44 protein-coding genes and 2 pseudogenes (2 of these 46 cut by a window edge) are annotated in these 57,671 nt (G+C 69.5%); 21 read left to right on the forward strand and 25 right to left on the reverse strand.

The annotated features are described in order from the left end of the window. Window positions 1-355: the 5' end (the start) of a helix-turn-helix transcriptional regulator gene (locus ACFSXZ_RS28540; protein WP_378268311.1), read on the reverse strand. The gene continues 512 nt to the left of window position 1, outside the view; the window shows 355 of its 867 coding nt (coding positions 1-355); the start codon lies at window positions 353-355; the stop codon falls past the left edge of the window. A gap of 103 nt (window positions 356-458) precedes the next feature. On the opposite strand from ACFSXZ_RS28540, the gene ACFSXZ_RS28545 reads away from it, so the two are divergent. Then, window positions 459-1,397, forward strand: a complete 939-nt coding sequence (locus ACFSXZ_RS28545) for an SDR family NAD(P)-dependent oxidoreductase (protein WP_378268312.1) — start codon at window positions 459-461, stop codon at window positions 1,395-1,397. Here the strand turns inward: ACFSXZ_RS28545 and ACFSXZ_RS28550 are convergent. Both ACFSXZ_RS28550 and ACFSXZ_RS28555 read right to left on the reverse strand, forming a co-directional pair. Continuing rightward, on the reverse strand, window positions 1,394-1,510 hold the full coding sequence (locus ACFSXZ_RS28550; RefSeq protein WP_378268313.1) for a hypothetical protein: 117 nt from the start codon (window positions 1,508-1,510) through the stop codon (window positions 1,394-1,396). The genes ACFSXZ_RS28545 and ACFSXZ_RS28550 overlap by 4 nt on opposite strands. A gap of 235 nt (window positions 1,511-1,745) precedes the next feature. Further along, a complete protein-coding gene (locus ACFSXZ_RS28555; RefSeq protein ID WP_378268314.1) occupies window positions 1,746-2,396 on the reverse strand; it encodes a GntR family transcriptional regulator in 651 nt (216 codons plus the stop codon). Between the two features lie 109 nt (window positions 2,397-2,505). Here ACFSXZ_RS28555 and ACFSXZ_RS28560 point away from each other — a divergent pair, with 109 nt between their 5' ends. Next, window positions 2,506-5,373: an FAD-binding and (Fe-S)-binding domain-containing protein gene (locus ACFSXZ_RS28560; protein WP_378268315.1), complete on the forward strand. Its 2,868-nt coding sequence runs from the start codon at window positions 2,506-2,508 to the stop codon at window positions 5,371-5,373. A 68-nt stretch (window positions 5,374-5,441) separates the two neighbouring features. On the opposite strand, the gene ACFSXZ_RS28565 is transcribed toward ACFSXZ_RS28560, so the two are convergent. The 4 genes from ACFSXZ_RS28565 to ACFSXZ_RS28580 are packed head-to-tail and all read right to left on the reverse strand — an operon-like array spanning window position 5,442 to window position 10,291. Continuing rightward, complete coding sequence (locus tag ACFSXZ_RS28565; RefSeq protein WP_378268316.1) at window positions 5,442-6,752, reverse strand: MFS transporter; 1,311 nt, start codon at window positions 6,750-6,752, stop codon at window positions 5,442-5,444. After that, the gene (locus tag ACFSXZ_RS28570) at window positions 6,749-7,909 is read right to left on the reverse strand and encodes a M24 family metallopeptidase (RefSeq protein ID WP_378268317.1); all 1,161 of its coding nucleotides are present in this window, start codon (window positions 7,907-7,909) and stop codon (window positions 6,749-6,751) included. Before ACFSXZ_RS28570 ends, ACFSXZ_RS28565 begins: the two co-directional genes overlap by 4 nt. A gap of 11 nt (window positions 7,910-7,920) precedes the next feature. Next, window positions 7,921-8,937 (reverse strand): glutamate cyclase domain-containing protein, encoded by a 1,017-nt coding sequence (locus tag ACFSXZ_RS28575; RefSeq protein ID WP_378268318.1) that lies wholly within the window; start codon window positions 8,935-8,937, stop codon window positions 7,921-7,923. Next, a complete protein-coding gene (locus tag ACFSXZ_RS28580) occupies window positions 8,930-10,291 on the reverse strand; it encodes an MFS transporter (protein WP_378268319.1) in 1,362 nt (453 codons plus the stop codon). Before ACFSXZ_RS28580 ends, ACFSXZ_RS28575 begins: the two co-directional genes overlap by 8 nt. 68 nt (window positions 10,292-10,359) lie before the next feature. Here ACFSXZ_RS28580 and ACFSXZ_RS28585 point away from each other — a divergent pair, with 68 nt between their 5' ends. Continuing rightward, complete coding sequence (locus tag ACFSXZ_RS28585) at window positions 10,360-11,040, forward strand: TetR/AcrR family transcriptional regulator (protein WP_378268320.1); 681 nt, start codon at window positions 10,360-10,362, stop codon at window positions 11,038-11,040. Here ACFSXZ_RS28585 and ACFSXZ_RS28590 read toward each other — a convergent pair. Next, window positions 11,037-11,657: a TetR/AcrR family transcriptional regulator gene (locus tag ACFSXZ_RS28590; protein WP_378268321.1), complete on the reverse strand. Its 621-nt coding sequence runs from the start codon at window positions 11,655-11,657 to the stop codon at window positions 11,037-11,039. The genes ACFSXZ_RS28585 and ACFSXZ_RS28590 overlap by 4 nt on opposite strands. A 122-nt stretch (window positions 11,658-11,779) precedes the next feature. Between ACFSXZ_RS28590 and ACFSXZ_RS28595 the strand changes: the two genes are divergently transcribed. Both ACFSXZ_RS28595 and ACFSXZ_RS28600 read left to right on the forward strand, forming a co-directional pair. After that, window positions 11,780-12,718: an NAD-dependent epimerase/dehydratase family protein gene (locus tag ACFSXZ_RS28595; protein ID WP_378268322.1), complete on the forward strand. Its 939-nt coding sequence runs from the start codon at window positions 11,780-11,782 to the stop codon at window positions 12,716-12,718. Between the two features lie 293 nt (window positions 12,719-13,011). Then, window positions 13,012-14,619: an LCP family protein gene (locus ACFSXZ_RS28600; protein ID WP_378268323.1), complete on the forward strand. Its 1,608-nt coding sequence runs from the start codon at window positions 13,012-13,014 to the stop codon at window positions 14,617-14,619. Window positions 14,620-14,622: 3 nt separating this feature from the next. On the opposite strand, the gene ACFSXZ_RS28605 is transcribed toward ACFSXZ_RS28600, so the two are convergent. Next, window positions 14,623-15,225: a hypothetical protein gene (locus tag ACFSXZ_RS28605; protein WP_378268324.1), complete on the reverse strand. Its 603-nt coding sequence runs from the start codon at window positions 15,223-15,225 to the stop codon at window positions 14,623-14,625. Window positions 15,226-15,475: 250 nt separating this feature from the next. Here ACFSXZ_RS28605 and ACFSXZ_RS28610 point away from each other — a divergent pair, with 250 nt between their 5' ends. After that, entirely contained in the window at window positions 15,476-16,699 is a 1,224-nt protein-coding gene (locus ACFSXZ_RS28610) for a cytochrome P450 (protein ID WP_378268325.1), read from the forward strand. Window positions 16,700-16,727: 28 nt separating this feature from the next. Here the strand turns inward: ACFSXZ_RS28610 and ACFSXZ_RS28615 are convergent, their stop codons facing one another. From ACFSXZ_RS28615 to ACFSXZ_RS28625, 3 genes are all read right to left on the reverse strand, one after another. Then, window positions 16,728-18,200 carry a sensor histidine kinase gene (locus ACFSXZ_RS28615; RefSeq protein WP_378268326.1) on the reverse strand — a complete coding sequence of 491 codons (1,473 nt, stop codon included), beginning with the start codon at window positions 18,198-18,200 and terminating at the stop codon, window positions 16,728-16,730. A 26-nt stretch (window positions 18,201-18,226) separates the two neighbouring features. Beyond that, window positions 18,227-19,840 carry an MFS transporter gene (locus tag ACFSXZ_RS28620; RefSeq protein ID WP_378268327.1) on the reverse strand — a complete coding sequence of 538 codons (1,614 nt, stop codon included), beginning with the start codon at window positions 19,838-19,840 and terminating at the stop codon, window positions 18,227-18,229. Window positions 19,841-19,947: 107 nt separating this feature from the next. Continuing rightward, complete coding sequence (locus ACFSXZ_RS28625; RefSeq protein ID WP_378268328.1) at window positions 19,948-20,622, reverse strand: response regulator transcription factor; 675 nt, start codon at window positions 20,620-20,622, stop codon at window positions 19,948-19,950. 121 nt (window positions 20,623-20,743) lie between these two features. On the opposite strand from ACFSXZ_RS28625, the gene ACFSXZ_RS28630 reads away from it, so the two are divergent. From ACFSXZ_RS28630 to ACFSXZ_RS28640, 3 genes are read left to right on the forward strand one after another with little or no spacing between them, the layout of a single operon-like run. Beyond that, window positions 20,744-21,475 (forward strand): ABC transporter ATP-binding protein, encoded by a 732-nt coding sequence (locus ACFSXZ_RS28630; protein ID WP_378268329.1) that lies wholly within the window; start codon window positions 20,744-20,746, stop codon window positions 21,473-21,475. Continuing rightward, on the forward strand, window positions 21,475-23,949 hold the full coding sequence (locus ACFSXZ_RS28635; RefSeq protein ID WP_378268398.1) for an FtsX-like permease family protein: 2,475 nt from the start codon (window positions 21,475-21,477) through the stop codon (window positions 23,947-23,949). Before ACFSXZ_RS28630 ends, ACFSXZ_RS28635 begins: the two co-directional genes overlap by 1 nt. Window positions 23,950-23,990: 41 nt before the next feature. Continuing rightward, window positions 23,991-25,223: an acetyl-CoA hydrolase/transferase family protein gene (locus tag ACFSXZ_RS28640; RefSeq protein ID WP_378268330.1), complete on the forward strand. Its 1,233-nt coding sequence runs from the start codon at window positions 23,991-23,993 to the stop codon at window positions 25,221-25,223. A gap of 100 nt (window positions 25,224-25,323) precedes the next feature. On the opposite strand, the gene ACFSXZ_RS28645 is transcribed toward ACFSXZ_RS28640, so the two are convergent. The 3 genes and pseudogenes from ACFSXZ_RS28645 to ACFSXZ_RS28655 all read right to left on the reverse strand — a co-directional run. Continuing rightward, entirely contained in the window at window positions 25,324-25,635 is a 312-nt protein-coding gene (locus ACFSXZ_RS28645; protein WP_378268331.1) for a sigma 54 modulation/S30EA ribosomal C-terminal domain-containing protein, read from the reverse strand. After that, window positions 25,623-26,051 carry a hypothetical protein gene (locus ACFSXZ_RS28650; RefSeq protein WP_378268332.1) on the reverse strand — a complete coding sequence of 143 codons (429 nt, stop codon included), beginning with the start codon at window positions 26,049-26,051 and terminating at the stop codon, window positions 25,623-25,625. The genes ACFSXZ_RS28645 and ACFSXZ_RS28650 overlap by 13 nt, the downstream gene beginning before the upstream one ends. Before the next feature lie 44 nt (window positions 26,052-26,095). Next, window positions 26,096-26,470, reverse strand: a pseudogene (locus ACFSXZ_RS28655) (uracil-DNA glycosylase family protein); the annotation flags it as partial. A 114-nt stretch (window positions 26,471-26,584) separates the two neighbouring features. On the opposite strand from ACFSXZ_RS28655, the gene ACFSXZ_RS28660 reads away from it, so the two are divergent. The 5 genes and pseudogenes from ACFSXZ_RS28660 (at window position 26,585) to ACFSXZ_RS28680 (ending at window position 29,960) form a co-directional block, all read left to right on the forward strand. After that, on the forward strand, window positions 26,585-26,971 hold the full coding sequence (locus ACFSXZ_RS28660; protein WP_378268333.1) for a DUF488 domain-containing protein: 387 nt from the start codon (window positions 26,585-26,587) through the stop codon (window positions 26,969-26,971). Further along, on the forward strand, window positions 26,926-28,137 hold the full coding sequence (locus ACFSXZ_RS28665; protein ID WP_378268334.1) for a tellurite resistance/C4-dicarboxylate transporter family protein: 1,212 nt from the start codon (window positions 26,926-26,928) through the stop codon (window positions 28,135-28,137). Before ACFSXZ_RS28660 ends, ACFSXZ_RS28665 begins: the two co-directional genes overlap by 46 nt. Window positions 28,138-28,167: 30 nt before the next feature. Continuing rightward, window positions 28,168-28,297 (forward strand): annotated as a pseudogene (locus ACFSXZ_RS28670) (hypothetical protein); the annotation flags it as partial. A 9-nt stretch (window positions 28,298-28,306) separates the two neighbouring features. Then, the gene (zwf, locus tag ACFSXZ_RS28675; protein ID WP_378268335.1) at window positions 28,307-29,440 is read left to right on the forward strand and encodes a glucose-6-phosphate dehydrogenase; all 1,134 of its coding nucleotides are present in this window, start codon (window positions 28,307-28,309) and stop codon (window positions 29,438-29,440) included. Window positions 29,441-29,624: 184 nt separating this feature from the next. Beyond that, window positions 29,625-29,960 carry a carboxymuconolactone decarboxylase family protein gene (locus ACFSXZ_RS28680; protein WP_378268336.1) on the forward strand — a complete coding sequence of 112 codons (336 nt, stop codon included), beginning with the start codon at window positions 29,625-29,627 and terminating at the stop codon, window positions 29,958-29,960. Between the two features lie 82 nt (window positions 29,961-30,042). On the opposite strand, the gene ACFSXZ_RS28685 is transcribed toward ACFSXZ_RS28680, so the two are convergent. The 9 genes from ACFSXZ_RS28685 to ACFSXZ_RS28725 all read right to left on the reverse strand — a co-directional run bounded on the left by ACFSXZ_RS28685 (window position 30,043) and on the right by ACFSXZ_RS28725 (window position 42,708). Further along, window positions 30,043-30,759: a helix-turn-helix transcriptional regulator gene (locus ACFSXZ_RS28685; RefSeq protein ID WP_378268337.1), complete on the reverse strand. Its 717-nt coding sequence runs from the start codon at window positions 30,757-30,759 to the stop codon at window positions 30,043-30,045. Between the two features lie 66 nt (window positions 30,760-30,825). Beyond that, window positions 30,826-31,098, reverse strand: a complete 273-nt coding sequence (locus ACFSXZ_RS28690; protein ID WP_378268338.1) for a metal-sensitive transcriptional regulator — start codon at window positions 31,096-31,098, stop codon at window positions 30,826-30,828. Window positions 31,099-31,247: 149 nt separating this feature from the next. Next, window positions 31,248-32,048, reverse strand: a complete 801-nt coding sequence (locus ACFSXZ_RS28695; protein WP_378268339.1) for a sulfite exporter TauE/SafE family protein — start codon at window positions 32,046-32,048, stop codon at window positions 31,248-31,250. Further along, window positions 32,045-33,412 carry an MBL fold metallo-hydrolase gene (locus tag ACFSXZ_RS28700; protein ID WP_378268340.1) on the reverse strand — a complete coding sequence of 456 codons (1,368 nt, stop codon included), beginning with the start codon at window positions 33,410-33,412 and terminating at the stop codon, window positions 32,045-32,047. Before ACFSXZ_RS28700 ends, ACFSXZ_RS28695 begins: the two co-directional genes overlap by 4 nt. 195 nt (window positions 33,413-33,607) lie before the next feature. Beyond that, window positions 33,608-34,534, reverse strand: coding sequence for a S1C family serine protease (locus ACFSXZ_RS28705; protein ID WP_378268341.1), 927 nt, complete (start codon window positions 34,532-34,534; stop codon window positions 33,608-33,610). 590 nt (window positions 34,535-35,124) lie between these two features. After that, on the reverse strand, window positions 35,125-38,259 hold the full coding sequence (locus ACFSXZ_RS28710) for an FAD-binding and (Fe-S)-binding domain-containing protein (protein ID WP_378268342.1): 3,135 nt from the start codon (window positions 38,257-38,259) through the stop codon (window positions 35,125-35,127). A gap of 64 nt (window positions 38,260-38,323) precedes the next feature. Beyond that, a complete protein-coding gene (locus ACFSXZ_RS28715) occupies window positions 38,324-40,126 on the reverse strand; it encodes a thiamine pyrophosphate-requiring protein (protein ID WP_378268343.1) in 1,803 nt (600 codons plus the stop codon). A 159-nt stretch (window positions 40,127-40,285) separates the two neighbouring features. Then, window positions 40,286-41,515, reverse strand: coding sequence for an MFS transporter (locus tag ACFSXZ_RS28720; RefSeq protein WP_378268344.1), 1,230 nt, complete (start codon window positions 41,513-41,515; stop codon window positions 40,286-40,288). After that, on the reverse strand, window positions 41,515-42,708 hold the full coding sequence (locus ACFSXZ_RS28725; RefSeq protein ID WP_378268345.1) for a cytochrome P450: 1,194 nt from the start codon (window positions 42,706-42,708) through the stop codon (window positions 41,515-41,517). Before ACFSXZ_RS28725 ends, ACFSXZ_RS28720 begins: the two co-directional genes overlap by 1 nt. A 223-nt stretch (window positions 42,709-42,931) precedes the next feature. Here ACFSXZ_RS28725 and ACFSXZ_RS28730 point away from each other — a divergent pair, with 223 nt between their 5' ends. Then, the gene (locus ACFSXZ_RS28730; RefSeq protein WP_378268346.1) at window positions 42,932-44,188 is read left to right on the forward strand and encodes an aminotransferase class III-fold pyridoxal phosphate-dependent enzyme; all 1,257 of its coding nucleotides are present in this window, start codon (window positions 42,932-42,934) and stop codon (window positions 44,186-44,188) included. On the opposite strand, the gene ACFSXZ_RS28735 is transcribed toward ACFSXZ_RS28730, so the two are convergent. Beyond that, a complete protein-coding gene (locus ACFSXZ_RS28735; RefSeq protein ID WP_378268347.1) occupies window positions 44,170-45,501 on the reverse strand; it encodes an NB-ARC domain-containing protein in 1,332 nt (443 codons plus the stop codon). The genes ACFSXZ_RS28730 and ACFSXZ_RS28735 overlap by 19 nt on opposite strands. A gap of 445 nt (window positions 45,502-45,946) precedes the next feature. Between ACFSXZ_RS28735 and ccrA the strand changes: the two genes are divergently transcribed. From ccrA to ACFSXZ_RS28765, 6 genes are all read left to right on the forward strand, one after another. Then, window positions 45,947-47,290 carry a crotonyl-CoA carboxylase/reductase gene (gene ccrA / locus ACFSXZ_RS28740; RefSeq protein WP_378268348.1) on the forward strand — a complete coding sequence of 448 codons (1,344 nt, stop codon included), beginning with the start codon at window positions 45,947-45,949 and terminating at the stop codon, window positions 47,288-47,290. 6 nt (window positions 47,291-47,296) lie between these two features. Continuing rightward, a complete protein-coding gene (locus ACFSXZ_RS28745; RefSeq protein WP_378268349.1) occupies window positions 47,297-49,060 on the forward strand; it encodes an asparagine synthetase B family protein in 1,764 nt (587 codons plus the stop codon). Window positions 49,061-49,126: 66 nt separating this feature from the next. After that, complete coding sequence (locus ACFSXZ_RS28750) at window positions 49,127-50,587, forward strand: amino acid adenylation domain-containing protein (RefSeq protein WP_378268350.1); 1,461 nt, start codon at window positions 49,127-49,129, stop codon at window positions 50,585-50,587. 50 nt (window positions 50,588-50,637) lie between these two features. Further along, on the forward strand, window positions 50,638-52,341 hold the full coding sequence (locus ACFSXZ_RS28755; RefSeq protein ID WP_378268351.1) for an acyl-CoA dehydrogenase family protein: 1,704 nt from the start codon (window positions 50,638-50,640) through the stop codon (window positions 52,339-52,341). Then, window positions 52,338-57,074 carry a condensation domain-containing protein gene (locus ACFSXZ_RS28760; protein WP_378268352.1) on the forward strand — a complete coding sequence of 1,579 codons (4,737 nt, stop codon included), beginning with the start codon at window positions 52,338-52,340 and terminating at the stop codon, window positions 57,072-57,074. Before ACFSXZ_RS28755 ends, ACFSXZ_RS28760 begins: the two co-directional genes overlap by 4 nt. Window positions 57,075-57,076: 2 nt before the next feature. Then, on the forward strand, window positions 57,077-57,671 hold the start of the coding sequence (locus ACFSXZ_RS28765; RefSeq protein WP_378268353.1) for an amino acid adenylation domain-containing protein. 998 nt of this gene lie beyond the right edge of the window; the window shows 595 of its 1,593 coding nt (coding positions 1-595); its start codon is at window positions 57,077-57,079; the stop codon falls past the right edge of the window.

Here is a 57,671-nt window from a genome sequence, read left to right on the forward strand (position 1 = left end):
CCACGGGGGTGTGCGAGAGCCGGTCGAGCAGCCGTTGCACGCTCGGGGCGACCCGCGACGGCACGATGTCCGGACCGGGCGCGGCGTGTCCGGCCAGCCGGTAGAGCAGGTCGCGTTCGGTATCGGACAGGCGCAGCGCTCGGGCCAGCGACTCGACCACCTGCGCCGACGGCGCGGTCGCGCGCCCTTGCTCAAGGCGGGTCAGGTAGTCGGCCGAGATCCCGGCGAGCGCGGCCAGTTCCTCGCGGCGCAACCCGCTGGCCCGGCGCCGACGGCCCACCGGCACGCCGACAGCCTCGGGTGCCACCCGGTCGCGCCAGCGGCGTACCGTCCGGCCGAACTCCCACGCTTCCACGATCTCCAGTGTGCGCGTGCCCGAACCGGGTTGTCCTGGCCCTGACAGTCCTACGAAAACCCGACGACTGCCTACGGCCCGCGCTATCGCACAGGCTGGGGCCATGACCGAACTCGGAACTGTTCTGATCACCGGCCCGACCCGCAACCTGGGCCGCCACGCCGTGCTGGCCATGGCCGGCCGCCCGGACGGGCGGCGACCCGACCTGCTGCTGGTCGGTCGCGCCGGACCCGACCTGAAGGCGGTGGCCGACCAGGCGCGCGCACGCGGCGCCAGCGTTCACGAGATCGGCTGCGACCTCTCGCGCCTGGCCGACGTCCGTGCCGCCGCCACCACCGTGCGCGACCTGCTCGCCGCAGGCGCCGTACGGCCGCTGCGCGCACTGATCGCCAACGCCGGCGTCATGTCGGCCGACACCCGGCGGGCGTCGGCCGACGGCTACGAAATGACGTTCGCCGTCAACTACCTCGCCCACGCCCGACTCATCGGCGACCTGCTCGACTCCTTCACCACCCCGGCACGGATCGTGCTCCTCGGCTCGAACACCTATTACGCCAACATCTGGCGCAAACTGCTCGGCGTGGCCGAGGCGAAGTGGGCCGACCCCATCGAACTCGCCCGCCCGGCCACCGGTGCGCAAGCCCCGGGAATGACGGCCTCCGGCGTCGCCTACTCCAACGCCAAACTCGCGATCCTGTACTACGCCCACGAACTCCAGCGTCGCGCCGGCGGCGGGATCAACGTGTCGGTCTTCGAACCCGGCTGGATGCCCGGCACCGCACTCGGCCGCGGCGCCCCCGAGGCGTTTCAGGTGATGAGCCGCGCGTTGGGTCGTGTACCCGGCGTTTCGAAGCCGCAACGCTCCGGACCTCTGTTGGCCGCGATGGCCCTCGACGACAAATGGGCGCACCTGCGCGACGGCGCCTTCGTGGTCAAAACCAAACTCATCGAAGTGCAGCCCGTCGCCCACGACCCCGAAAGGGAGCGGCGCCTCTGGGAAGCGACCACCGAACTGCTGGAACACGCAGGAGCGTCGCGTTAGCTGGTAGCACCGTCCGGCCAGCCGGACGGTGCCGTCCGCGGCCCCCACAGCGTGGAAGTATTGTGCCAGGCCAAATTCCCCGTCGCGTCGGCCAGTTCCGACGGCGTTCCCACCAGGTCCGTGACCCGCCGCGTCGTCGAGCACGTTGACGCCCGAATGCCATGTGGTCGAATCCTGCTTCGCCGCCACCAACGGGTCGCTCATGTCACGGCCCCAGTCTGCGTCGTCGGCGGGGCGGCAAAACGAGTGATCATTCGGCCGTGCCCAGTCCTCGGACACCGATCTTTCACCGGCGGCTTCCAGCGGGGACCCGAATCCCGTCGAATGGATCCGAACGGCCGAGTCGGCTCAGGAATCGTCCACCAGGGTGGCGAGCATGGCACGCCGGGCGCCGTCGAGGTGCGCGTGCATGCGTTCCCCGGCCAGTTCGACCGCACCCTCGCGGAGCGCGTCGAGGATCGCGCCGTGCTCGGCCGCGATGCGGTCACGGCCCAGAGCCAGGCGGGACTGGAGCATCGACAAATGGATCTCGCCGCTGAGCAACTCGTAGAACTTCGACATCCGTGGACTTCCGACCCCGTCGACAAGGGCGCGATGGAAACACAGGTCCGCCTCGACGAAGACGCTGGGCCGCTGAGCATCCCCGACCGCGTGGAGATCGTCGACCGCCCGCGCGGCCCGCTCGTGCGCCGCGGAGTCTCCCGCGACGAGCCGCACGGCCTCCAGTTCCAGGGGCATCCGAACGAGGAAGAGGTCTTCTACATCGGCCGCGGTCAACCGCGGCACCCGTGCCGGTTGCTGGCGCCCGGCGCGGCGAAGAAGGCCTTCGTGCACCAGTTGCGTGATCGCCACCCGGGCGGTGGGCCGTGACACCTCGAACTCGGCGGCGACGTCGTTCTCCGCGAGCCCACGACCCGGCTCGACCACGCCGTCGAGGATCTGCGCGCGCAGCGTCGTGATCAGCGAGGTGGTGACCGAGATCGTCGCGAGTCGCGCCATGTCACCTCTCCCTGTCGTCCCGCTCCGGCGCCGTTCAGGCTATCGGCCGTGCGTCAGGTCGACGATCACGACCCTTGACCTGGTTGTCTCGTTGTCATACAACATAGCAATGCAGACGACGACGTCCGATCAAGCCACGGTCCGATCGCTGGCAACCCTCCGACAAGCCCTCGACGACGGAACGCTGCTCGACCGGGCGTCCGACCGGATGTCCCACGCTCACGACGCGTCGCACTTCCACCTCGTGCCGGCCGCCGTCGCCAAGCCTCGCGACAGCGCCACGATCGGCCGGTTGTTCGCCGCCGCGAAGACCGCCGGGATCCCGTTGACGTTTCGCTCCGGCGGCACGAGCCTGTCCGGCCAGGCCGCGACCACCGGCATCCTGGTCGACACGCGCTCCCATTTCCGGACCATCGAGGTACTCGACGACGGACTCAGGGTGCGCGTCGGGCCGGGCGCGACGATCCGGCAGATCAACGCCCGGCTCGCCGGCCACGGCCGCAAGCTCGGGCCGGACCCGGCGAGCGAAATCGCTTGCACCATCGGGGGCGCGGTCGCCAACAACTCCAGCGGCATGGCCTGCGGCACCACGGCCAACAGCTACGCCACCCTCGAGTCGATGGTCCTGGTTCTGCCCTCGGGCACCGTCGTCGACACGGGAGCCCCCGACGCGGACGAGCGGCTGCGCGCGTATGAACCGCGGCTCTACGCCGGCCTCGCGCGCCTGCGCGACCAGGTTCGGAACTCCGCCGTGCTGCGGGAACACATCGAGCGGCAGTTCTCGATGAAGAACACCATGGGTTACGGCATCAACTCGCTGCTCGATTTCAGCAGTCCCGCGGAGATCCTGGCGCACCTGGTGGTCGGCAGCGAGGGCACGCTGGCGTTCATCGCATCCCTGGTCATGCGGACCGTACCCGTGCTGCCGCACAGCCGTACGGGACTGCTGGTCTTCGACGATCTGGCCGCGGCCACCGGTGCGCTGCCCGGACTGGTCGCCACCGGCCCCGTGTCGATCGAGCTTCTCGATGCCACGTCACTCCGCGTCGGGCAGCGCGATCCCGCCGCCGACGACGTGCTGCGTGCCCTCGCGGTCCGGGAACACTCTGCCCTGCTCGTCGAGTACCAGTCCTCGACCCGCGCGGGCGTCGACGAATTGGCCGACGCGGCACGTCCCACACTGGATACCCTGCCGATCATCGGACGCCGCGAGCTCACCGCCGATTCCCGGGCACGAGGGGGAATGTGGCACATCCGCAAAGGGTTGTACGCGAGGGTCACCGAAGCGCGCCCCAGCGGGACGACCGCGCTGCTGGAAGACATCGTCGTTCCCGTGCCGCGGCTGCTGCCGACCTGCGAACGTCTGATCGGCCTGTTCCGGCGCCATGGCTACGAAGACGCGGTGATCTTCGGGCACGCCAAGGACGGCAACATCCACTTCGTGCTGACCGAGCGACTCGGCGACGAGCACGCCTCCATCGAGCGTTTCGCGCGGTTCACCGACGACATGGTCGAACTCGTCCTCGGCCAAGGCGGCTCGCTCAAGGCCGAGCATGGTACCGGCCGGATGATGGCACCGTTCGTGCGCCGCCAGTACGGCGACGAGTTGTACGCGGTCATGCGTGAGATCAAGTGGCTTTGCGACCCGGACGGCGTGCTCAACCCGGACGTGGTGATCTCCGACGATCCCGGCGGCCACCTCCGTGACCTGAAAACGACGCCGCCCATCGAGGAGGAGGCCGACCGTTGCGTCGAGTGCGGGTTCTGTGAACCGGTCTGTCCCAGCCGCGACCTGACCACCACTCCCCGGCAGCGGATCGTCCTGCGGCGTGCGATCGAGCGGGCCCGCCTCGCCGGAGACGGCGAACTCACCGCTCGACTGGAAGCGGAGTACGGCTACGACGCGGTCGACACCTGTGCGGCCGACGGGATGTGCCAGACCGCGTGCCCGGTCCTGATCGACACCGGCGATCTCATGAAACGGCTCCGCGCTGAGCGCGCCGGGCGAATCTCCACCGCGGCCTGGAGCGCCGCGGCCCGTCGCTGGGATTCCGTTACGCGCGGGGCTTCGGCGGCCCTGTCCATCGCCGCGACGCTGCCGGCCCCGGTCGTCAAGACGGCGAACAAGCTCGCGCGGGCGGTCGGCGGCCCCGGGAGCATCCCGTTGTGGTCACCCGATCTCCCTGCCGGTGGCAAGCCGTACCGCCAGGATGGCTCCCCGCGTGACACCGCTGAGGCGGTCTTCTTTTCGTCGTGCACGGGCGCGATGTTCGGCGCGGCCACCCCCTCGGCGTCCGGGGTGGCGATCGCGTTCACCACGCTTTGCGAACGCGCGGGCGTCGAAATCACCTCGGTGCCCACCGCGACCGGGCTGTGCTGCGGCACTCCCTGGCGGTCCAAAGGAATCACCCGGGGATATCAGGAGATGGCCAAGCGAGTCCTGCCGGTCCTGTGGGAGAGCACTCGCCACGGCGAACTCCCGGTCGTGTGCGACGCGTCCTCATGCACCGAGGGGCTCCGGCAGATGATCGAACACGGGCCGCGCGAGTATCACGCGATCGCCGTCGTCGACGCGGTCGAGTTCTGCGCGACCCGCCTGCTGCCCCGGCTCACCGTGACCAACCGGCACTCCGACCTCGCGCTACACCCGACCTGCTCGGCCACCCGGATGGGACTTACCGCCAAGCTGTGCGAGGTGGCCGAGGCGATCGCAGACCCGGTAACCATCCCCCGCGCCTGGGGCTGCTGCGGATTCGCCGGCGACCGCGGCCTCCTGCATCCCGAACTCACCGCCTCGGCGACCCGTGACCAGGCCGCGGAGATCGCCGCCGGCGCACACGACACGTTCGCCTCCTGCAACCGCACGTGCGAACTCGGCATGACCCGCGCGACCGGAGCACCCTACGTCCACATCCTCGAACTGGTGGAAAGCGCCACCCGGCCGGCCCCTGCCGGTGTCCCGGACGTACCCGCCTGACGGAGGGAGTGGAGCCGACGCCACCCTCGCCCGGCGACCGCGGGCGAGGGTGGCGTCGAATCACTTCCTCACCCCACTTGTTCCGTCTCCGTCGCGGGACGGGTGACGTGGGCGGTGTGGCCGCGCGGGATGGCGAAGGACAGAAGTCCACAAAGGACAAGAGACAGCGCCATGATGCCGAACGGGAGTTGGTAGCCGCCGCTGAGTTCGCGCAGCCATCCGGTGGCGTATCCGGCGATGAACCCGCCGAGGGCGCCGACGGTGTTGATGAGCGCGAGCCCACTCGCGGCGGCGGCACCCTCGAGCCGGGCGCTGCTGATGCTCCAGAACACCGGGATGGCGGCGTAGATGCCGATCGCGGACAACGCGACGCCCACGACCAGCAGGGGGAACGACTTACCCGCGAAAGCGCACAAGGCGACGCCGATTCCGGCGAGGAGCACGGGGAGTGCGAGATGGCCGCGACCCGGCTCGCGGCGGGCCATCCTGCTCCACACGACCGAGGCGATCGCGCCCAGCGCGAACGGAATGAAGGTGACCACGTTCACCGCGGCGCTCGCGCGGTCGTGGACCAGGCCGGTCGTGACGAGCGGGACGAAGAACGTGATCGCGAACATCGGGAAGGTCAGGAGCAGGAACACGATGGCGAGCCGGATCGTGGTCGCGCTGCGCAGGGCCGATGAGAAGGAATGCCTGCCACTGTCGTGGGCGCGTTCGATCCGGTTCGCCTCGGTGAGGGCGCTCCGTTCATCCGTGGTGAGCCAGCGCGCCTCGGCGGGTTTGTCGGTGAGCAGGAGCAGCACCGCGAATCCGAGCACGACGGCGGCGATGCCCTCGACGGCGAACATGAAGCGCCAGCCCTCGATCCCGAAGGTGTGCTGTCCGTGGTGGATGAGCCAGTTGGACAGCGGCCCGCCGAGCGCGGTGGAAAGGGGAACCGCGACGTAGTAGGCGCCGAGCACGAACACGCGCCGCTGCCCGGTGAACCACTGCGAGATGTACCAGAGGATGCCCGGCAGCAGCCCCGCTTCGGCGATCCCGAGCAGGATCCGGGCGCCCACGAAGGTACCGGTGCCGCTGACGGCCGCGTGCAGTGCGGCGACAACGCCCCAGCTCACCGCGATCCGGGCGAGCCAGCGCCGGGCACCGACGCGGTAGAGCACGTAGTTGCTCGGTATTTCGAGCAGGACATAGCCGACGAAGAACAGCGCGACACCGAGCCCGTAGCCGGTGGTGGTCATCCCGAGGGCGGGGTTCATGGTGGGCGCGGCGAAGCCGACATTGACCCGGTCGAGGTAGTTGACGAACAGCAGCAACACGAGGACGGGAATGAGACGGCGGGTCGCCTTGCGGTGCGCGGTGCGCAGTTCGGCCGTCATGCGGGCACCTCGATCAGCGCGTGCGGACCGCCGGGGTTCGTGAGGTTCACCGTGCGTTCCGGTCCGATGTGGACGAAGTCCTCGATGTGGAAGCCCCGCACCGGATCGACCCAGCCGAGTTCGATCTCCAGGGTCATCCCTTCGGACAACGGTTCCTCGTATTCGACGGTGAGCTGGGGTTCCTCGTGCAGCACAAGGCCGATCCCGTGCCCGACGATGCTCCAGCGAAACTCTTCGCCCATGCGTTCGTATCCTTTCCTTGCGGCCTCGACAAGTTCGCGGGCGACGACGCCCGGACGCGCGGCCTCGACGATCTCGGCGTGCACGGCGCTGATCCGGTCGAACCGCGTGCGCTGTTCCCGACTTGCCTTCCCGACCACGGCGGTGCGCGCGATGTCCGAGGTATAGCCATCGATCCGGACGCCCCAGTCGGCGCGGACGAGCGTTCCCTCCTCGAAGGTGCTCGTCCCCGGCCAGGGATGCCATTGCCCGGCGCGGCAGCCTCCGCCGAGGATGGAGTGCGACAGTTCCTGCGCGCCGTCGCGCAGGAGCGCATCGGTGATCCCGGTGGCCACCGAGACTTCGGTGTCCCCGGGCCGGATACCACGCAATCCGTCTTCCAGACGCCGCGCGGTGAGTTGGTTGACCCGGGTCAGCACCTCGAGTTCGGCGGGGGTCTTCACCTTGCGCATTTCGTTGAGCAAGGGCCACGCGTCTTCCAGGCGCAGCCGGGGAATCCGCGCGCGCAACCCTTCAGTGATCTTGAACGGAGTGGCCCTGGCCTCGATCCCGATCCGCCGGGCGCCCACCTCCCGCAGTGCGCCCGCGGCGACGTCGACCATGTCGTCGCCTTCGCCGGTGTAACCGCGGATGTCCTTGATGTGCGGGGTCGTCTCCTCCGGCGCCCACGTGTCCGACTGGCCGCCGGTCCAGTTCTCGGCGCGGGGCGCGGGGACGACATAGACGGGTTCACCGTCGGCAGGCCATACCACGATGTGCAGCCGCTCCCACGTCAGCCACAGGTCCGGGTGGTAGAAGCCGGAGAGGTAGGCGGTGTTCTCCGGCCACGTCGACACAACGGCGTCGAGCCCGCTCTCGGCCAGCAACCGCCGGATGCGGGGAACATCGGCGTAGACCGGATTTTTCAGACTGGTCATGACTGCCTCTGCTAGTGAGACGGTGAATACGAAGTGGACAGTGCTTGGGTGACCGCGGTCCGCATGAGCGTCGCGGCGGCGCGTTGCGCGTCCAGAGGAACGCCGTCGTCACTGAGGACGGGTCGGGCGTGCCATCCGCAGACCACGCCGGAACGTACGGCGGCGCGGAGGATGTCTTCGACGTAGTCGGCGTCGGCGACCAGGTCCGGACGCCGCAACAGGTAAGCCAACAACGCGGTGACGGCGTAGCCGCCCCAGTCGGAGATGGCGGCGGTGAGCACGAAGTCGGTGGCGACCGCCGCGGCCATACCGCCTCCACATGCACAGCGACAGCGGGCGCCTTCGGGCTGGATCTCGGCGACCTCGGGCAGGGCACCGAAGCCGACCTCGTTGCCGGCGTCGCCGATGCCACAGGTCAGGATCCCGCGCGCGGTGGCGGCCTCGAACAGCGGCGCGGGGTCGAAATGCTCGGCGTGCCAAGGGTTTCCGGTCGCTCCGTGGATGATGCCCGCACGGTTGGGCGCGAGCTTTTCGATCGCGAGTACCAGCACAGGGTCGAGGTCGTCGAGGATCGCCGTGGCGAAGCGTGCGCCTTCCGCGTCGTCCTCGGGCGAGACGTGAATGGTGACTTCGACGGGAGCGGGTCCGACCGCGTCGGAGTGCACGTTGAGCTGGCCCGCCCTGGCGATCTCCTTGAGCGGTGCGGAAAAACGGGCCTCCGCGGCCAGGTGCACCTGTGCGCCGAGGCCGAGGGTCAGTACCCTCGCCAGCGCGACGGCGCCGAGCAGACCGTCGATCTCACCGGTGGGCAGGCTGGGCGCGCCTCCGGCGCCGCACACGATGAGGACGCGGTCTCCCTCGGCCACGCGGTCATAGATGGCGGTGGCCATCGCCGTGCTCAGCGGCCCCTTCTGCCGTTCTCGCGCCGCTTCGTAGAGCAGGTGCGCGACCCCGCGGGGCATGTTGCCGACCGGGCGAAGCTCAGTGGTCATGATCTGGTCGACGTACTGACCTACCACCTCAGGCACGCGTTTCTCCTGTCGTCACCACGTTTTGTTCCCTGGGCCGGTTCCGGAATTCGGGGCGCTTCCGCAGGGCGAGCGAAGCCACCGCGCCGACGAGCATCACCGCGGCGACGACGAACATCGCCGGGCGGTAGCTGCCCGTCGCGTCGTGGAGCGCACCGGTCAGGTACGGCGCCACGAAGCCGGCGACGTTGGCCAGCCCGCCCGCGACACCCATGCCCGCCGCGACCGCCGCACCGGTCAGAAATCGTGGCGGCAACTGCCAGAACACCGGCAGCACGCTGTAACTGCCCGCGGCCGCGATCGAGATCGCGACCAGTACCGCCGTGGTCGAAGGCAGATACAGCGCGACGGCGACCGCGACCGCCCCCGCGATCAGCGGTACGGCGGTGTGGAAGTGCCGTTCCTGGGTCCGGTCCGAGTTGCGGGCCACCAGCAGCACCGCGACCGCCGCCACGGCATACGGGATCGCGGTCAGCAGCGCGGTCCTGGTCAGGGTCACCTGCTGCCCGAACTGCCGCGACAACTCCGCGATGACCTGAGGCAGGAAGAACGACAAGGCATAGCCGCCGATGTTGGACGCGAACCCGACCAGCGAGACCACGTAGATCCGCCAGTCCTTCAACGCGGCCAGGACCGTCGAACGGCCGTGCGCACCGGCATCGTTCTGTTCGGCTCGAAGCGTCGCCATCAGCGCGTCACGTTCCGGCCCGGTCAGCCACGACGCTCGGTCCGGGGTGCCCGGCAGCGCGAAGTACGCGATCACCCCGACCAGGACCGCGGGCAGCGCTTCGACGAGGAACATGGTCCGCCAGCCGCTGAGGCCGAGAAACCCGTCGCCATGCCCGATCAACAACGCCGACACCGGGGCACCGAGGACGACCGCGAAGGGAATCGCCACGATGAACCGGGCGATCATCCTGGCCCGCACCGGAGCCGGGAACCACGTCGTGAGGAGGTAGACCACGCCGGGGACGAAGCCCGCCTCCGCCAGCCCGAGCAGGACGCGCACGAGATAGAACTGCGTTTCGTTGCCGACGAAGGCCATGGCCCCCGACACGATCCCCCAGCTCACCATGATCCGGGCCAGCCAGCGCCGGGCGCCGACCCGGTGCAGGATGACGTTGCTCGGCACCTCGAACAGCACATAGCCGATGAAGAACAGGCCCGCGCCGAGCCCGTAGGCCGCCGTGGACAGGTGAAGGTCCGGATTCATCTTGGCCGCGGCGAAACCGACGTTCACGCGGTCGACATAGCTGATCACATACATCACCACCACCAGCGGCACGATCCGCGACGCCGCCTTGCGTGTCGCGGAACGCACCGCCGTCGCGGTCTCGGGAAGCTCAGGTTTCACGGCTCACCTCGTCGTGTTTACACCGTATCTGGATCATGTACGCTGTATATGACGCGTAAGCTAAGCACATGAATCGCCCCGGCACCAGCCCCCGAGACCGGACTCCACCTGCGGTAACCGCGCTCTCACCGGACGACGTCGTGCGGACGGCGCTCGAACTCACCGCGGAAAAGGGCCTGGAAGCACTGTCGATCCGCAGGGTCGCGACCGCGCTGGACATCTCGCCGATGTCGGTCTACAAGTTCGTCGCGTCCAAGGACGAACTGCTGGACGCGATGCTGTTGCATCTCCTCGACCGGATGGAGATCCCCTACACGACGACCTCCGACTGGCGCGAGCAGATCGTGGGGACCATGTGCGCGTGGCGGGACCTCGTCGAGGAACAACCCGGCGCCATGCAACTGCTCGCGACGCGGCGCCTGCCACCAGGCTCGGCCGGTCTGGCGCGCCTGGCGGAACGGGTTCTCTCCGCTCTCGAACACGGCGGCATCACGGGTCCCCGGGCCGCCCGCGCGTTTTGGCAGACGTTTTCGGCCACCGTCGGGCACATCGTGTTCGCCCGCGCCCGCGCCGGCTTGGACGAGCACGTCCAAGCGGCCGCCCGGGACGCCATGCACCGCACCGCCACCGAACGCGGCTTCGACCACGTCGCGAGCCTCGCGACCGACCTGACCCGAATCGAAACACGAGGCACTCTCGACGACGCTCTCCGCGTGCTATTGGCCGGTCTTTCGACCGAAAACCCCTAGCCGGTACCGCATCGGGACCCGTTACCCGGCGCCTCGGTCCGCCAGCCGAGCAGGATCGCGCGGAGCGCCTGCTCGGCGAGGCGCCCGGCGCGCTCGTGGCCGACCGTGCCGAGGAAGCCGAGCGAGGCGATGCCGTACAGCGTCCCCCAGAGGACCTCGCAGGCTTCGTGAGGGTCGGCGAGGACCACCTCGTGCGCCTTCGCCCAGGCGGTGAGCAGTTCCTCCACGAATGCGATCGCCGGTTCCGCGGCGCGCAGGCGCTCGTCCGCGTCGACCTCGGGCGAGTTCATCACCTGGTAGAGGTGTGGGTGCTCACCGGCGAAGCGGATGCATTCGGCCGCGACCCGCAGCACGCGCCGGTCGACGTCGGGCTCCTCGGCCGCCCGCCGGGACTCGGCCAGCATCAGACGGTGGCCGTGCGCGACCAGCTCCAGCACGAGTGCGTCCTTGTTGGCGAAGTGCTGGTAGACCACGGGCGCGGAGTACTCGACGTCGGTCGCGATGCGCCGGATCGTCAGCGCCGTGGCGCCCTCGGCCTCGAGGATGCGCAGCGCCGCCTCGATGATCCGCCGGCGGGTGCTCGCCCGTTCCCGCGCCCGCCTCGTGCTGGTCGCCATGCTCCGCCACTTCGTTTCGCCGGTTCCTCCGGACACTAGCCGTCTCCTTGACGGGGGTGTCATCCCCTTCTAGTCTAACGACGTTAGAAGATCTAACGTCGTTAGCACGAGAAAGGCCTGTCATGGCCGAGCACGTCATCATCGGCGCCGGTTCCATCGGCACCAACGTCGCCCGCCTCCTCGTCGAGCGCGGCGAAAGCGTCCGGATCGTCACGCGCAGCGGGTCCGGCCCCGAGCACCCGCTGGTGGAGCGCGTCGCCGCCGACGCCTCCGACCCGTCCCGCCTGACCGAACTCGCCCGCGGCGCGCAGGTGATCTACCACTGCGCGAACCCGCCCTCGTACACGACGTGGGAACGCCTGTTGCCGCCGTTGCAGACGTCGGTGATCGCCGCCGCGAAGACGAACGACGCGGTACTGGCGCTCACCGGCAGCCTCTACGCCTACGGCAAGCAGCCCGGCGGCAGGATGGACGAGCACACTCCCCTGGCCGCCACCGGGCGCAAGGGGCGGCTGCGCAAACGGATGTGGGAACAGGCACTCGGTTCCGGTATCCGCACGGTCGAGGTCCGCGGTTCCGACTACATCGGCAAGGACGCGGCGGGCATCTACTCCGTCCTCATCGAGCCGGCCATGAAGAAGGGCAGCGCCGCCTGGATCACCGGCCACCTCGACATGCCGCACACCTTCACCTTCAACGGCGACATGGCGCGGGCCCTGGTCACGCTCGCCCAGGACGAACGCGCGTGGGGCCGCGCCTGGCACGTGCCGTCCCCGCCTGCCATCACCATCCGCGAGTTCGCCCGGCGCTGCGCCGAGGCCGCGGGCAGGCCGCCGGTGAAACTGATCCAGCTGCCGCGCTTCGTGATGCGCACGGTCGGGCTCGTCGTGCCGATCGCCCGCGAGATGGCCGAGATGGACTACCAGTGGTACGCACCTTTCCGGATGGACGCGACGGAAACGGCGGAAACCTTCGGCCTGACCGCCACCGACCTCGACACCGCCATCCGGGACCAGGTCGGCGCCGCGGGCGAGGAAGCAGGGCGCCACATCGGGTCCTGACTGTTCGCCCGGTAGTACTCCGGCCACGCCGGAAACCGTGGTCTCCTGGTTAGGATGCGGGGAACCGTCTCACCCGCCGCAACGCGAGAGAAATGCGACCACTCGGACCAGACTTGCCCGTGAAACAGATCGCTTTATCAGTGTTTTACTCCAAATACGGCAAGACTTTGCAGACAGTAAGGCCTTGGCGCTCTGGGGAACTAACGTGATGCTGTGTCAGTCCGCGGTATCCCTGGTCACGCTTGCGGGAATCACTTCGTCCGCGGTGAGCCTGTTCGAGTAAGGACGGGCGTTTGCTCGGGGACAATGCGGAGGTGCCGGTGACCGGCGATGACTGGGATGCCCCCACGCGCAGGGTCACTCCCGCGCGTCCGGGCCGCCGGCGTGCGGTGTTCGCGGGCAGGGCCGCGCTGGGACTGGTCGCGGCGTTGGTGCTGGCGACGACCGGTTACGGCTGGGCGGCACTGGGCAGCCTGACCCACGGGTTGCGCACCTCCGGCGCGCTGGACGGGGAGACCGGTTCCCTCAACGGCGACACCAACATCCTGATCATGGGCTTGGACTCGCGGCTGGACGAGAACGGAAATCCGCTGCCCCAGGACATCTACAACGCCCTGCACGCCGGTGACGAACAGGACGGCGGCTACAACTCCAACGTGCTGATGCTGCTGCACGTGCCCGCCAACGGCAGCAAGGCGACCTCGATCTCCATCCCCCGCGACGACTACGTAGACCTGCCCGGGTGCCCCGACGGGGAATGCCACGGCAAGATCAAGGAGGCCTACGGCTACGCCTTCGACCAAAGGGCCAGACAACTGGTCAACCAGGGCGTGACCGACAAGGTCCAGCGCGAGCAGCAAGCCCGCGAGGCCGGCCGCAAGGCCGAGATCGACACCGTGCGCCAGTTTCTCGGCGGGGTCGCGGTGGACCATTTCGTCGAAGTGACCCTGGTGGCGTTCTTCCAGATCGCGCAGGTCGTGCAGCCGATCACGGTCTGCGTCGCCGAAGACACCCAGGACAGTTTCTCCGGCGCCAATTTCCACAAAGGACAGCAGCAGGTCAACGCCGCGCAGGCGGTCGCGTTCGTGCGGCAGCGCCGCGACTATGTGCACCCGGAACTGAACTTCACCGACCTGGACCGGGCCCGCCGCCAGCAGGCGTTCATCATCTCGCTGGCCTACCAGCTCAAACAGGGTGGCGCGTTCGCCAACCCCGGCCAGCTCCAGCGGATCATGGACGTGGCCAAGCAGAACACGGCCCTGGACTCCCACCTCGACCTGCTTTCCTTCGCCCGCCAAGCCTCGAACCTGACCGGCGGCAACGTCACCTTCGTGACCCTCCCGATCGACCATTTCGGCAAGAACTCCCGCGGCCAAGACGTCAACTTCGTCAACCTGCCCGAAATCCGCCGGCTGGTCACCCAGCTGATCGGCGCACCACCCGCCCCGGCCTCGTCGTCCCCGCCCGCCGCGCCGTCGGCGACGGTGTCCATCGTGAACGCCACCAGCCGCGAGGGTCTCGCCGCCCAAACCCGGCAATTCCTGGCCGGCCAGGGATACACCATCGGCACCATCGGCAGCGAAACCCGGCGCAGCTCCTCGACAACGATCTTCTACGGCAACGGATCCGAAGACGCGGCCAACACCCTCGCCTCGGCACTGGGTGGCGGTATCACCGTTCAGCGCTCCAACGAACTGGCCACCGGGCATGTCGAAGTGCTGCTCGGCTCCGACTTCCGGCTCCCTGCCACCGGTGGTGGCGGTGACAGTGGCGGCCTCGCCGAGGCGAAACCCACCACCACACCCGGCGCTCCGGCCGCCCCCTCACCCGCACCGGCCGACAACAGTGGTACCGCCGGGCTGGACGGCATCAGCGGTGGCGGCGTTCCCTGCGTGAAATAACCGTCAGGAGGCACCGCCCACAGTGCCCTCCGCTACGGCAAGAGCGGAGGGCTGACCAGCGGTGCCGGGGTGAGTCCGCATCCGCGCGGCGTACCGGTGGCCGAAGTACGCGGGCAGACCGAATCCGACGACCTGGTAGGCGACCTTCAGCACGATGCCGCCGTTCAGCGCGACGCAGGCGAACCCGGCCGCGGCGATGAACACGAAACCGACCGTCCAGATCGAGGTGATGACCATGTTGATGTGGCGGAACCGCGGCGAATCGGCGACGTCCGGTGCGACCCTGAGGCGCGCGATGCCGAGGGTGAAGGGCCGCCCGGCCGCCAAGCTGACCAGCGCGATCAATCCCAGCCAGGCGGTGGAGATCGGACTGTCGTAGTTCCGCAGCGGCGAGTGCGGCGCGAGGAAGGCCAACGCGGTGAGCGCGGCGAAGTAGGTGGTCATACCGATGCCCAGGATCTGCCCGTCGAGCCTCATCCCGGCACGGCGGTTGAGCACCAGGGCAACCACGCTGATGACCAGGGCGGCCAGCGCGGCCCACGGCCGGCCGAACGGTGACACGACGGAGAAAACGATCCACGGCGCGAAACCGCGCAGGAAATTCATCAGGTGCCATTCCTTTCGAAATACTCGCTGGGGAAATAATTCGGAATCGCGGTTCGACGTCCGCCGGAAAACCACGGTAGAAGGACCGGACCGTAATGTCCTGAGGCCGGCGCGGTATCTCGGGTGGAGGTGAGTCTCCACCCGCGTCTACAACGCCGGGACCACGACGGGAGCCAGCTGGCGTCCTTACGCTCGCCCACGATGACGGCACCCGTTTCCTGGGGCGGCCCATTACCGGAAAGGCACCCTGATGACCGGTGAAACCACCGAGCCTCCACAACTCCCGTTCAACCGGCCCACCCTGCTCGATCCCGCCCCGGCTTTCGCGGAACTGCGCCGGCGGGCACCACTGGTGCGGGTGCGCACGCCCGCCGGCGACCTGGCCTGGCTGGTCACCGGCTATGAACAGGCCCGTGCCCTGTTCGGCGACCCGCGACTGGGCCGCTCACATCCCGATGCCGCCGCCGCGCCCGCCCTCAGCGATGCGGCGATCATGGGCGGCCCGTCCGGGAATTACGACACCGAGCACGCCGACCACGCGCGCATGCGACGGTTGTTGCGACCCGCGTTCTCGGCGAAGCGGATGCGGGCCTTGGACGACCGCGTCGCGGATCTGGTGGCGCAGTGCCTCGACGAAGTGGCCGCGGCGCGAAGCCGTGCGCCGCACCGGCCGGTCGACCTGCACGCGCACCTCTCCTTCCCGCTGCCCGCCCTGGTCATCAGTGAACTGCTCGGGGTCCCGGTCACCGACCGCGAGTACTTTCGCGATCTCTCCGATCGGGCCAGCCGGATGGGCTCGGGCGGCGATGCGGCAACGGCGATAGCCGAGTTTCACGCCTACCTGGGCCGGTTGACCGCCGCCAAACGTGCTCGTCCCGCACAAGACGTGCTGTCCGACCTGGTCCGCGCGCAAGCCGATGATCCGTCGTTCACCGACGACGAGCTGGCCGCGATGGCCGCCGGACTCCTGTTCGCCGGACACGAGACAACGGTCAACCGGATCGATCTCGGGGTGCTGTTGCTGCTGGCGAATCCGGCTCGCCGGGACGGTTTCATCGCCGACCCCGCGGGCCAGGTCACCGGAGTCGTCGAGGAAATCCTGCGCATGGCCGCACCCGCCGACCTGGGAGTACTGCGCTACGCCCGCACGGACATCGAGATCGGCGGAGCACTCGTCCGGCAGGGCGAGGCCGTGCTGCTGGTCCCCAGCGCGGCGAACCGCGATCCGTCGATGTTCACCGATCCCGATGCGTTCGACGAGTCCCGCGCGCCCAACAACCACCTGGCGTTCGGCCACGGCGCGCACTTCTGCATCGGCGCCAGTCTCGCCCGTACCGAACTGCGGACCGTGTTCACCGCGTTGTTCAGCCGGTTTCCCACCTTACGACTGGCCATTGACGTCCACGATCTTCCCGTTCGCACCGATCAGTTGACCGGTGGCATCAGCGAGCTGCCGGTCACCTGGATGCCCTGACGAATCACGAAGGGGGATCCATGCCGCCTCACGCGCGCGGCAGTCGAGCCACGAACCGGGCGCCCGCGTCGCCGTCCTCGATGCGGAGCGTGCCGTCGTGCCGGAGCGCGATGTCGCGGGCGAGCGTGAGCCCGAGGCCGGCGCCGCCGGCGTCCCGCGCTCGTGCTTCGTCGAGGCGGACGAACCGGTCGAAGACCCGTTCACGGTCCGGACCGGCGACACCGGGACCGTCATCGACCACCTCCAGGACAACGGCCCCGTCCGACTCCGAGACGGTGACCCTGACCGACGACCGGGCGTGCCGCACCGCGTTGTCCAGCAGGTTCCGCAGCAGTCGTTCGAGCTGCACGGAGTCACCGCGGACCAGCGCGGCTCCGGCCACCGTCGCCAGCACGGCGGGCCCGGTTCCGAGGGATCGCTCGGCCAGCTGCTCGGTCACCAGATCGGCGACGTCCACGAGGTCGGACGGGGGGTGGCCGTCCTCGACGGCCAACTGCAACAGGTCGGCGGTGATCCGCTGCAGGCGGGACACGTCCAGCAACGATCGCTCGGCTACCGCCGGCCAGTCAGCACGGTCGCGGTGCGCGAGGGCGACCTCCAAGCCGGTCCGCAGACTGGCGAGCGGGCTGCGCAACTCGTGGCTGGCATCGGCGACGAACCGCTCCTGCCGGAGGTGGGCCTGCTGGAGCCGGTCGAGCGTGTCGTTGGTGGTGACGGCGAGCCGGGCGACCTCGTCGTGGGAACGGGGCACCGGCACTCGCCGGTCCAGCCGATTCCCGCTGACCTCGGCCAGCTCACGCCGGATCGCCTCGACCGACCGCAACGCCGAGCCCGACGCGAACCACGCGACCAGCGCGACAATCACGACCGCCAGCGGGACGAAACCGGCCATCGTGTTGTCGAACAACTGAAGTGCCTGGATCGTGTTCCAGGGCGGCACGAACAGATACACGGTGAGACGGAAACTTCCGTTCCCCGAACCGCTCAGGCCCGAGTCCAATGTGGACCCGGCACGCCCGAGCGGCTCTACCAGACCGGCGGGCACATCGTCGACGACCCGGCCAAAAACCGTGTACGTGCGAAACTCCCGCCAATTCGGATGAGCGTCGGACCGTAGCGTCACGCTGGTAGTCGTCGTCCAGTCGGCCGGAGCACCGGCCGGCGCCGGTCCGGGAATGGTCCATTGTGGACTCAATCGGGCGATCGCGTCGCTGGTGACGACCGCCTTCCCCGAGTCGGCGACCACGACGAACATGGGGTCGCTCAAGACGGCGGAGGCCAGGGCGGTCCGGCCACCGCCGCGCGAGGCGACCCGGTAGGCCGACACCAACCGGTCCAGGTCGTTGGTGGTCGCGTTCTTCGCCGTGGCCGACAGTTCATGACTGACCAGCGCATGAACCCCGAGTGCGCCGACGGTGAACAGGAGCGCGCAGATCAGGGCCGCGGCCAGTGTGTTGCCACGGCGAATCGAGGCGGGCCACAGTCTGGATATCTTGAGCACAAGCGTTGGTAACACAGACCCTGAGGTCAGCGGGCGGCGACGTTCTCCGCGGCCCGGGCAGCCGAGTCGGCTTCCTCATCGGCTTCGACGGGGGTGGTGTTCTTCGGCCCGCGCAGGGCGACGTAGACGAGCAGGACACCCATCACGGCGGCGCCGATCCACATGGCTTGCCGCCAGCCGTCGACGAAGGACTGCTGGGCGGCATGGATGAGGTCCTGGGCGTGGCCGCCGGTCTTGGGTGCGACCTCGATGGCGTTGGCGATGCCTTCGCGGGCGGTGTCCGCGGCGCCCGTGGGAATGCCGTCGAGCCTGTCGTCGATGGCACTGCGGTAGCCGTTGGCCAGGAGCGCGCCGAGCATGGCGACGCCCAGGGCCGTGCCGAACTCGCGGGTGACGTCGTTGAGCGCGGAGGCAACGCCCTGCTTGGCGCGGGGCAGGGAACTGGTGATGGCTTCGGTGGAGGGCGTCATCGACAGACCCATGCCGATGCCCATGGCGAGCATGCCGGCCAGGATGGACAGGTAGCCGCCGTCGACCGAAACGAACAGCGCGATCAGGGCCAGGCCGAGGGCCGCCATGGCCACGCCGACGGTCATGGTGGCGCGGGCGCCGATCTTGGCGGCCATCTTCGGCGCCAGGCCGGAGCTCGTCATCATCATGACGGCCATGGGCATCATCGCCACGGTGGACAGCAGCCCGGACCAGCCGAGTACGGCCTGGAAGAACGGGAAGAGGACGACGGCGATACCCGCCTGGACGCCGAAGACGACGAGCAGAGTGATGGAGCCGCCGGCCAGACCGCGCTCGCGGAAGAGGCGCACGTCCAGCAGCGAACCATCGCCGCGGTGCGATTCCCAGGCCACGAAGGCCACTGCGGCGATCACGCCGACGGCCAGGCTGATCAGGGTGACGGGGTCGGTCCAGCCGCGCTCGGGGCCCTCCTGCAGGACGAAGATGAGGCCGATCACGGCGATGGTGGAGACCAGCGCGCCGATGGTGTCGAAGGAATGGGTGGAACGTGCGTGGGAGTCGGGCACCGACTTCAGCGTCATCGCCAGCGCGGCGATGACCAGGACCACGGGCAGCACGAACAGCCACCGCCAGTCGGCGACGTCGACCAGCAGGGCGGAGAGGAACATGCCCAGGATGCCGCCGCCTCCGGCGACACCGGTCCACACGCCGATCGCCTTGCCCCGTTCCTCCTCGGGGAAGGTGGCGGTGATGACGGCCAGCGTGAAAGGCATGATCATCGCGGCGCTGACACCGGCCGCCACCCGGGCGCCGATCATCACCGCGGCCGACGGGGCCAGCCCGGCGACGACGCCGGCGGCACCGAAAATGACCAGTCCGGTGACCAGCATGGGCTTGCGGCCCAGCCGGTCACCGATCGCGCCGAGCGGCAGCAGCAGCGCGGCCAGGGCGAGGGTGTAGATGTTGATGATCCACAGAACGGTGGTCTGGGACGCGCCCCACTCGACGGCCAGGTGTGTCTGGGCGACGTTCAGCCCTGACACCGAGGCGATGACGGCCATGAGCGCGAGGGAGACGGTGATCAGGATCGCGCGCAGCTGACGCGCATCCGGCGTACCCCTGGTGCCCGCTGGGGTATCCGGCGTCTGGTGAGGCTGGTTCGAACTCATGGTTTCGACGGTAAGCCCGAGTTGCACCTAAGGCATACCAAGTTGCCTATGACGCAAGAAGATGAACAGTTGGCCAGCCGCGTAAGCAATCTTGCGAGGCAATTCATCTAGACATCGGAGACCATCCGGTAACCGACACCACGCACGGTGGCGATCGTGCGCCGCCCGAACGGGGCGTCCACCTTGCGGCGCAACGCGCTCACATACACCTCGACGATGTTCGGATCGCCCTGGTAAGCCATGTCCCACACCTCGTCCAGGATTTCCCGCTTGGTGACCACATTGCCGCCGTGGCGCAGCAGGCACTCCAGCACCGCGAACTCCTTCGTGGTGAGCGCCACGGGCTGACCGTCGCGCACGACTGTGTGCTTGGCCTGATCGACCGCGAGATCGCCGAAGGTCAGCACCGATGAGCCTCCGGTGCGGCCGCGCCTGATGAGCGCCCGCAGCCGAGCCGTGAGGACCACATAGGAAAACGGCTTGCTGAGGAAGTCGTCGGCTCCGGTGTCCAGTGCCTCGGCCTCGTCGTACTCACCGTTCTTGGCGGTCAGCATCAGGATGGGCGCGGTGATTCCCTGCGCCCGAAGCTCCGCGCACACCCGGTATCCGTTCATCCTCGGCAGCATGATGTCCAGGATGATCACCTGATACTCGTTCGACATCGCCAACTCGAGACCGTCAGGGCCGTCGTTGGCGACGTCCACGGCGTAACCGTCGGCCTCCAGGCCCCACCGGAGTGTCTCGGCCAGCCGCTTCTCATCCTCCACGACGAGCACTCGCATCGCCGGATTCTCTCAGGTCCACGCGACGCTTCCTGAAGAGATCTTCAGGCGGCTTCAGGATTGGTTCAGCCGGAACCGGCCATGCTCCGCGGGACAACAGCAGGCGATCCGGGAGAGCGCAGTGGAGAGCAGCCTTGCGGCTGAAGCGATCGACGTGGTGAAGGTATTCGGCAAGGGGGACAACGTGGTCAGAGCGCTTGACCACGTGACCGTCGGGTTCCCCACCCAACGATTCACCGCGATCATGGGTCCGTCGGGCTCGGGGAAGACCACTCTGATGCACTGCCTGGCCGGGCTGGACACCGTCGGCTCGGGCAGGGTCAAGATCGGACAGCGCGAGTTGACCGGTCTGTCCGACGCCGCGCTCACGCGGCTGCGCGGCGACCACGTGGGCTTCGTGTTCCAGTCGTTCAACCTGATGCCGACCCTGACCGCGGAGGAGAACATCCTGCTCGGCCTCCGCCTCGCGGGCCGTCGGCCGGACAAGGCGTGGTTCGACACAGTGGTGCGTACCCTCGGACTGAGCTCACGACTACGCCACAAGCCCAGCGAACTGTCCGGTGGGCAGCAGCAGCGAGTGGCCTGTGCTCGCGCGTTGGTGGGCAGGCCCAAGGTGGTGTTCGCCGACGAGCCGACCGGCAACCTGGATTCGCGATCGAGCGCCGAGGTGCTGTCGTTCCTGCAGACGTCGGTGCGGGAGTTGGGGCAGACCGTCGTGATGGTGACCCACGATCCCGTTGCCGCCTCCTATACCGACCACGGCGTGTTGCTCGCCGACGGCCGGATCGCCGGCCGGCTGCGCCGGCCGACGCCCGATGCCGTCTCCTCGGCGCTCGCGAACCTGGGGGCGTGATGCTGAAGACGGTCATCGCCGGGCTGCGGACCCGGCCTGTGCGGTTCCTGCTTTCCCTGGTCGCGATCGCGCTGGGGGTGGCCTTCGTGTCCGGGTCGTTCATCCTTACCGACTCCGTGCGAGCGGGCGTGCACGCGGCCGTCGCGTATCGGCTGCGTGGGGTGGATCTGGAAATCACCAGTCCACGCGGCGTTCTGGACGACACCACTTTGGCGAGAGTTCGCCAGGTTCCCGGTGTCGGCGCCGCCGAGGGGCGCATGGAGATCAGCACCCCGGTGGCGGTGGACGGCCGTGCGCGTGACGCCGGCGCGATGGCGGTGCCCGCGGACCCTCGGCTCAGGCCGTTCGATCTCGCCAACGGGCACCTACCCGACAGCGCCACTGAAGTCGCGACCGCGAAGGAACTCCCGTACAGCATCGGGCGGAGCATCACCGTCTACGGCCGGGACGGCACCGCGCACTCCTTCACCGTGGTCGGCACGTTCAGCCGTCCCCGGGACGCGGGTATCGGTGCGCCACAGTTCTTGTTGTCCCCGGATGCGGTCCGGCTGCTCGCACCGCAGGCGAATTACGGCGCCATCGAGGTGCGCGCGGCGTCGGGAATGAGTCTCGAGGAGTTGACCAAGGGGCTGACCGGTGCGGTTCCCGGCGCTCAAGTGGCGACCGCGGCCGATGCGGCCGAGCAGCTCATCGACGAGGCGGCGCCGGACTCGGCCGGTCTCACGGGGTTCTTCTCCGCGTTCGCGGTGCTGTCGGTGATCGTGGCCGGGTTGGTGATCGTCAACTCCTTCACGATCCTGGTCGCCCAGCGGACTCGCGAGCTCGCGCTGCTGCGATGCGTCGGAGCTCGCCGGGCCCAGGTGTTCGGCAGCGTGCTGGCTGAGGCAGCAGTGGTGGGTGCGGTCGCGTCGGTCGTCGGCCTGGCCAGTGGCATCGGTGTCGCCGCCGCGTTGCAGGCGATCGCCAACGGTCCATCGGTCGGGGTGCCCCTCAGCGCTCGAACCGCTGTCGAGTCAGTGGCGATCGGCGTGCTGGTAACGGTCCTGGCCGCGGCGCTCCCGGCGCGGGCGGCGACAAAGGTCGCCCCGGTGGCAGCGCTGCGCGGCCGGCACGAGAGCCCCAGCGGCCGCGCCGGCCTGGTGCGCGCCGCCGTCGGGATCGTGTCGCTGCTGGCCGGTGTCGGCGCGGGTGTGCTCGCCACGTTCGCGGACACGTCGAGCGGGGTAGCGCTGGTGCTGCTCGCGACGATCGCGCTGCTGCTCGCGGTGCCGGCTTTCGGGCCGTTGCTGATCGGGCCGGTCGTGCGGGTGCTGAGCGCCGCGTTCACGCCGGTGCTGGGGCAACCGGCGAAACTGGCGGCGCTCAACGCCGATCGCCATCCCCGCCGCACAGCCGCCACCGCGGCGGCGCTGACGATCGGACTGGCCGTCGTCACACTGATCACCACAACGGCATCGGGAGTGGAGGCCGGCAAAAACCGGGGCCTCGACAAGGAACTGACCGCGGACTACGTGGTGACCATGGCCGTGTCCAACCGGTCGCTTCCCGCCAACCTGGCGACAACGCTCGCCCGGATTCCCGGAGTCGCGTCGACCGCGACGAGGAAGTCGTTCTCCGGCGACCTCGGCTCGCTCGGCCCGTACTCGATGGCGGCCGTGCAGGCAAGCGCCTTGGGCGGTCTGCTGCACCCGACCGTGCTGAGCGGCACGTTGGACCGGTTCGGCGCAGGTGATCTCGCGGTGAGCAGCGAGTTGGCCAAAAATGCCGCGGTCAAAGTGGGTGACACCGTGCGGGCCGCGCACGACGGTGCGGTGCCGTTGCGCGTGACGGCCATCTACGACGCCACGCGGGCCCCGGGCCTTGGTCTCGGTCTCGCGTTCGTCGACCTCTCGCAACAACAAGCGATCGCCTCTCACGGCAGCCCCGCGTACGACGAGAGCGTGCTGGTACGCCTGTCCCCAACGGCCGACGCGGACCAGGTTCGGCCCGCGCTGACGCAGGCACTGTCCTCGGAGCCGCTGGCCCAGCTCAACAGCATCGCCGACCTCAAGGCGCAAATGGCCGCGCCCCTGCGGTCCACTTTGGACTTGATGTGGGCACTGACCGCGCTGGCGGTGCTGATCGCGTTCGCAGGCGTCGCCAACACGATGTCGCTGTCGGTGCTCGAGCGCACCCGCGAGTCCGCGTTGCTGCGCGCACTGGGCCTGACCAAGAGACGACTCGGAGCCACCGTGATGACCGAGTCGGTGTTCGTGGCACTGTTCGGCGCCGCAGGCGGGCTGGCGGTCGGCATCGTCTCGGCCTGGCTGTTCGCTCGCGTGGCGTCGACCGACGCCAATCCGGTGTTGTTCACCCTGCCCTGGGGCCGGCTCGGCATTCTGGTGGTCGGGGCAATGCTCGCCGCGCCGCTGGCGGCACTGGCACCCGCGCGGCACGCCGCACGCGGATCGCTCGCCACGGCGATGACCACGTAATCCTGAAATCGGGAACTCTTTGTCACCTGGATAATGGCGGCGTGCGAACAGTTTCCGAGTCGCGGCTGGCGACGGTCTTGTCGGGTGTTCCGGGACAACCACGGGTGGTGGCCGGCGGCAACTTCGCCACTCCCGCTCGGGCGTTGGAAATCCTCGACGCCGCCCTGCCGGAGTACCGGCTCTTCGTGCTCAATGCCCAGGACGGGATGCCCGATCGGGACGGCGTTGTCCTCGAAACCCCGTTCGTCGGCCCAGGTATGCGCGGCCGAACCGGTCTGCGCTATTTCCCCTCGCGGCTGTCGCTGGTCCCTACCCTGCTCTCCGGTGCCCTGCCGCCGGACATCGTGCTGGTCCAAACCTCGGCGCCGGCCGACGGCACGGTGTCCCTGGGCACCGAGGTCAACATCCTGCCCGCCGCCATCCGAGCCGCCCGCGGCCGCGGCGGCCTGGTGATCGCCCAGGTCAACACCCGGATGCCCTACACCTACGGCGATGCGGTCCTGGCAGCCGAGGAAATCGACTACGCGATCGAGGCGGACCAGCCGCTACCGAACCCGGCGCCCCGGCCGAAAAGCGAGGTATCCCAGGAGATCGGTGAGCGGGTGGCCAAGCTGGTGCCCGACGGAGCCACGTTGCAGTTGGGGATCGGGGCCGTGCCCGACGCGACGCTGGCCGCTTTGGCCTCGCGGCAGGGGCTCGCGGTGTGGTCGGAAATGTTCAGCGACGGGGTGCTCGGCCTGGACAAGGCCGGCGCGCTGAACCCGGAATCGCCGATTACCGCGTCGTTCGTGTTCGGCAGCGCCGAGCTGTACGACTGGGTGGACCGCAATCCGCGCGTGCGGATGCTGCGCACCGAGAAGACCAACGACCCCGGCCTGATCGCGGCGCAACCGGCGCTGGTGTCGGTGAACAGCGCCCTGCAAGTCGATTTGTACGCGCAAGCCAACGCCAGCCGGGTGCGCGGCGCGATCTACTCGGGGTTCGGCGGCCAGACCGACTTCGTCGTCGGCGCCCTGCACTCCCCCGGCGGCCGGGCGATCATCGCGTTGCCCTCCTGGCATCCCAAGGCCGACGTTTCCACGGTCGTGCCCCGGCTGGCGGGGCCGGTGACCTCGTTCCAGCACAGCTACATCGTCAGCGAACGGGGCACCGCCACGATCTGGGGCCATGACGCCACCGGTCAGGCCCAGCAGATCGTGGACCACGTCGCGCATCCCGATCGGCGCGACGAACTGCGCGATGCCGGACGCCGGCTCGGCTTCCCGCTGACCTGATACCGGCTGCAGCAAGCAAAACCGGGAATCCCGAGCGGGCCGACCGGTGGAACCGATTCATCGCCACCGCCCGGCCGGACCGCTCAGGTTTCGCGGCGCCTCAGTCGGCGGTGACCAGACCGAGATCCCCGTCGTCGCGCTGGTACAGCACCGCACCGCGAGCGGTGGCGGAGTCGGCGAAGAACAAGAACGGGCGGCCCTCGAGGTCGAAGCGTTCCCGGGCCTCGGCGAGAGTCAGCCGGGCCGCCGGATGCGGGCTCACCGTGACGAGCCCATCGAGGGGCACCGGAGGCTGGGTGTTCACCTGCTCAAGCCGGTACCCGCCGGTCGTCCGGTAGAGCACGCAATCCTGTCCGGTACTGGTGTCGGTGAACAGGTGGAATTGGTAACCCAGTGCCTTCAGATCGGCCACGGCGTCAGCCACGGTAACCGGTGGCGGCTGTAGGTACGGTGCCGCACGATGGCGCGGTCCTGGCCCGCTGCCGGCGAGGGCCGCGTACGGCTCGCTCGGTGGCCTCCGCCGCGGCGCTCCACACGATCGAGAGACCGGCGCAGGCAGTCGTGGAGGTGGTCGACCGCCGCCGCGACGGTCGCACTGTCCACGTCGACGTGGACCGTCCGGCCGTTGAGGTCGACGTTGGCGGAAGCCGAGATCTTGTCCGCGACCGCAGGGTCGTTGTGCCGGGCGATCGTTGCCCTGGCGGCCAAAACCGGCTGAGGTGCGTGAGCCAGCGCCTCGTGCACACGGCGGCGCAGATAGTCACCCGCGCCGGGGAGCCGGCCGCGCACGGTGGCCTCGATGCGATCCAGGGGAATGGTGTCGTTCACTGCTCGTCCTTTGCCGTCTCTCAGAACCGGAACACCAGGCGTGCGTGGCTCGCGGTCGGCTGGGACGCCAGGCCGACCGCGTGCAGGGCGGCGTAGAGCACGTCGCCGGAGGGGTCACCGGTGAAGATGCGGCCGGTTCGGTTGCCGCCGTGGGCGGCCGGGGCCAGGCCGATGATGGCTAGGGTGGTGTCGACGGGTCCGAAGCCGGGGACGGGTTTCGCCCAGTAGTCCCAATCGCGGAAAGCCGCCCGTTTCGTCGCGCCGACCTGTTCACGCCAGGCCACCAGCCGTGGGCACGCCCGGCACTCGACGAGCGCGTCCTCCAGACCGGTCACCGTTGCGGCGCGAGACGCGGTGCCGGCGGGGTAGCGGGGGTCCTCCGGTGCCGGTGGACCGGAGGCCGGGCGGTTCTGTCGCATGGACGGGCGCCTTCGCTGGGGAGACACTGGAGGTGGGTGTTGCGCCACTTGGGCCAGTTTATTACAAGTCGAATTGTATAAACTTGAGGGGTAGGCGTTGGGAAGGAGCTCGCCGTGGACACACATATCGCCTGTCGCAGGGTTTATGACCAACCCGCACGTTCGGACGGAGTACGGGTGCTGGTGGACCGGGTGTGGCCCCGTGGGATGCGCAAGGAAGACGCGCATCTGGACGAGTGGCTGCGGGAGGTGGCACCGTCCACCGAACTGCGCCGCTGGTACGGACACGACCCCGAGCGGTTCGCCGAGTTCCGCCGCCGGTACCTGGCTGAGCTGCGGGACCAACGGCACCGGGAGCTGGCCCAGCATCTGCGCTCGCTCGCCCGCGGCCAGGACCTGACCCTGTTGACCGCGACGCGGGACCTCGAGCACAGCCAGGCCGCTGTCCTGGCGGAGTGGCTGGGCGCACGCGATCGGCAAGGCGGGAGCCGGCCGAGCTGACGCTCGGCGCCCAGGCCGCCGTCGTGGGCCGGCAAGCACAGCACGCGTCCCGCCCGGGACGGGCGGAATGGCGGCCGGTGCTGCGCGAACTCAATCCCGGTGTGTTCGCGTTCGTCATGGCCACCGGCATCGTGTCCATTGCCCTGACCGGTGACGGTCTGCCGTTCGCGTCGGCTGTGCTGCTGGCGATCGGGACAGTCGGCTATGTCGGGCTGGTGGCCGTCTCCGGATGGCGGTTGGTGCGCTGGCCGCGACGGATGCTGGCCGACGTGGTCAGCCCGCGGGGGTTCGCGTTCCTCACCTTCGTCGCCGCATCGAACGTGCTGGCCGCACGGCTGGCGCTGGGCGGCTGGCGCTGGCCGGCGGTCGTGCTGCTGGTCGCGGGCGTGCTCGGTTGGTTGCTGCTGGGTTATGGCGTGCCACTGGGGCTGATCGCCGATCCGCGGCGGCGTCCGAGCCTGGATCAGGTCGACGGCACCTGGTTCGACTGGGTGGTCGGCACCCAGTCCATCGCCGTGGCCGCCGCCACGCTCGGAGCGGTCGGCCCGACCACGGCGGTGGCCACGGTGCTGGCGGTGGTGGCGACGGTGTGCTGGGCGATCGGGTTGGTGCTGTACCTGCTGCTGGCCGGCATCGGGTTGGCCCGGTTGCTGGTGCGGCCGGTCGCGGCGGCCGAACTGGTGCCGGCGTATTGGGTGTTCATGGGGGCCGCGGCGATCACGATCCTGGCCGGCGCGCGGCTGCTGGCTCTACCGGACACGCTTCTGTCGCACGGTCTGCTCGCCGACGTCTCGCTGGTGCTGTGGTCGTTCTGCAGCTGGCTGATCCCGTTCCTGGTGGCCTTGGGCGTGTGGCGGCATCTCGTGCGCCGAGTGCCGCTGCGTTACGACACCGGCCTGTGGAACATCGTGTTCCCGGTGGGCATGTACGGCGTGGCCAGCGACCAGCTCGGCCGCGCCGCCGGCCTGCGGTGGCTGGCCGCGCTGGGCGGTGGAGAAGCGTGGGTGGCGCTGGCGGTATGGCTGGTGGTGTTCGCGGCCATGCTCGTCACCGGCGGCCGCCGGCTGCGCGGTGATCTTCCCGGTGAGCGGTCGGTGCGCGGCCGCGGCGAGGATGCCGGCGACAGCCGGCGGATCGGCGACGGCCAGGTGCAGCGGGATGCTTGACGTCGGCGAGTGATCGGAAGGGGACAAACGATGACGCCGTCGCGTGGGGACGCGCTGGTGCTGTTCGGGGCCTCCGGTGACCTTGCTCGCCGGAAATTGCTGCCCAGCGTGTACCGGCTCGCACGCCGCGAGCGACTGAGCGACACCCGGGTGATCGGGGTCGCGTCGAGTGCCTGGACCGTGGAGCGGTTTCGCGACCGGATCCGTTCGGCGGCTCGAGCCGCCGGATCTGTTCGAGAACGTCGTGACGGGACTGCATTCGGCCGGGCTGCATCGGAGGGGCCGGGTGGTCGTCGAGAAACCGTTCGGCCGGGACCTGGGCTCCGCACGGCACCTCAACGCCTGTCTGCATGAGGTGTTCGCCGAAGCCGACATCTTCCGCATCGATCACTTCCTCGGCAAAGAACCGGTGCAGAACGTGCTGATCACGCGCTTCGCCAACGCCGTCCTGGAACCGCTGTGGAACCGCAACTACGTAGCCCAGGTGCAGTTGACCATGACGGAGTCGTTCGGCGTGGAGGGACGAGGTGCCTTCTACGATCGGGTCGGGACGGTGCGGGACGTGGTGCAGAACCACCTGCTGCAGGTGGTTGCCTTGCTGGCGATGGAGCCGCCGGTCTCGGCCGATCCCAGTGCGCTGCGCGACGAGAAGGTCAAGATGCTCCGCGCGACCAGGGCGGTGAATCCCACGGACGTGGTCCGCGGCCAGTATCTGGGCTACCGGGACGAAGCCGGGGTGGCGGCCGACTCGGTGACGGAGACCTTTGCCGCGCTGCGATTGGAGATCGATTCCTGGCGATGGACGGGAGTGCCGTTCTCCCTACGGGCCGGCAAGTCACTCGCGTGCACGGTCACCGAGGCGATCGTCGAATTCCGGGAGCCACCTCGCTTGTTGTTCGCCGATCGGGGTGTGGCGTGCCCGGAGCCCAACCAGTTGCGGTTCCGGGTCAAGCCGGACGGGTTGATCACCTTGCGCCTGCAGGCGAAGGTGCCAGGTGGTCAGCTGGTCAGCGAACCGGTGGCGTTGACGATGTCGGAGGCCGAGGCGTTGGGCGAAGGCCCCGCCGCCTACGAACAGTTGCTCGACGACGCGTTGGCGGGCAACCTGTCCCGGTTCGCCCGGGAGGACGCGGTCGAGGAGGCGTGGCGGATCGTCGAGCCCGCCCTGGGCGAGTCAGCACCGCCGCTGCCCTATCAACGAGGATCCTGGGGCCCCGCTGACGCTGACTCTGTGGTCCGGCGGCGCGGTGGCTGGCGCTCGTGCACGCTGTCGCGGCCGGCTTGGAGCGCCGGCTCGGCATGACGTTCACCGGGGTTGACCGATCGAGATCGTAAACACTATTTTCATATTAAATATCAACGTTGTTCGGGGTCGGCCGGCGACGAACCGGCCACTCCCGTCGCGGGCGTCCAGCACCGAATCCGGGAGCAGCGGGAAGGCGGTCGATACCTGCCGCTCCACCACCGTCCTGGGAAGGAATCCGATCATGAACGATGACGTGTATCCGCGTGCCACGCGCGAAATCGGCCAACAGCGCCGAGAACTGGCGCCCGAGATCCACCACGCCTTCGACGAGTTCAGCAAGAAGGTGTTCGCCGAGGGCGCCCTCCCCGAGAAGACCAAGCAACTCATCGCGGTCGCCGTGGCGCACGTGACGCAGTGCCCGTACTGCATCTCCGGGCACACCACACTCGCGCACCGTAAGGGCGCCACCGACCAAGAGATCATGGAAGCGATCTGGGTTGCCGCGGAAATGCGCGCAGGCGGCGCGTTCGCCCACTCGGCGGTGGCACTGCAGGCCCTCAATCACGCGCACCGGTAGGTCCACACCGGACGGCCGTGCGGACCGGCGTTCTCAGCCCCGACAGCGGGAGGAGAATCAGCCTGACGAATCGCGTCGAGGATTACCGGCCGCGACGGCCGCCCGTGCGGGCTGCGTGACCCTTTACCGGCGCCAGATGCGCCAGACACAACGACGGCTCGACGAACGGCTCCAGCCGGTCCGCCCTCAGCGGAGCCCGGACCTCCTGCAGCACCCCGCGCATCAGCCCCAAGTGCAACGAGCACACCACATCCCGGTGCTGCTCGGCCACCTCGCGGAACGGACAGTGCCGCAACGGAATCACCGGACGATCCGCATCCTCTACTTGATCCGGCGCGAAACCCGCGTCGGTCAACACCGCCGACAACCGGCGTACCCCCTCCGCGGCGTCCACCCGCTGCGACGGCGCCGGTCGGTCCGCCAGGTAGCGTCCCCACGCCTCGCCCGCGGTCTCGGCGGCTTTCCCGGGATCCGGCAGGGTGTCGGCGACCAGGCCGGTGAGCATCTCCGCCAGCAACCGGTAACTGCGCTGCCCGGCCGGCACGTCAGTCGCGGTGGCCAGGTAGACGGTGCGGGGCCGGCCCGGCTGGCTACGCTCCTCGACCTGCCGCTCGGCAAGACCCGCGTCGACCAGCCCGTCCAGATGAAACCGGGCCGTGTTCGAATGCAGCCCAACCTGATCGGCGACATCCTGCACGCCCACCGGCTCGCCCGCCGCGCGCAGCACCTCCAGCACCCGGGCCCGGCTCTCGCCCAGCACCGGACGCGTCTCCGGATCGATCAAGACCTGCTCGCTCATAGCACGCATTTTAGCTGAACGAGTTAGGAGAAACTGTGCGAGACCGCGGGCGGGTGGACCTCGGGTTCACGCCAGACTGAGAAACAGCTTCTCCAACTGCGCCCGGTCGACCTCGGCCTCCGGCTTCCCCGCACGCCCATCGGCAAGGCACTTGTCCATCCCGGTGGCGATGATCTTGAACCCGGCCCGGTCCAGTGCGCGGGACGCGGCGGCCAGTTGCGTGATCACGTCCTTGCAGTCCCGGCCGGACTCGATCATCTGGATGATCCCGCCGATCTGCCCCTGAGCACGGCGCAGCCGCTTCACCACGTCGGACAACTCGTCCGCCTCGAACTTCACCGGAACCTCCCTGTCGTTACCCCCCGGGGTACCACAGTACCCCGGCGCAGGCCTGGGCGGGCGCGACCTCCATGCGCACGACCGCGCGCGGCAGCACAATGCCGTGCTCGGCCGAAGGTGTTCTTGGTCTTTTCCACGGTCACCCTTCCTCACAACTGGATCGCGCTTCGCGCGGCCGTGTAGAGCGCGACCGCCAGCAGCATGACCGCGAAGGCCTTGGTGAGTTTTTCCGGCGCGACGCGGGAGGCGACCCGGTTGCCGAACACGACACCGGCGACCGCGGCGGCCAGGAACACGCCGAGCATGGGCCAGTCGAACGTGGCGCCGTGGCCCATCACCCGCGTGCCCAGCGCGACCGCGCTGTTGATCACGATCACGACCAGCGAAGTGCCCACGGCGGTGGCGGTGTCGTAACCCAGCACCAGCACCAGAGCGGGCACCACCACGAAACCGCCGCCCACGCCGAAGAACCCGGTGACCAGACCGACCACGGTCGCCGCGGCGACCACCTTGACCGCGCACGCGATGTCGACCCGCGGCTTGGTGACGACACCCCCTCCCCCGCTGCCGCCGCAGGATTCCCTTGGGCGTTTGTGCCCGCGCCGCAGCATCGCCACACCCGCAGCCACCATCAGGCCCGCGAATCCCAGCAGCAGGACGTTCGGATCGGCCAGCGCGCTGGCCTGGGAGCCCAGCACCGACCCGGCGGCACCGAGCACCCCGAAGACCAGGCCCGGCACCAACCGCACCCGCCCGGCCCGCCAGTGCGCCCCGACCCCGGCCAGCGCCGCCCCACCGACCACCAGCAGCGACGTGGTCGTCGCCTCATGCGGCGACTGGCCAAGCAGGTAGACCAGCGCGGGCACGGTCAGAATCGAGCCACCCGCGCCGAGCGCGCCCAGACTGAGCCCGATCACCAGGCCCACCGGAAGCGCGAGCAGCAGGTTCATCGGGCGGCCGGCTCCGCGGTGACAACCGCAAGGCCCGCGGGCGCGGCCCTGTCGTAGTCGTCGTCAATGGGCACGACACGCCGTCCGGCCGCGGCGAGCAGGGATGCGGCGATGGAGGCGCGATAGCCGGAAGCGCAGTGCACCCACACCTCGCCCTCGGGCACCTCGCCCATCCGGTCGAGCAACTCGTGCAGCGGAACATGGACCGAGCCCTCGATATGCCCCTCTGCCCATTCCTGGTCGCGACGGACGTCGAGGACCGTCACCGGCCGGTGATGCCGCACCTGCGCCAGGTCCGCGAACGCCGCCGTGGGATGGGAGCGAAGCTCGCCGTCGGTCCATTCGCGCGGGGAACCGGTCGCGGCGGCCTCGATCCGGTCGATGCCGATGCGCACCAGTTCCCGCTGCGCCGTCGCGACGTCCCCGGCCGTGGCGCCCAGCACGGTCAACGGCGTGCCCCACGGGATCAGCCAACCGAGGTAGGTCGCGAAGTTGCCGTCCAGACCGAAGTTGAGTGTGCCCGCCACATACCCGGCGGCGAACGCGGTGCGGTTACGGAGATCGACCACCCACTCCCCGGCCTCGATCCGGCGGCGCACCTCGGCGGCGTCCGCGCGGCGCGGCGGGGCCAGATCGGGCTCACGTGGTCCCGCGGCGTTGGCCGGGCCCATGTGCACGTAGTACGCCGGGTACGCGTCGAGCCCGCCCAGCAGCGCGTCGACATACTCCTGTTCCGGCTGGGTCAGCACCGGGTTCGCCCGCTTCTCGCGGCCGATCGTGGACGACGCGGCTTCGGACTGGGTGGCTGAGCAGAAACTGCCGAACCCATGCGTCGGGAACACCCGCGTGTCGTCCGGCAACTCCGCGGCCAGCCGGTGCGCCGACGCGTACTGGGCATGCACCAGCTCACTCGTGTGCGACGGCCCGAGCAGGTCCGGGCGGCCCGTCGAACCGAACAGCAGCGAGCCACCGGTGAACACCGCCGGTGTTTCACCCGGTACCTCCAGCACATAGGCGAGGTGGGTGAACGTATGTCCTGGCGTGGCCACAGCCCGCACCCGCATCGAACCGACCTCGACGGCCTGCCCAGGTTCGATCGGGTTCCGCTCGAACGACACCTTGTCCGCCGCGTTGACGTGATAGGCCGCACCGGTCAGACGCGCGAGAGCAAGTCCACCGGTCACATAGTCGTTGTGGATATGCGTCTCGAACACGTCGGTCAACCGGACACCACGGTCCTCCAGCACCGTGAGTACACGGTCGATGTCACGCTGCGGGTCCACCACGAACGCGACCTGGCCGTCGTGCACCACGTAACTCCGGTCACCGAGAGTCGGTGTGTCGATCGGGACGAATTCCGGCATCGCTCCTCCTTCGTGCCGAAATACCCCGGGGGGTACCTTCACGACCCAGGCTACGCGAGCGCCACGCACCCTCGCAACTACCCCCGGGGGTATACAGAGCCCGATCGGCCTGGACAGCCTCGCCGATCAGAAGCCGGTCGGTGACCCGCAGACGGCGACCACCCTCTGCCAGTGGCCGGAGAAGATCAGCCCGGTTCAGCCGGGCAGTTCGCCCAGCACCGCGTGCACGTCCGCCGTGCTGCCGTCCGGATGGCGGACGTTCACCGTCACCGTGTCGCCGGGCTTCGCCGCGGCGAGGGCACCGGCGAGCGCGTTCGAGTCCGCGATCGCGGTGCCGTTGATCGCGGTGATGATGTCACCGGCCCGGATTCCCGCCTTGTCGGCCGGGCCGCCCGGTGTCAGGCGCACCACCCCGGCACCGGCAGGCTGCCCTGACGCGTTGACGACCGTGCTCACCGCGACGCCCAGTTCCGCGCGATGCGAATCGACAACTCGTCCACTGTGGACGATCTGCCCGGCGATGTCCGTGACGGTGTTGGCCGGGATGGCGAATCCGATCCCGGGTGCCGCGCTGCCGTTCAACTGCGGATCGACCGCGGCGAGGGTCGGGACTCCGACGACCTGGCCGGAGAGGTCCACGAGGGCGCCCCCGCTGTTGCCCGGATTGATCGCCGCGGAGGTCTGAACGGCGTCGGGAATCGTCGCGCCCGGGCCCGATGATTCCGGCGGTTCGGTCACCGTGCGACCGGTCCCGGACACGATGCCGTTGGTGACGCTGCCGGAAAACCCCAGCGGATTGCCCATCGCCAGCACGATTTCGCCGCCGACGAGGGCATTGGAATCCCCGAACTTGGCCGGTGTCAACGAGGGTGGCGGGTTGTGCGGACGGATCACCGCCAGGTCGTCCGGTTGGTAGGCGCTGACCAGTGACGCGGACAGGGCCGGGCCGCCGCTGGGCAGGGTGACCTGGAAGGTCTGGTCGTTGCCGGTCACGTGGGCGTTGGTCACCAGGTCCCCTTGACGGTCGTAGACCACTCCCGAGCCGAGCCCCGAACTCGTGGTGATCTGCACGACCGACGGCAGCACCCGCTTGACGACGTCCTCGAAAGACGTCTGCAACATATTCGCGGTCCCGCCCGGGGCGGGGCCAGGCGCAGGCGCGCCTGGTGCCGAACCACCGCTCTCACCGCCCGTGCTGCACCCGCTCGTCAGAAACGCGGCCCCGGCCAGGGCCGTAACCGCGACCGTCAGCCCCGGAAACGACCCGGGCCGTCGCGTCATCGACATTCGCTGTATCGAAGCCCCACAAGTTCCGTCGTGTCGGACCACCTTGACCTTCCCGCTGAGGACGAGTCGAAACGCCGCGTCCGCAGCCCCGGTACAGCCGGTGCGGCGCGGGAGAAGCACGGCGCGCCGATGAGCAGCGCATGATCGAGGACACCGTCGAAGGGGTGACGGACCTGGCCTTCGTCTTGCCGCTGGTCTGGATCAGGGCGCGGCGGATGGCCCGGCTCCGGGGCAGGCGGATACACCCGTTGATCATGCGCGAATGTGATCGTGATGCCGCGTCGCTTTTTCTCGTGCGGGCGGATTCCTCGCATCGCGATCTGACCGACCTGTACCACCGGCCGGTCAGTCGCTCACGGACTTGCCGGACCATTCCCGTCATGGTGGCGGTGTACCCGGCCGATCACCCCGGAACCGCTTGGGGCTCAGCGGTTTCCGGACAATCGAGCAGCCCAGGCGCCGAGGCCCCACGTCGCGGCGGCGGCGCCGAGGACCGGTCCGGCCGTGCGGATGATCCTGCGGGACAGTGGTGGTCGTGGCTGTTCAGGTGTCTTCCCGCCATTGGCGGCCCTGGCCAGCACCTGACCGGTGTGCAGGGCCATGCGCCCGGTCCCGGCGTCGAGAATCTGAGTCTTGCACGAGAAGCCGTCCGCGACGATCGTCGTGGCCGCGGCGGCCTCGCGCACGGCGGGTAGCAACGCCTGTTCGCCGCAGTCCATCGAAATCCCGTACTTGCCGTCCTCGAAACCCCACGATCCGGCAAGTCCGCAACAGCCGCCGCTGAGGTTGTCCACCGTCATCCCGGCCTTTTCCAGCAGACGCTGGTTCGGTTCGACGCCACCCGTGGCGCGTTGGTGACAGTGTCCCCACAGCAGGGCGTGTCCGTCCACTTCGGGCGGTTCGATGCCGAAGGTGCCGAAGAATTCGGCGAAGTGGTAGGAATTGGCGGCCAGTCGCCGGGCGTCGTCGTCGTGAGGCAGCATCTTGATCAGCTCCTCCTTGAACACCGCGAGACAACTCGGTTCCATGCCCACCACGGGAATGTCGTCGCGCACGTACTCGCGCAATACGTCCAGCACGCGGCGAAGATACCGTTGGGCCGCACCCAGGAAACCGTAGTCGTAGAGCGGCCGTCCACAACAGACATGCGACTCGGGCATGATGACGCACCAGCCCGCGTTCTCCAGCGCTTCGACGCACGCGACGCCCACGTCGGTGTGCAGATGGTTGTTGAAGGTGTCCGGGAACAGGATCACCGGACGGCCGGACGGGTTGGCCGTGCCGTTGCGGCGCCGGAACCACTCCTGCAAGGTCATCGGCGCGAACTCCGGCAGCGGGCGACGCTGGTCGATGCCCCCGGCGAAGCGAGCGAGCCACGCCAGGCCCGGGGTGTGCGTGATCGCGTTGACCAGTTCCGGCACCAGCGACGCCAGTCGGGCGGCCTGGTCGATGAACCCGAAGGCATAGGCGTGCCGGGGCCGCCACCGCCGCCATGACCGGTAGTGGTGGTGGCGGAACTCGGCCTTGTAGGTCGGCATGTCCACATTGACCGGACAGTCGTTGGTGCATCCCTTGCAGGCCAGGCACAAGTCGAGCGCGTCGGCGACCTCACGTGACTGCCAGCCGTCGGTGATCACGTCACCTTGCAGCATCTCGAACAGCAACCGGGCCCGGCCGCGCGTGGTGTGCTTCTCCTCGCGGGTCACCTGGAAGCTCGGGCACATTGTCTGCTTCGGCTCCGGCACCCGGCACTTGCCGATCCCCACGCACCGCAACGCGGCGTGCGCGAAATCGCCTTTGTCCTCAGGGTAGGAGAACACGGTCTTCGGCCGGGGCGGGTTGTAGTCCGGCCCCAGCTTGAGGTTCTCGTCGAGCCGGTAGGCGTCGACGACCTTTCCGGGGTTCATCTTCGCGCCCGGGTCCCAGATGAGCTTGAACTCCCGCATGGCCTGCACCAGTTCGGGCCCGTACTGTCTGTCCAGCAGTTCGGCGCGCTGCTGACCGTCCCCGTGCTCGCCGGACAGTGATCCGCCGAACGACGTGACCAGGTCGGCGGCGTCTTCCAGGAACCGGCGGTAGGCCAGCACCCCGTGTCGCGTGCGCAGGTCGAAGTCGATGCGCGAATGGATGCAGCCCTGCGCCAGGTGTCCGTACATCGCCCCGCTCAAGCCGTGCGCGTTCATCAACTCCCGCAGCGCGCGGACGTAGTCGCCGATGCGGGCGGGCGGCACCGTCGAGTCCTCCCAGCCGGGCCAGTGGTCCCGGCCCTTCGAAAACGCGGTCGAGCCGAGCCCGCCTTCCCGGATCGCCCACAGGTCCTGGCTGCTGCCACCTTCCTGCACGCTCTTGGAGACCAGCATGCGGTCCCGTGGATAGTGTTTCTTCCGCGCCAGCCAGTCGACGAACCGCTCCGCCAGATCGACCGAGGTGTCCTTGTCATCGGCACCGAACTGCACGAGCAGCCAGGCGTTGCCGTCCCGGTGCGGCAACTCGGCGATGTCGGCGGTGTGCATCGCCAGTTCCCGCTGGTCCTCGATCAGTTCGCGGTCGAGGACCTCCAGTCCGATCGGCCGCCACTTCTCCACCATTTCCTGGGTGTCGCGGGCGGCGGTGGGCAGGTCGTCGTAGCCGACCACGACCAGCGTGCGCTGAAACAGTCCCGGCGTGAGCTTCACCTGAGCCCGTAGCACGGTCGCGCACGTGCCTTCCGTGCCGACCAGCGCGCGGGCGACGTTGAATCCCTTCTCCGGCAACAGTTCGTCGAGGTTGTAACCCGACACCCGCCGCGGCATCGTCTCGACCGACGGGAATCCTCTCCGGATCGCTTCGGCGTACCGGTCGCGCAGATCCCGCAGACTCGCGTAGATCTCGCCCTTCCGTCCGCCCGCCGCGATGATTTCCTCCAGGTCCGGTTCTTCGTTCACACCGACCCAGAACCGCTCCCCCTCGTAGGTGACGATTTCCAGCGCTTCCACGTTGTCCGACGTCCGCGGACCCGGCCCGTAGAGCTGCGCCTGGACCGAGTGGATACCGCAGGAATTGTTGCCCACGTTTCCGCCGATGGTGCACCGCGAATGCGTCGACGGGTCCGGGCCGAAGATCAGGCCGTGCTTTCCCGTCACCCGGTTGAGGTCCTCGTTGATAATCCCGTTTTCGCAGGTCGCGAGCCTGCGTTCCGCGTCGACTTCCCCCACCGTGGTGAGGTATTTCGAATGGTCGATGACCACGGCGTAGTTCACCGTTTCCCCGGAGAGACTGGTGCCACCGCCCCGGCTCAGGATCGGCGCGCCATGGTCGTGACACACCCGGTGGGTGGCGACCACGTCGTCCAACGTCCTGGGGACCACCACGCCGATCGGCACCTGCCGGAAGTTCGACGCGTCGTTGGCGTACAAGGCAAGCGAGCCGCGGTCGAACCGCACCTCACCCTCCACCGCCTCGGCGAGCGCGGTTTCCAGCTGGCGCACGCGCAGCCGCTGCCGGCCCCGTGGCGGCCCAGGGAACTCCGGCGCCGTCTTGGCCGGAACATCCCGGAATCGCGCATCCGTCCTCAGTGCCATCGCTTCGCCTTTCCCTCGGGGATCTGCACATGGACGTCGACGCGTCCGACGGTGGGGGCGGCGTTCATCGGTCGCTGTCGCGGCCGGGGAGCTGCTCGTAGAACTCCGCCAGTTTCTGCCGGAATCCCCGGACCGCCATGCCGACCTTCTCGGGATCCTTCACCGCGGCCTTGGCCGCCTTCTTGCCCTGCGTGTACATGATGTGCGGCGGGATCGGCGGCACCTCGGCGTCCACTTTGAACTCCAGCACGACCGGCACCTCGCTGGCCAGCGCCGCCTCCCACGCCGCGCCGACCTGGTCCTGCCGGTCACAGTAGATGCCTCGCAGACCGAGCAGTTCGGCGTAGCGGGCATAGGGAACGTCGGGGACGTCCTGCGAGCCGGGGAACTTCGGTTCGCCTGCCATGGCCCGCTGTTCCCAGGTGACCTGGTTGAGGTCCTGGTTGTTGAACACACAGAACACCAGCGGCGGTGAGCCCCCGAGCCGGTCGATATACCGCTTGACCGTGATCATCTCGTTCATGCCGTTCATCTGGAACGCGCCGTCGCCGACGAACGCGATCACCGGCCGGTCGGGGTAGGCGAAGCGCGCGCCGATCGCGTAGGGCACGCCGGGCCCCATGGTCGCCAGCGTCCCGGACAGGGACGCGCGCATTCCCTTGCGCAGCTTCAGATGACGCGCCCACCAGTTGGTGGCCGATCCCGAATCGGCGGTGAGAATGCAGCCCTCCGGCAGGCGCGGGGACAACTCGTGGGCGACGGTCTGCGGGTTCACCTCACCGTCGAAATGCTGGCCCGCGCGGTCGTCGAGGATGCGGTCCCAGGTACGGACGTCCTTTTCGATCTTCTCCCGCCAGCTCCGGTCCTGCTTGGGTTTCAGCAACGGAAGCAGCGCCTTGAGGGTCTCCTTCGCGTCGCCGACCAGATGGGCGTCCATCGGATAACGAATCCCGATCATCCGGCCGTCGATGTCGATCTCCACCCCGCGCGCGCTGCCCTCGTCCGGCAACCATTCGGCATACGGGAAACTGGTGCCGATCATGAACAGCGTGTCGCAGTTCATCACCATTTCGTCACTGGCCTTCGTGCCCAGCAGGCCGATCGGCCCGGTGACGAACGGCAGATCATCGGGCAGCACCTCCCGCCCCAGCAACGCCTTGGCCACCCCCGCGCCCAGCGTCTCAGCGGCCTGCACGACCTCATCGGTGGCGTGCGCGGCCCCCTGCCCGATCAGCATCGCCACCTTCTTGCCCTCGTTGAGCACATCCGCCGCCACCCGCAGTTCGTCCTCGTTCGGCAGCAACCGCGGCTGACTCCAGCCCACGCTGGAAAAGACGGCACCGTGCGTCTTCGGCGGCGCCGGCTGGGCCTTCTCCTCCTGGATGTCCTCCGGAATCACGATCGTGGCCACACTTCGCGTGGTCAGGGCGGTCTTGAAGGCCCGGTCGATGACATGCCGCACCTGCGCCGGGTGCATGCAGATCTGCACGAATTCCGACACATCGGCGAACAGGTGTTCCAGCGCGATCTCCTGCTGGTAGTGCGTGCCCTGCGCGATCCGCTTCTGCTGTCCCACGATCGCCACCACCGGCTGGTGATCGAGTTTCGCGTCATAGAGCCCGTTGAGCAGGTGGATCGCCCCTGGCCCTGACGTCGCCATGCAACAGCCCACCTCGCCGGTGAACTTCGCGTGCGCGCACGCCATGAACGCGCCCATCTCCTCGTGCCGCGGCTGGATGAATTCCGGATCGCCCTGGGCACGATCGAACGCCCCCAGCATCCCGTTGATCCCATCCCCCGGATACGCGTATACCCGGTGAACACCCCACTGACGGATCCTGTCGAGCACATAATCCGAGACCTTCATCGATTCACCCGCTTCCTCGCACCGGTGTCCTTGTCCGCCGAGCTACCCGGGCAACGGCCCATCAAACATGTGCTCTATGCAAATGTCGTTCCGGGCAGCACACACTGACACCGTTCAACCGCAAGGAGTGGCGGCAAGTGACGGGCTAAGACTTCGCCGTCACCGCACGACGCCGACGTGCTCGGGTTCGGGGGCCGGACGGCGGAACGGGGGCAGAAGCGGCACCGCCGCGACGGCGAGCGTGACGACGCCGCCGACGACGATCGGCATACTGAGGCCGTACCGCGAGGCGATGACCCCGCCGAGGGCGGCGCCGAAGGGCGCGGTCCCGTTGCCGACCAAGCGGAAGACGCTGACGACACGGCCGAGCATGTCACCGGGGACGAGTTGATGACGGGTGGAGGCGGCGGCCACCGAGCTGATGGTGGAGGTGATGCCGATGATCGTCATACACGCCGCCGCCAGATAGGGGGATCGCGTCACCGCGAGCGCGAGAAAGGCCGCGGCGCGGCCGAGTTGGGCGGCAACGAGCATCGTCGAGAAGTTCAGGCGCCGCGACACGGTGGTGGCGAGCCAGCCGCCGGCGGTTGCGCCGAGGGCCTGGGCGACGAGCAGGAAGCCGTAGCTCCACGTGCTGACGCCGAGGTCCTCGCGGGCGTGGAGCACAAAGGTCGCCATCGCCGTGGTGGCCGCGAGGTTGCCGCCCGCGATGAAAACCGCGAGCCCGAGGAGTTGCCGCTGACCCAGCAGCCACCGGACGGCCTGGTTCAGCGAGGCGATGACGCCGGACCCGGGGTGTTCCGGGCGTGGAAGCGGCGGAATCCCGCGCAGGAGGCCCGCGGAGCCGGCGAAGGTGGCGGCGTCGGCCGCGATGGGAAGCCAGGGCGCGACCGTGAACAGCGCGCTCCCGATGGGAGGGCCGACGAAACCCACGGAGACGCTTTCGGCAGTGACGATGCGGCTGTTCGCGGCGGCGAGCGCCGTACGGTCGTCTCCGGTCAGGCTCGGGATGATGGCCTGGGAAGCGGCCTCGTGAAAGCTCTGCCCGCTGGTCAGGATGAAGCCGGTCACGGCGAGCGCGGGAATCGAGCACAGGCCCGCAATCGTCAGGGTGGCGAGGACGAGCAGGCACACCATGCGAAGAAGGTCGGCGGTGATCATCACCGCTCGGCGGGGCCACCGGTCCACGAGCGCGCCGGCGAACGGCCCGATGACCAGCCAGGGGGCGAGACTCGCCGCGCTGACGAGCGACACCGCTACCGGATCGGCGGAAATGACGGCCGCCAGCAGGGGTGCGGTGGCGAGATAGGCGCCGTCGCCGAGGGAACTGGTCGCTACCGCGCCCCACAGGCGTTTCAGTCCGCGAGGCCCCCCGGCGACCGCGGGCATCAGGTTTCGTCCCAAGTGACCTGGAGTTCGTAGAGGCCGTAGATGGTCGAGTCGTGCTTGACGGGCACCTGGTCGGCCGGTACCGCGAGCCGCAGGCCGGGCACCCGGCGCAGGAGTGTTCCGAAGACCACCTGCAACTCGGTGCGGGCCAGGTGCTGGCCGAGGCATTGGTGTGGACCATAGCCGAAGGCGATGTGGTGGCGGGCGTTCCGGTCGATCCTGATCTCGTCGGGGTCACGGAAAGCCGCCGGGTCGTGGTTGGCGCTGTTGCTCAGGCCCAGCACACCTTCGCCGGCCCGGATGGTCACGCCGCGGAATTCGATGTCCGTGCTGGCCACCCGCGCGGTGGTGAACTCGGCCACGGTCAGGACGCGAAGAAGCTCCTCGACAGCGGCCGGCATGAGCTCCGGCCGGGCCCGCAGCGCGGTGCGGAGTTCGGGATGTTCGAGCAGTGCCAGGATGCCGAGGGAGATCATGTTGGCCGTGGTCTCGTGCCCGGCCACCAAGAGCCCGAAGGCGAGGGTGACGACGTCCTCCGGTTCGGCGCCCTGGGCGAGTTGCCGCCCGAGCAGATCGTCGGTCGGGTTCTCGCGCTTTTCGTTCACCCGGTCACGCAGGTATTGACGCACCTCGTCGCCGTACCGGCGCCGGTCCTCGGGGGGCACCGTCCGGCTCACCATGCCCATGGTGCGGGTCTGGAAGAACTCGTGGTCGGCATACGGCACACCGAGCACCTCGCAGATGACCAGGGAGGGCACCGCCAGCGCGAGGTCCTTGACCAGGTCGGCCGGGCGGGGACCGGCGAGCAGGGCATCGATGAGTTCGTCGACGATCGCCTGGATGCGGGGCCGGAGCGCGGCCACCCGGCGCACGGTGAACTCGGGCACGACGGCACGCCGGGCCGCACCATGCTGCGGTGGGTCCATCATGATCAGGGTGGGGCGTATCCCGTCGGCCGAGCCGGGCGCGCCACGGGCCTTGCCGGTGAACGGAAAGTTCGGATGGCGGCGGTCGGAGCTGAATCGCTGATCGGTCAGCATGGCGCGGACGTCGGCCATCCGGCTGAGCACCCACACCTCTTGACCGGCCGGCATGGTGAAACGGGAAATCCCCTCGGTCTCCCGGATCGCGACGTGCTCCTCCGGCGGCGCATAGGGGCAGCGGCGGGTCACCGGAAGAGAAGGGGAAGTCATTGTCGGAGCCTCCTGGGTGCCGGTACGCACGACCATCATCGACATCGCGCCCGCCATCCGAAAAGTGTTTCCCCGTTGCTCAACAAATTCCGAAACACCATCGAGAATGGAAGCTATGGCGCACATCCCGTCGCATTGATACGTTCCCTTTCACGCCCCCAGCGTTTCATCGGACCGCGTCGGAGAATCACCATGGGAACCGCACCGAAAGTGGAGATCGCGCATGAGTGACACGAGTCTTGTCGCGCCCCCCAGCCTCACCACCGACGCGCTTCTGCGCAGCCGCGCGGAAGCGGTCGTTCCCGGCGGGATGTACGGACACCTGGCCCTGCCGACACTGACCGGTATTCCGCAGTACATCGAACGCGCGAACGGAAGCCGGCTGTGGGATGTGGACGGCAACGAGTACGTGGACCTGATGTGCGGCTGGGGTCCCGTCATCCTCGGCTACCGCGACGCGGTCGTGGAGGCGGCGGCCGAAGCCCAGCGCGCCAAGGGCGACTGCCTCAACGGGCCGAGCCCGGTGATGATCGAGCTGGCCGAGATCTTCGTGGCGACCGTAGAACACGCCGACTGGGCCATGTTCGCCAAGAACGGCACCGACGCCACGACCATGTGCTGCACGATCGCCCGCGCCAAGACCGGCCGGAAAAAGATCCTCGTCGCGGAGGGCGCCTACCACGGTGCGGCCCCGTGGGCCACGCCGAACCCGACCGGCGTCCCCGCGGAGGACCGCGCGAACCGGATTCCCTATGTCTACAACGACATCGAGTCGGTCCGTGCGGCGGTGACGGACCACGCGGACGAGATCGCGGCGATCCTCGCCTGCCCGTTCCGCCACTACGCCGGCCTCGAACAGCCACTCGTCGACGAGGATTTCGCGCGGGACCTGCGCGACATCTGCGACGAGATCGGCGCGGCCCTGATCCTCGACGACGTCCGGGCAGGCTTCCGCATGCATCACGGCAGCAGCTGGGAGCCGATCGGAGTTCTCCCCGACCTCTCGGCCTGGTGCAAAGCCGTCGCCAACGGCTACCCGATCTCCGCGGTGACGGGCAACGACGACTACCGGGACGCCGCCGCGAGCATCTTCGTGACCGGCTCCTTCTGGATGAGCGCGGTGCCCATGGCCGCGGCCGTGGCCACCATCACCGAGCTCGGCAAACGCGATGCCGTCGGTCGCATGGCCGTGGTCGGTGAGCAACTGCGCGCGGGCATCCGTGCCAGCGCGGAGCGCTACGGCTTCGCCGTCTCGTCCACCGGACCGGTGCAGATACCCACTCTCCTTTTCACCAACGACACGAAGTACCAGCTGGCCAAGGCGCTCAGCTACGAGGCCCTCGCCCGAGGGGTCTACACCCATCCGGCACGCAACTGGTTCATCTCCGCCGCCATGACCGACGCCGACCTCGACATGGCGCTGACCGGTCTGGACGGCGCCTTCCAGGCGGTGCGAAAGGCCTATCCGGACGCTTCTTGAGCGAGCCGGACGCTGAAGGGCCCTTCCGCGACCGCCCGGCCCTCCGCGAACAGCGCGAGAGGACCGTCCATGAGGTACTGGTCCGGTCCGACCTCGGCCAGCAGATTCACGCCGATCAGCACCTCCAGCAGGCGGCGGGTCTGTGCCTTCGGCCGGCGCAGCAGCGCGGCGGCATCCGCCGTGCCGACCACCTCGCCGGGCATCTGCCCGAGGAGGCGGAACGCACGGGACGACTCGGCGTCGAGCTGATGGTAGGAGGCCTCGAAGGATTCCCGTACGGTCAGCCCGTCACCCCCGGTCAACAGGTCCAGCCGGGCGTCGGCATCGCCGGGACCGGCCAGTTCCTGCGCCAGGCCGCCCAAAGAGCGGTGCCTGCTGGCGGTCAGCCGTTCAGCCGCGGCCCGCAGGGCGAGGGGAAGGCCCGCGCACCGCAGGACGAGAGCCCGCGCACCCTCGATCTCGGCACGGACCCGCTCACGGCCCACCACGAGAGCCAGCAACTCGAGGGACTCCCCGGGGGACATCGGTTCCAGCGCGATCCGGAAAGCGCCCGAGCGCGCGGCGATCCCGGACATGCGCCGGCGACTGGTCACGACGACCGAGCAGGTGCCCGCGCCCGGGAGCAACGGCGCCACCTGGTGGGAGTCCGCGGCATTGTCCAGGACCACGAGCATCCGGCGGTCGGACACCAGGGTCCGGAACATGGCACTGCGTTGCTGGATCCCCTCCGGAATCACTCGTTCGCTCACCCCGAGGGCGAACAGGAAGGCCTTCAGGACCGCCGCCGGGTCCAGTGGAGCACCGCGCGACGAGTAACCCTGGAGATCTTCGTAGAGAACGCCATCACCGAAGGCGTGCGAAGCCGCCCCTGCCCACCCGGTCACCAGTGCGGTCTTTCCCACGCCGGGCGGCCCGTCGATGGCGACGGTCAGGCCGCGGCCGTCCAGACTGGCCCGGCTGTGGATGCGGTCCAGCGTCCGAAACTCCGCCGTCCGTCCGACAAAGGGGCTTACCGGGCGCGGAAGTTGCGCGGGCAGCACGGAATGGGTGACCGGCGCGGGCTCGGCGTCCCGGGCGAGGGCGATCAGCTCCCCGCCCGCCAGCAGCGCCCGGTCGCACAGCTCGGCGAGCTTGATAGTCGGTGCCGCGGCCGCGTTCTCGATCCTGCTGAGCCAGCCCGGGCTGTACGCCACCAGTCTGGCCAGTTTTCGCAGAGACATGCCCTGTTCCTCACGTCTGCTGCGCAGCTCGGAGCCGAAGCGCCGCAAGGGTTCCCGACCCGCCAAATCGCCACCCGGAATCAGTGTCTGCATGAAAATCACCGCCTCGTCCGCTGACGAGTCTGCCCCGGCGCCCGATGCGCACGATCGGGAACGGGCCGTGTTAGGCCCGGATTGCCACTCAGGTTGACCCGTAAGTACCACCGGCTCACGAAGGCACCGATTCGGCCGGCCGGGCCGTTGGACCAGACCTATCCGCTGATCAACGCTGGTGAGACTCAGGTCACAACGACCACGATGCCGGCCATAGCGGCCGCCGAGTGCCGTTACCTGCTTTATTTCGTTTACTCGCGGTGTTTATCGCGATTGGCAACAGCGCAACACTGTCGGCTCGGATGGTTCCGTAGCATGATCGAACCAGGTCGACCCCCTCCAATACACCTATTCCCTGTCATTCGCATTCGATCGAATGTGGAGGCCCGCCGGGCGGGAAAGTCGATTCTCTCTCACCGTTCGCTGAAAGGGGAAACGGTCCCTCATGCAGAACATCGTCGACGCCGTGCTTTCCGCCGACGCCACCGCCGAGGACATCGCCGCGCTCGCGCTCCCCGATTCGTATCGGGGGGCAGTGGTCCTGGCCGAGGAGTCCACGATGTTCGAGGGGCTGGCCGATGCCGACAAGGATCCCGCCAAGTCGCTGCACCTTCGTGACGTGCCGACCCCCGAGCCGGGGCCGGGCGAGGTGCTCATCGCCGTGCTGGCCAGCGCGATCAACTACAACACCGTGTGGAGCGCTCTCTTCGAGCCGTTGCCGACTTTCGCGTTCCTCGAACGCTGGGGCCGTACCGTGCCCGGCGCCGCTCGCCACGACCTGCCCTACCACGTGCTCGGCTCGGACGCGGCAGGCGTCGTCCTGCGCGTCGGTCCGGGCGTGACGCGATGGAAGCCCGGCGACCACGTCGTGGCGCACTGCCTCGCCGTCGATCTCGACCACCCGGACGGTCACGACGACACGATGCGCGACCCCCACCAGCGGATCTGGGGTTACGAGACGAACTTCGGAGGGCTCGCCGAACTCGCCCTGCTCCAGGGCAACCAGCTCATGCCGAAGGCGGCCCACCTCACGTGGGAGGAGGCGGCGAGTTCGAGCCTGGTCCACTCCACGGCGTACCGGCAGCTGGTCTCTCGCAACGGCGCCCAGATGAAGCAGGGCGACATCGTGCTCATCTGGGGCGGCGCGGGCGGCCTCGGCTCGTACGCGACCCAGCTCGTCCGCAACGGCGGCGGGCGAGCGGTGTGCGTGGTCTCCAGCCAGGACAAGGCCCGGCTGGCGCGCGAAGCCGGAGCGGAAAGCGTCATCGACCGTCGCGCCCTGGGCTTCCGCTTCTGGAGCGGCGACGAACCGGACCCCGGCGAGTGGCGCCGCTTCGGCAAACACATCCGCGAGCTCACCGGCGGGGACGACCCGGACATCGTCTTCGAACACCCCGGCCGCGAAACGTTCGGTGCCAGCGTTTTCGTGGCCCGGCGCGGCGGCACGATCGTCACCTGCGCGTCGTCCAGCGGATACGACCACCGGTACGACAACCGCTATCTCTGGATGCACGTCAAGCGGATCATCGGAACGCACTTCGCCAACTACCGCGAGGCCTGGGAGGCGAATCGCCTGATCACCCGGGGCGTCGTGCACCCCACGCTGTCGGCGGTCTACCCACTCGGCGAGACGGGGCACGCCGTCCGGACGGTGCACCGTAACGATCACAGCGGCAAGGTCGGCATCCTCTGCCTGGCACCGCACGAGGGGCTCGGCGTCACCGACCCGGAGCTGCGCGCCCGGCACCTCCCGGCGATCAACCGGTTCCGTCGTCCCGTCGAAGGCTGACCCACGATGGCAGGAATAGCGGGCTGGATCGACCGGGCCGACGATCTGACCCGGCAGGCCGTCACGGTCGCCCGCATGGACGCCGGGCTCGTCACCCGTGGCGGCAAGGGCGGCCTCTGGGTCTCCCCCGTCGCGGCGCTCATCCAGCGGATCGACGCCACCTGGGGCGGTTCCGGCGGACCGGCGGTGCACACCGTCGACGGCGAGGCCCGTGTGGTCGCGCTCTGCGACGGCTATCCGGGCGAGGACACCAGCACGACCCCGGCCGAACAGATCCTGGCCGCGTACCTGCGCTGGGGACCGGACCTCGCCGCCCACCTCGACGGGGTGGCCGCGTTCGCGATCTGGGACGTCGCGGCCGGTGAACTGCTCCTCGGGCGGGATCGCATCGGGCTCCGGCCGCTCACCTACCTGCCCACGCCGAACGGCCTGCTCTTCGCTTCCGACGTCACGGTGCTCGCCCGGCACCCGAAGGTGCCGGCCGTCCTCGACCAGGAGGCGGTCTGCGCCCTGATCACCCAGTCCCGCCCACCGGGTGAGGGGGTGCTGGCGGGCATGCGCGAGGTACCGCCGAGCTGTGTGCTGAGGGCCGATCGGCACGGGATCACGATCCGGCCGTACTGGCGGCTCGAGGCACGCCCGCACGAACTCGACCTGCCGCGGACGCTGGACCGCGCCCGCGACCTGCTGTGCGACGCGATTCACCTGGTGACGAGCGGGGTCGATCCCGGCGTGATGCTCTCCGGAGGCCTCGACTCCAGCGTGCTCACCGGGTTGTGCTCGACCGTGACGGGGCACCCGCCGCGGACCTTCACAGTCGCCTACGCCGGCTCCGGGAAGGGACCGGACCAGTCCTACGCCGCCGAAATGGCGCGCTTCGCGGGCTGTGCACACACCGAGGTCACGGTGGACGCGGCCGAGCTGTCCGACCCGGCGACGCTGGCCGCCGTGGTCGCCGCCAAGGACTATCCCTCGCCCTACGGGGACAAGAACGTCAGCCCGTACCTCTTCTTCCGCCGGATGGCCGAGCACACGCCGTTGGTCCTCAGCGGGGAGTCCGCGGACGTGATGTTCGGCGGCGCGACCGGGCCCCAGAGCGATGGCAGGCCACTGACCACCTTCCCTTGGCTGGAACGCTTCCGCCAAGTCGGCAAGACCTACGGGCTCGGCACCGGACTGTTCGACCAGGACCTGCTGCGGACGCTGGACGCCGGCGCCTACCTGGACCGGATGTTCGTCATCGCCCTCGACGAGGTTCCGGTGCTGGACGGCGAGGATCCGGTGGACCGGGTGGCCCGCCAGGTCGACTGGATCAACGTGACCCGCCTCCTGGAACTGGCGGCCGGACACTGCGAGCAGCTGAGCAACGCCGTCGGCCTGCAGATCCGGTTCCCGTTCGCCGACTATCGCCTGTGGTCGTTCATGTACAACGTGCCGACCGCGCTGAAGTTCGACGGCGGGACGGAAAAGGCGCTGCTGCGCACGATCGGCGCTCCCGTGGTGCCGGACAGCATCATGGCCCGCCGCAAGGTGCCCTATCCGATCACCTACGACGCGCGGTACAAGGCCGCGCTGCTGGATCGGCTGCGCGAACTCGTGGAGGACTCGTACGCACCCTCCCGGCAGCTGATCGATCTCGAAGCCTGTAAGCGCTATCTGACCGAGCCTGCCCTCATCGACCGAGGAGGCTGGCACGGCCGGGCCGATCTCGAGATGGTGCTGCAGGTCGATACCTGGATGCGCCGCCTTGATGTCGGACTCCGCATCTGACCCCGCCACCGTCATCGAGGGACATTCATGCCTGTTTCACCGCTTTTCGAACTTTTGAACGCAAACGTGCGGGAGAATCCCGACCGCGTCGCTGTCCGGGACCGGGACCGTTCCCTGACCTACCGCCAGCTCGCCGACCGGGCCACGAGCCTGGCCGCCCGCCTGCGCGCGGACCACCCCACGCCAGGTGCGCGCGTCGGGCTCTACCTGAACCGCACCGTGGACCTGGTGACGGCCGTCGTGGCGACGACGGTGGCCGGGCATGCGTACGTGCCGCTCGATCCGGCGTACCCGGAGGCGCGGCTGCGGTTCACCGTCGACGACAGCGGGATCGCCGCCGTCATCACCGACCAGGACACCACGGCCCTGGGCACCGCCCTGAAAACGATCCGGCTGGACGAGGAGGGCTTCGCGGACGAGCCCCCGCCGGCGCCGGACGACCTTCCGGACGACGTGGCCGCGTACGTCATCTACACGTCCGGGTCCACCGGGCGTCCCAAGGGTGTCGAGGTCCGCCAGCGCAACGTCGTCGCGCTCGTCACGGCGCTCACCGAGATGTTCGACCACACCGCCGACGACGTGTGGACGCTGTTCCATTCCTACTGCTTCGACTTCTCGGTCTGGGAGATCTGGGGCGCGCTGATCACCGGCGGCACGTTGGTGGTCGTACCGGCGGAAGTGGCCATCTCCCCCGAGGCGATCCTCAGCCTGCTGACCACACACCGCGTCACCGTGCTGAACGTTGTGCCCTCGGTGTTCCGGCATCTGGCCGCGGCTCTTCGCCGGGTCCCGGCGCCACCGGGCGACGTGCGTCGCGTCATCTTCGGCGGCGAGGCGATCGACCTGGGTGACATCCGAGCCTGGCGGGCCGCCACCGGCTCCGGATGCGAGTTCGTCAACGGATACGGCGTGACCGAGGCGACCGTCTTCGCCACCATGCGCACGCTCTCGGCCTTCGAACTCGACGCGCCCGGTGACGACCACGAGTTCGCCCGTGAACTGGGCACGCCGTTGCGCGGCTGGGACGTCCGGGTGAGGTCCGAGGACGGCACCGACGTGCCGGTCGGCGCGACCGGGGAGATCTGGGTCGGCGGGGCCGGAGTCGCCACCGGATACGTCAACCGACCCGAGCTGACCGCCGATCGCTTCCTCGGCGACGGCGGTTTCTACCGCACCGGCGACCTTGCCATCCGACGGCCGGGCGATGTCTTCCACTACGCCGGGCGCGCTGACGACCAGGTGAAGCTCAACGGCTACCGGATCGAGCTCGGGGAGATCGAGTCGGTGCTGCGCCGGCTGCCCGGAATCCGCGACATCGTGGTGGTCCGTGGGGTCAGCCGCATCGGCGTCGCTCAGTTGGTGGCCTACTACGTCGTGGATCCGGCGCAGCCGGATCCGGACCTCGCCGGGTACGCACGCGCGCAACTGCCCCGCTACATGGTCCCGGCGCGGTTCGTGCGACAGAGCGAACTGCCGCTCACACCGTCCGGCAAGACCGACCGCCGCGCCCTGGCCGAGGCCGGATGAGCGCGGCTCGACGACAGCGAGCGATCGGCGACGACGAAGGAGCGACACCCGTGGCCACCCGTGTCTTCATCTCGGACCCCGACCGTCCCAGCTTCCTGGAGCAGCTCTACCAGGGCCGGTTCCGCTGGGACATCCTCACCGGCTTTCCCGAGCAGGACGAGCGCGACCGGGCGATCGGCGACGAGGTCGTGGCCGAGTTGCTCGAGCTGATCGACGCGAAGATCGACGGAGACGCGGTCGACCGGGAGGCCGCTCTGCCGGACGGCTTCCTGCCGGAACTCGCCGCCCGCGGCTTCTACCGGCTGCAAGCCGACCCGGACGTCGGGGGACGGGCGCTCAGCCAGTACAACACCTACCGGGTGGTGCAGGCCGCCGCATCGCGGTGCACGCCCGTCGCCCTGTCCATCGCGCTGGAGAACGCGCTGGGCGCCGCACCGTACCTGAGCGTGCTGCCGGAGGGGCCGCTCCGCGATGTCGTCCGGGCGCACGTCGCCGCCGGCCGGTTCTCGTGCAGCGCGGAGACCGAGCCGCAGGGCGCGGCCAACTGGCGCCGGCAGACCGTGGCGGAACGGATCCCCGGCTCCAGCGACTTCCTGCTGACCGGGGAGAAAGTGTTCGTCGGCCACGCCCCGATCGCGGACCTGATCATCGTCTCCGCCACCGTGCGCGACGGCGGCGAGGAACAAATCCGGCGCTTCTTCGTGGACGCGGACAGCCCCGGCGTCACCGCGGGCGCCTGGCACACCTATATGGGAATCCGCGGCTTCCCGAACGGCTGGCTGCGTTTCGACCGCGTCCGCGTGCCGGCGGAGCGCATGTTCGGCGAGGCCCGCATCGCGCACCGCGTGCGGCAGACACCGGCTTCGGCACTGCTGAACATGCGGGGCCGGCTGTACCTGATCGGGGCACCGTCGCAGGCGGTGGCCGACCTGTGCTGCGACTGGTCCCGGGACTTCGTGAGGCGGCGCAAGATCGACGGACGCGGGCTCGGCGAATACGAGGAGATCCGGCGCCGGGTGGCCGAATCGCTGGCCGACCGGTACGCCATCGACACCGTGGCCCGTTGGTGCCTGCTGCCCGGTGATCAGGACCTTCCGGTGAATCCCCGGTTCGAGCAGAACCTGGCGAAGAACATCACGTCGCTGCTGGCCTGGCAGGTCGCCGACCGGACCATGTCCGTGCTCGCCGCCGAGGGGTACGAGACACACGACAGCAAGGCGGCGCGGGGGCTGCCCGCCGAACCAGTGGAGCGCTACCTGCGCGACCAGCGCAATCTGCGGATCTCCGGCGGGGTCGACTTCTTCATCGACCTGGGCGTCGCCCTGCAGTCCACCCTCGCGTTCTGGTACCCGCCGCCCGAGCCCGGCCACGCCGGCGAGCCACCGGCCGAACCGGCGCTGACCGTCCGCAACAACGGCCATCTGCGCTGGGTCGCCGCCGAGGTCGGACGGTTCGGCCGCATCCTGGGGGCCCTCACCGCGCGGTACACCCGCGAGGAGCTCAGCGAACGAGAGCGCACGGTGCTGTTGATCGGCGGATTCGCCCGCGAACTGCTCACCTGTTCCCTGGTCCTGGCCCGGGCCGCCGCCCTCGCCCGCGCGGGCGAGGACTCCGGCCAACTTCCCGCCGACGTGTACTGCACCTCCGCCCGGCATCGCGTCGCCGATCTGGTGCGGCAGGTGGAAGACGACTCCCCGGCCGACTTCGACGGCCTCGCCACACCGTGGCTCGATCCGGAAGGAACCCGCGCATGACCACGCCGCCGGAGACCGTCCCCCTGTCACCCGGGCAGGCGGCGATCTGGGTCAGCTGGCAGCTCGACCGGGACCACCTGGCACACATCATCCCGATGGTGCTCAGTGTCCGCGGTGACCTGGACGCCGACCGGCTGCGCACGGCGTTCCGCGTGCTGGGCGAGGCCCACCCCCAGCTACGCGCCCGGATCAGCGACAGCGGCCAGGGCCCGGTGCTCGACTGGTCGGACGCGCCGCACATCGAGGTACGCGAGTCCGTCACCGACGACCGGCGCGACGACGCCGTACGGCGGGCCTGGCAGGTCCCGTTCGACCTGCGTACCGGGCCGCTGTGCCGGGTCGAGCTGATGTATGGCCCGGACTGGACGGTCGTGCTGGTCGTCGTGCACCACCTGGTGTTCGACGGCGCGTCCCTCCTGGTGTTCCTCGAGGCCCTGACCACGGCGTACGCCGACGGGGAGTTGCCCCGCTCCGGCCCGGAGCCGTTCCTGCGACGGCTCACCGAGCGCCAGCGGCGACTGGTGGCGACCGCGGAAGGCGACCGGCACCGCGCCTACTGGCAGGCGGCGCTGGCCTCGGCCGCCGACCTGCTCCCGTTGCCGACCGGCGACGAGGAGCCCCGATTCACCGTGCACAGCGAGAAGCTGCCCGCGGACCTCGCGGCGAGGCTGCGCGAACGCGCCACCGAGCTCGGCGTCTCCTACGTGACGGTGCTGCTCGGCGGGTACTTCGCGCTGTTGAGGCGGCACACCGGCGGAGACCGGGTCATGGCGTTCCTGCCCTACCACGGGCGCCGGCCGGACGAGCGAGACCGGATCGGGTACTTCGTCAACCCGCTGCCGGTGACCGCGGATCCCGGCGGGTGCGACACGTACGCCGACCTGATCCGCCAGGCACGGGTGCGGGTCAAGGAGGCACTCGCCCACGGCGACCTGCCGTTCCCGGAGATCATGCGGGCCGCCGGCCTGACCGGGCCACAGGCCAGGGAACGCACCCACCAGACCGTCTTCCAGTACTGGAACGCCGGTCTCCGCGACGGCCTCGACGTGCAGGACGCGCCGCTGGTGCACGACGGGAGAACGGCCCGGCTGAGGCTGGAGGACATCGAGAGCACGGCAGGTTACCGGCTGGCGGTGATGGTGCGCGACGACAGCGCCGGTACCCGTCTGGTGTGGAAGGATCCGGTGGGCTCGCTCGGCGCGAAGGTGATCGCCGAGATGGCGGCCGACTACCGCGCGATCCTGGAGACGATCGCCGACGACCCCCATACCTCCCTGATCGCGGCGGCGTCGACCGCCGCGGTACCCACGTCGAACGCGCCCGCACCCCGGGCGGGCGCCGGCGTCCATCCGGCCGTGCCGAAGATGACCGAGGTCTGGCGCGAGGTGCTCGGCATCGACGACATCGAGCCGGTGGACTCGTTCTTCGAGCTGGGTGGCCACTCGCTGCTGGCGGAGAGCCTCGTGCTGGCGGTGAGCGAGCGGTTCGGCACCAAGGTCGGCATCCGGACCCTGTTCGACTTCCCGCGGCTCGCCGACTTCACCGAGGCCGTGGCGGGCCCGGCCGGTGTCCCGGCCTCCGGTTTCCAGCGCCGCATCTGGCTGGCCGAACGGCTGGAGGCGGGTTCGGGCGCGTACCACGTACCGCTGGCCTGGCGGGTCGCCGGACGGCTGGACCCACGGGCGCTCGCCGATGCGCTCGCCGCGATGGTCGCACGGCACGAGATCCTGCGAACCGCGTTCGTCGAGCATGACGGCGAGCTCCTCCAAGTGATCGGGCCGCCGTGGCGTCCCGTGGTCGAGGAGGTCGACCTGTCCACCGAGGGCGACACCGAGGCCGTGCTCACGCGGTGGCTGCGCGCCGCCGCGGGCCGCGCGCTGGAGCCGTCCTCCGGACGCCTGCTGACCGCCGCGCTGGTGGACACCGGACCGGACGGCCAGGTGCTGTTCCTGTTGCTGCATCACCTGATCTGCGACGGAGAGTCGGTCGGGCTGCTCCTGCGCGGTCTCGACGAGCACTATCCCGCCGCGGCTCTCACGCCCGCCGAGGCGCCGGAGGAGGTGGAGCCCGGTCAGCTGACCGCCACGGGCACCGGAACCGAGGCAGTGCTGGCGGAGATCTGGTCGGACCTGCTGGGCGGCGCGGCCGTGCGCCGGGACGACTCGTTCTTCGCGCTCGGGGGGCACTCGATGCTCACCGTACGCATGGTCAACGCCGTGGCCACGCGTCTCGGCGCGCGCATACCGATCCGCGCCGTCTACGACACGGCCGACCTCGCCGAACTCGCCGGCGTGATCGACGCCGCGCTCGGCCGGCAGCCGGAGCCCGGCGCCGCGGACGCGCCGCCGGACGTCCTGCCCGCCACCGACCATCAGTGGCAGATCTGGCTGGCCGAACAGGTCGCGGCCGGGACGCCGTACAACGTCTGCCTGGCGTGGCGCACCGGCGGGAAGCTGGACGCGGCGCTCCTGAGCGAGGCCCTCGCGCGGCTGGTCGACGGGCACGAAATCCTGCGTACGCGTTTCGAACTGCGCGGCGACCGACTGCACCAGATCGTCGGCGAGGCCTGGACGCCCGTGCTCGACCAGGTCACGGACGCGGATGACTGGCTGGCGCGGGCGGCCCGGACCCCGTTCGAACCGGCAAGCGGCCGGCTGCTGAGAGCAGCTTTGGCCGACCTCGGTCCGGACGGAATGGTGCTCATGCTCGGCCTGCACCACCTGGTGATCGACGGCGCCTCGGTGCCGGTCCTCGCCCGCGAGCTGTCCCGGTACTACTCCGACGCGGCGGCGGACCGGCCGTCGGCCGCACCCGGGACTCAGTACCGCCAGGTGGCCCTGGCTCGCGCGGCGGCGCGCGGCGGCGAACGCGAACGCACCGACCTCGACTTCTGGCACCGGCGGCTGAACGGCGTTCCGTCCATGATCGAGTTCCCGGCTCCGCGGGCGCCCGAGCCGGACGGCATCGTGCCGGTCGACCTTCCGCCGGGTGCGCTGACGCGGCTGCGAGGAACCGGCGTCACCTGGTTCACGGTGTTCGCCCACGCGCTGTCGGAGGCGGTGCGCCGGTGGACCGGCACCGCGCCGCCCACCATCGCCGTGCCGGTCAGCATCCGGCAGAACGGCCTCACCGACGTCCTCGGCCCGCAGTTGAACACGGTCGTGGTGCGTACCGGCGCGGCCGACGGCGGCCTGACTGCCATGCAGGGAGAGGTACTCGGCGCGATCGAGCACGCGCACGCGCCGTTCGACGACGTGCTCGCACGGCTCGCCCCGGCACGACGGCCGGACCGCGTCCCGTACTGCGACGTCATGCTCGACATGAACCTGCGCACCGAACGGCGCGCGGTACTCGGCGAGGCCGAACTCGTCCCGTACGTGACGGAATCCGTGCTGTCACAGGTCGCCCGGTACGGGCTGGTGCTCACCGTCGCCGAACAGGACGGCGAACTGTCCGCCGTGCTGTCGTATCCCGGCGCCCGCGTCGCGGCCGACGACGCCCGGACCGTGGCCCGGTACCTCTCGGAGGAGGTCGCCGCGGCCGCGGTGCCGGGCCGGACGCCCGCGCCGGTCCCCCAGTACCGCGAGTTCACCGCCGCTCAGGCACACGCACGCAGCGGCGAAGGCCATCGCGCCGATCTCGACTACTGGCAAGAGCGGCTGACCGGCGCCCCTGCGTACGTGGGCTTCGAGGACCCGCAGGCAGACGGCCCGGACGGCGCTCTGGCCGTCCCGGTCGGCGAGGATCTGGGCCCGCGCCTGCGGACACTGCACGCACGGCACGGCATCACGCCCTTCATGACCGTCGCGGCCTGTCTCGCGGTCGAGGTGGGCGCCTGGAACGGGCGGGACGACATCGTGGTGAGCACCCGCATGACCAACCGCACCCGGCCCGAATACCACGAGGTGCTCGGCCCCTGCCTGAACACCGTGGTGCTGCGGTCCGGCACCGGCCCCGGCCTGCTCGACGTGCTCACCTCGATGCGTGCGGCGGTGCTGGAGGCGACCGAGCACGCCGAAGCACCCTTCGAGGACGTGCTCGAGCGGCTGAACCCGCCGCGCCGGGCCGGTCGAACCCCGTACGCCGACGTAGTCCTCGCGCTGACCACCGAAAGCGGCGATCCGGTCCTCGGAGGGTGCCGGCTCACTCCGCTCGACGTGGGCGCCGGTGCGACCGGGTTCGCCGGAAAGTTCGGCCTGTCGGCGGGGGTGACGATCACCGGTGACCGCATCCGGGTCCGCCTCGGCTACCGCGGCGACCGCTACCGCCCGGCCGACATGACGCTCTTCGCCGCCCGGTTCGGCCGCCTGCTCGAGCTCACCGCGGACAACCCCGACCGCCCGGTGGCGGACCTGATCGCCGTCCTCGACGACCTGGGCCGCCCGGCGAGGCCGGCACCACCGCACGCGCCGGCGTCCACGGTGGCGGAGAGCACCACCGCACGGGCGACGGAGGAAATCATCGCCCGGCTCTGGACGCAGGTGCTCGGTATCGAAGAGATCGGCCGCCAGGACAACTTCTTCGATCGCGGGGGCACCTCGATGACGCTCGCCAAGGTGCACAGCCGGCTCAGCGCCGAACTCGACCGGCGCGTTCCGATCACCTGGCTCTTCGAATATCCCACGATCTCCGCGCTGGCGGCCGCCATCTCCGGTGACACGGCCGGTCCGCGGCGACCACAGCGGCAGGGCCGCCGTGCACGACCGGCCGCCGCACGCTCGCCGAGGAGTTGATCATGTCCCAAGCTCAAGCCTTCTTTTCCCACCCCGAGGGCTGGGTCCCTGACCTGACCGGAGCGGATCTCGGAGGGGTACCCGAGCTGTCCGCGCTGCTCGCGGACGGCGTACGGGCGGGCGGCGCCGGACCAGCCATCAGCGACGACGAGGACACCCTCACCTACCCCGAACTGGACCGCGCGGCCGCCGCGGTGCAGCGCGATCTGCGCGCCGCCGGCGTCCGTCCCGGCGACACCGTGGTCATCCACTGCCGCTTGGGCCGCTGGGCGATCGTCGCGATGCTCGGCGTGCTGCGCACCGGCGCCCAGTACGTGCCCGTCGACACGAACTTCCCGTACGAGCGGCGGGCCCGCGTCATCGCCGGGAGCCACGCGCGGGTCGCGCTCGTGGAACCGGAGGCAGCCGGCGAGCCGCTGCCCGGCGACCCCGCCGTGGAGCGGATCCTGCCCGTGTCGGCCGATCCCGGCCGCTGGCCGGACCGGCCCGCTCCGGCGGAGGACCGCGACCCCCGGCAGCCGGTCTACACACTGTTCACGAGCGGATCGAGCGGTACGCCGAAGGGTGTCGTCGTCTCCCGGCACGGGCTCGCCTGCT

The sequence above is a fragment of the Amycolatopsis pigmentata genome, assembly GCF_042684065.1.
In the GTDB taxonomy this organism is placed as follows: domain Bacteria; phylum Actinomycetota; class Actinomycetes; order Mycobacteriales; family Pseudonocardiaceae; genus Amycolatopsis_E; species Amycolatopsis_E pigmentata.

What these genes read in the sequence shown, in the direction of transcription:
- ACFSXZ_RS28610 (WP_378268325.1), top strand. Translation starts at nt 15,476, where the DNA reads ATGACCGGTGAAACCACCGAGCCTCCACAACTCCCGTTCAACCGGCCC.
- ACFSXZ_RS28565 (WP_378268316.1), bottom strand. Translation starts at nt 6,752, where the DNA reads ATGACGGCCGAACTGCGCACCGCGCACCGCAAGGCGACCCGCCGTCTC.
- ACFSXZ_RS28725 (WP_378268345.1), bottom strand. Translation starts at nt 42,708, where the DNA reads ATGACTTCCCCTTCTCTTCCGGTGACCCGCCGCTGCCCCTATGCGCCG.
- ACFSXZ_RS28710 (WP_378268342.1), bottom strand. Translation starts at nt 38,259, where the DNA reads ATGGCACTGAGGACGGATGCGCGATTCCGGGATGTTCCGGCCAAGACG.
- ACFSXZ_RS28695 (WP_378268339.1), bottom strand. Translation starts at nt 32,048, where the DNA reads ATGAACCTGCTGCTCGCGCTTCCGGTGGGCCTGGTGATCGGGCTCAGT.
- ACFSXZ_RS28760 (WP_378268352.1), top strand. Translation starts at nt 52,338, where the DNA reads ATGACCACGCCGCCGGAGACCGTCCCCCTGTCACCCGGGCAGGCGGCG.
- ACFSXZ_RS28585 (WP_378268320.1), top strand. Translation starts at nt 10,360, where the DNA reads ATGAATCGCCCCGGCACCAGCCCCCGAGACCGGACTCCACCTGCGGTA.
- ACFSXZ_RS28620 (WP_378268327.1), bottom strand. Translation starts at nt 19,840, where the DNA reads ATGAGTTCGAACCAGCCTCACCAGACGCCGGATACCCCAGCGGGCACC.
- ACFSXZ_RS28720 (WP_378268344.1), bottom strand. Translation starts at nt 41,515, where the DNA reads ATGCCCGCGGTCGCCGGGGGGCCTCGCGGACTGAAACGCCTGTGGGGC.
- ACFSXZ_RS28700 (WP_378268340.1), bottom strand. Translation starts at nt 33,412, where the DNA reads ATGCCGGAATTCGTCCCGATCGACACACCGACTCTCGGTGACCGGAGT.
- ACFSXZ_RS28590 (WP_378268321.1), bottom strand. Translation starts at nt 11,657, where the DNA reads ATGGCGACCAGCACGAGGCGGGCGCGGGAACGGGCGAGCACCCGCCGG.
- ACFSXZ_RS28680 (WP_378268336.1), top strand. Translation starts at nt 29,625, where the DNA reads ATGAACGATGACGTGTATCCGCGTGCCACGCGCGAAATCGGCCAACAG.
- ACFSXZ_RS28685 (WP_378268337.1), bottom strand. Translation starts at nt 30,759, where the DNA reads ATGAGCGAGCAGGTCTTGATCGATCCGGAGACGCGTCCGGTGCTGGGC.
- ACFSXZ_RS28705 (WP_378268341.1), bottom strand. Translation starts at nt 34,534, where the DNA reads ATGTTGCAGACGTCTTTCGAGGACGTCGTCAAGCGGGTGCTGCCGTCG.
- ACFSXZ_RS28715 (WP_378268343.1), bottom strand. Translation starts at nt 40,126, where the DNA reads ATGAAGGTCTCGGATTATGTGCTCGACAGGATCCGTCAGTGGGGTGTT.
- ACFSXZ_RS28625 (WP_378268328.1), bottom strand. Translation starts at nt 20,622, where the DNA reads ATGCGAGTGCTCGTCGTGGAGGATGAGAAGCGGCTGGCCGAGACACTC.
- ccrA (WP_378268348.1), top strand. Translation starts at nt 45,947, where the DNA reads ATGCAGAACATCGTCGACGCCGTGCTTTCCGCCGACGCCACCGCCGAG.
- ACFSXZ_RS28560 (WP_378268315.1), top strand. Translation starts at nt 2,506, where the DNA reads ATGCAGACGACGACGTCCGATCAAGCCACGGTCCGATCGCTGGCAACC.
- ACFSXZ_RS28595 (WP_378268322.1), top strand. Translation starts at nt 11,780, where the DNA reads ATGGCCGAGCACGTCATCATCGGCGCCGGTTCCATCGGCACCAACGTC.
- ACFSXZ_RS28745 (WP_378268349.1), top strand. Translation starts at nt 47,297, where the DNA reads ATGGCAGGAATAGCGGGCTGGATCGACCGGGCCGACGATCTGACCCGG.
- ACFSXZ_RS28730 (WP_378268346.1), top strand. Translation starts at nt 42,932, where the DNA reads ATGAGTGACACGAGTCTTGTCGCGCCCCCCAGCCTCACCACCGACGCG.
- ACFSXZ_RS28545 (WP_378268312.1), top strand. Translation starts at nt 459, where the DNA reads ATGACCGAACTCGGAACTGTTCTGATCACCGGCCCGACCCGCAACCTG.
- ACFSXZ_RS28635 (WP_378268398.1), top strand. Translation starts at nt 21,475, where the DNA reads ATGCTGAAGACGGTCATCGCCGGGCTGCGGACCCGGCCTGTGCGGTTC.
- ACFSXZ_RS28735 (WP_378268347.1), bottom strand. Translation starts at nt 45,501, where the DNA reads ATGCAGACACTGATTCCGGGTGGCGATTTGGCGGGTCGGGAACCCTTG.
- ACFSXZ_RS28570 (WP_378268317.1), bottom strand. Translation starts at nt 7,909, where the DNA reads ATGACCAGTCTGAAAAATCCGGTCTACGCCGATGTTCCCCGCATCCGG.
- ACFSXZ_RS28555 (WP_378268314.1), bottom strand. Translation starts at nt 2,396, where the DNA reads ATGGCGCGACTCGCGACGATCTCGGTCACCACCTCGCTGATCACGACG.
- ACFSXZ_RS28605 (WP_378268324.1), bottom strand. Translation starts at nt 15,225, where the DNA reads ATGAATTTCCTGCGCGGTTTCGCGCCGTGGATCGTTTTCTCCGTCGTG.